This is a genomic window from Shimia sp. Alg240-R146 (assembly GCF_947331465.1).
GTDB lineage: Bacteria > Pseudomonadota > Alphaproteobacteria > Rhodobacterales > Rhodobacteraceae > Shimia.
The window spans coordinates 516,874-571,234 of record NZ_CAMZOK010000003.1; the positions used below are offsets into that span (position 1 = coordinate 516,874).

Here is a 54,361-nt window from a genome sequence, read left to right on the forward strand (position 1 = left end):
CCATGACCCGCGCACCGATGCCAGCGGCGGCTAACTCGGTCTCCATGTCACCGGTGGTGCGCTCAATCACATCGCCGGTTTCTTTCTGCAACGTGATAAAGCGGCGGATGATTGACGCGCGACCTTCAGAATTCAGCACCTTGAAGGCAAGGTCCTCAAGCTCTTCGCGCATCCACTGCATACCCATACGGCCCGCGAGAGGCGCATAGATGTCCATGGTCTCGCGCGCCTTCTGCGACTGCTTGTCGGGGCGCATTGCCTTGATCGTGCGCATGTTGTGCAAACGGTCTGCCAGCTTGACCAAAATCACCCGCAGGTCCTTGGACATGGCCATGAACAGCTTGCGGAAATTTTCTGCCTGTTTGGTCTCGGTCGAGCTCAGCTGCAGATTGGTCAGCTTGGTGACGCCATCCACAAGACCGGCAACTTCCTCGCCAAATTGTTCTGCCACCCCATCAAAAGAGGCTTTGGTGTCCTCGATTGTGTCGTGCAATAGCGCTGTGATGATTGAGGCATCATCCAAATGCTGTTCTGCCAGAATGCGGGCGACATCAATTGGATGGGAAAAATAGGGTTCGCCTGAGTGGCGGAACTGCCCGTCATGCATCGCGCGGCCAAATTCATAAGCCGCGCGGATCAGTGTCTCATTAGTACGGGGGTTATACGCGCGAACGAGCGCGACAAGATCATCTGCCGGAAAAAGCGCGACCTTGTCGTCTGTGTCGGCCATTACACTCCCCTGAAGCCTCGCGGCTTAGCCCTGACCTTGCGCTTCCATCAGCGCGCGCAGCAGCTTTTCTTCGGACATGTCGTCCTCGGCCGGTGTATCGGCTTCGGCTCCCATGAGAAGCGCCATCTTGTCTTCTTCTGGCTCATCGACCTCAATCTGGGTCTGGTTCGCCTCGATCAGACGCTCGCGCAGCTCATCAGCGGTTTGCGTTTCCTCGGCGATTTCACGCAGCGCTACAACGGGGTTTTTGTCGTTGTCGCGGTCCAGTGTGATCGCAGCACCCGCCGACACTTCGCGGGCGCGATGGCTGGCAAGCATTACGAGTTCAAAACGGTTCGGAACCTTGTCGACGCAATCTTCAACGGTTACGCGGGCCATGCGGCACTCCATTCATACGGTCTGATCAGAAGTGGTGTATTTATGCGGGTTTTCGCGCGGTGACAAGCGCGTTTCAAAGGCTTTTTAGCGCCGCAATGTCCTGTTTTGGCAATTGAGCGTGGATTTCCGCCACTGTTTTACCTGTTAGCGGGTGTTTCCACAAAGGCGCGACGTCCATCATCGGGCCAATAACAAAGGCGCGATCTTGCAAACGGGGGTGAGGGAGAATCAGTTGCTCCGGCGTCGCGCGCACTTGCTCTTCCAGCGGCAAGGTTTGCCAGGACCGCTGTGTGGTGGCGTCCGGCAACACCAAATCCCCCATTGCGATCAGGTCAATATCCAGTGTCCGCATGCCCCAACGGGTATCTCTCTTACGGCCAAACTCCGCTTCGATCTCATGAAGCCGACGCAGCAGATCCCGAGGCGCCAGATCGCTGGAAACTTTGGCCGCGGCATTCACGTAATCAGGGCCGGCACCCGCCGGAAAACAAGGTGTTTCGTAGAATCGACTGACCGCAAGGAGAGCGATCCCCGCCCCATTCAACCGCGCAAGCGCGGCGGCCAACGTCTCTTTTGGGTCACCAATGCGTGACGGCAGGTTCCCGCCGAGCGCTAAAAGTATGTTTTTATTCATTTTAGCGCCATCATTCTGGGGACCTATCCTAAATAGCCAGGGGGTGATCTTGATGCTGCCGCAAATATCACTACCCTTATGATGCTGTCACGCTCGTTCATTTTAACACTCACGGGACATTTCACGCGCGACAGGTTCAGAAAGGACATTTTGATGTTTTACAAAGACGAACGGCTTGCGCTGTTCATAGACGGGTCGAATCTTTACGCCGCGGCCAAATCGCTCGGCTTCGACATCGACTACAAGCTGTTGCGTGCCGAGTTCATGCGGCGTGGCAAGTTGCTGCGCGCTTTTTACTATACTGCTTTGCTGGAGAACGACGAGTATTCGCCGATCCGGCCACTGGTAGACTGGCTGCATTACAACGGTTTCACCATGGTCACAAAAGCAGCCAAGGAATACACCGACAGCCAAGGCCGTCGTAAGGTCAAAGGCAACATGGACATCGAGCTGGCGGTCAACGCCATGGAGCTCGCACCACATGTGGACCACATCGTGCTGTTTTCCGGAGATGGGGATTTCCGGCCGCTCGTTGAGAGCCTGCAGCGTCAAGGTGTGCGCGTATCTGTTGTTTCTACAATCCGCAGCCAGCCGCCGATGATTTCCGACGAACTGCGCCGTCAGGCCGACAACTTTATCGAGCTGGACGGCCTGCGCGATGTCATTGGGCGCCCACCGCGCGATCCGATGCCCGAGCGTGATCGCGAAGAAGAATTCGCAGCCAAGTAACTCAGCTTGTCGACGACCTGAAACCGGGGCTGCAACGCCCCGGTTTTTTTGTGCCCGATTGCTACGGTACCCGCTATGCTCCGTTGGCCTTATTGTGCATATCAATCACACGTTCAGGCCATGTGCTTTTGATATAGCCTAGGACATCTAGAATATCCTGATCCGACAGCACGTCACCAAAGCCGGGCATGTCACTCTTGTAGCCCTGCCCCACGACCTGTTCCGTGCCATACTTTGTGATGGCTATCAGAATGTCGTCTGAGTGATGCCAGGTGTGGCCTGACGCGTCATGCGGCGGCGCAGGCATCATGCCGTCTGGCTTCCGCTGCCGCCAGTTGTCCTCACCCTCCAACGCAGCCCCATGACAGGACGCACAGTTTTCCGCATAAATCGGTTCGCCGCGCGCCACACTGGCAGCATCCTGATATGGCAAGCCATTCGCGGCAGCGCCGGACATAAACACCCAAACGCCTGCTACTGCGGCCACCACTGCAACCGCTCCGCCCCACACAAAACGCATGTAATATTCCTTTGTATTGTTGTGTTGGCATCCCGCTAGGGACTTCCAGCGCTGGAAGGTCAAGAAACTCGGCACGCCAGCGGGCTTCAACTTTTTGTGCTCGACCATCTCGGTGTTTGGACAGGCTGGACCACAGCGACGCAAACGCTTACCTGTGAATGCGCGATACGGAGACCATCATGACCAAACCACCGCTTCAGATCCACTTGGCCGCCCCACGCGGGTTTTGCGCCGGAGTCGACCGTGCGATCAAGATCGTCGAAATGGCCCTGACCAAATGGGGGGCGCCGGTCTATGTGCGCCACGAAATCGTGCACAACAAATTTGTCGTGGATGGTCTGCGGGACAAGGGTGCAGTGTTTGTCGAAGATCTCGACGAATGCCCTGATGACCGCCCGGTGATATTTTCTGCGCATGGGGTCGCCAAAGTCGTGCCCGCCGAAGCGGAACGCCGCAATATGATTTATGTCGACGCGACCTGTCCCTTGGTGAGCAAGGTGCATATCGAGGCAGAGCGCCACTCAGAACAAGGCCTTCAGATCATCATGATCGGCCACGCAGGCCACCCCGAAACCATTGGCACCATGGGCCAGTTGCCTGACGGCGAAGTGCTGCTGGTAGAGACCGCTGACGACGTGGCCACCGTGGATGTGCGTGACCCTGACAAACTGGCATTTGTGACGCAGACCACATTGTCAGTGGACGACACCATAGGCATCGTTGCCGCGCTGAACGCGCGCTTTCCCAATATCGTTGGGCCGCACAAAGAAGACATCTGCTACGCCACCACAAACCGGCAAGAGGCGGTCAAGGCCGTAGCGCCGAAGGTAGATGCAATGCTCGTGGTGGGCGCACCAAATTCCTCCAACTCCAAGCGGCTCGTTGAAGTGGGCGCCAACAATGGCTGTGAATACAGCCAATTGGTACAACGCGCCGACGACATAGACTGGCGTGCATTGGAAGGCATCTCGGCACTTGGCATCACGGCCGGGGCCAGCGCGCCCGAAGTTTTGGTAAACGAGGTGATCGACGCCTTCCGAGACCGCTTTGATGTGACAGTCGAAATCGTGGAAACGGCCGTTGAACGGGTGAACTTCAAAGTTCCGCGGGTATTGCGGGACCTGGAAGTATGAGCCGATCGCTCTCCGGTCCACCGTATTTGAGCCCTACCGGACTTGGCGCGACGGGGCGGGCATGAGCGACAAACAAACACTGGACGTCTACGCCAAAGCGGCTGGCACGTATGCCGAGAAATTCTCGCGTATCGATGACATCGATGTGGATCAATTCAGCGACCTAACCGCATTTTTTGACCTTCTGCCCGAGGATGGGCTTGTACTGGACTACGGCTGCGGACCCGGACAATGGGCGGCCAAAATTCGCACGGCCGGATACCGCGTAGAGGCAATGGATGCCTCGCCAGAAATGGCGGATCTTGCAAAGGCGGCGTTTGATCTGGATGTGACAGTTGGCACGTTTGATGCTTTGGACGCGGTTGCACGTTACGACGGTATTTGGGCCAATTTCAGCCTTTTGCACGCGCCGAAGACAGAATTACCTGCGCATCTGGTCCGTGTGAAACAAGCGCTCAAACCTGCGGGCGCATTCCACATTGGAATGAAACTTGGCAACGGCGAAGCGCGCGATCATCTGGGCAGATTTTACAGCTACTACCAGCCGGAAGAGTTGACCAATTTGCTTGAGACCGCCGGTTTCACCGTGACCCGAAAACGTACCGGAAGCGGGGTCGGTTTGGCTGGCACAGACGACACATTTGTCATACTCACCGCGCATGGCTGATTTGTTTGCATATACCGATGGCGCGTGTTCAGGAAATCCCGGTCCGGGCGGCTGGGGCACCTTGATGCAAGCCAAAGACGGTAACACCGTCGTCAAAGAACGCACGCTGAACGGCGGGGCGGCGGAAACCACCAACAACAAGATGGAACTGATGGCGGCGATCATGGCGCTCGAGACGCTTGAGCGCCCCTCGGTGATCACAGTTGTGACCGACAGTTCTTATGTCAAAGACGGGGTGACTGGCTGGATCCACGGCTGGAAACGCAATGGCTGGAAAACCGCTGCAAAGAAGCCGGTCAAAAACGTCGAACTTTGGCAGCGGCTGGATGCGGCACAGGCGCGCCATGATGTGACCTGGGAATGGGTCAAAGGCCACGCCGGTCATCCAGAAAACGAGCGCGCCGATGAATTGGCCCGCGAAGGCATGGCGCCCTTCAAGGCCAAAAAATAAGGCGCGGACCATCGCCGCGCCTTTCACTTTTTTAGATTTCAGACCTGATTAAGCGGCCTTGTTCTCGTTGACGGCCTCGACTTGTTCGCGCGCCTTAAGCTTGGCGAGGAACATCTTGGTCGGCCGCTGGCGACGCGCTTTTTGCGCCATGCGTTGCGCCCAATCCACGGCTGCATGATGGTGCTTGGCCAAGATTTCGTCTTTGAGCAGTTCGGTTTTCAGCGCAAGCGCGGTGTCAAACCCTTCGGCCAGTCGACGGTCCTCGGTCTGGTTTTTGTCAAACTTGTTCCAATACGGCAGCTCCAGCTTGCCATTCACATGATTGGCGCGACCGCGGCGTTGCTTGTTCAGGAAACTGTCCACCGAACGCAGCGCATAATGGTTCAGTTGCGCCACGTCGTAGCCAAACCCCTTGTCGATATGCAGCGCACCTTTGACCTGACGGTGATCCAGTCGTGTGCCATCAGGCGTGACCCAATTGATGTCTGTGGCGTCCGGTTCAATGAACGGACGGTGCACACCCATGCGGTTGAATTTCTTGGTGTTGCGGAACAACGTTTTGAAGAACCGGTGCGGATGCATGTCTGCCGTTGGCACCTCAGGTTCTGCCAAGGTGAACTGCTGTGGCACTGGCACATCAGAGATCGCCTCAATGCCCGCGCTGCCGAAAACGCGCCACACAAGAGAGATCGCGTCCGCGTCGGGGTGCTCATTGATCAGCGCCTGGAACGTGCCATCGCCGACGCCGATTTGTAGGTACTCGTCGACATCCACGACCAGAATATAGTCGGCATCCTGAACACAGGGTTCATGCTGCGCCCACATCAACGCGCTTTTGTGCGGGCCACGTTTCATCACACGATTGAACCGGTGATGCAGCTGTCCTAGCCGATTGAGATTGCGCAGGATCAAATCAGTTTGATCGCTGCAATCGTTGGTGAAAACGACGATGTCGGTCGCGCCCAGCGCTTTGTAATGCGCCACCCAGTCGAGAATATAAGCACCCTCGTCCTTCATGGTGGTGACAACCGTCACTTTTGGGGCAGCGGACTCGCTGCCAAATCCGAAGAAAGCCACTGTTTTTGCCTCATGCTCATGGGCAGCTCTTTTCGGCCACCCTTTGTTATGAGTACAGGGTAGCAAGCCGTCAGGGGCGACGTCTACATTTTTAATTGAATCAAGGGTTTTCGCGGCAGAAACGCCACAGCGGGTCTAGCGGCGGAAATGTGTGGGCACGATAACGAGCGCCCCGACAGCGGACACAATTGCGTTCATTCCGGGACTGCCAAAGCCGATATGGAACATGCGCGACACCATAAAAAACAGAAACGCGCCACCCACACAGATGATGATCGACGGGATATAGCCGTTGTGGGTGAAGCCCGATCTCTCAGACGCGTATCCGATGATACCGGCGATGATGACCGTGCCGAAAAAGGCAAAGAACATAGTGCGCTCCTTAAAGGGTTTGGCCGGCACTCAAAGGAAAGCCCCGCAAAAATGTCTCTGCATCCTGCGCGCCTTTGCCCGCACGTTGCAAGCGCAGAAGCTGCACCGACCCACTCGCGCACGCCACGGTAAGCGCATCATCCAACAGCGTGCCTGGTTCACCCTGCCCCGCGCCGATCCGCGACGCCAAAAGTTTCACCCGCTGGCCGTCAATCTCGGTCCATGCACCTGGAAACGGGGACAAGCCGCGGATTTTGCGGTCAACCTCTCCGGCCGTCGCGGTCCAGTCAATTTTCGCCTCAGATTTGGCGATCTTCTCGGCGTAAGTAACACCCTCGCTAGGCTGAGGCTCTGGTTTCAGCGCCGACAGGTTTGCCAGCGCATCAGCGATGGCGCCCGAGCCAAGTTGCGACAGGCGGTCGTGTAGCTCGGCGGTGGTTTCAGTGGCGCCAATCGCAATCTCACGCCGCAACAGCACGTCGCCGGTATCAAGGCCCGCATCCATTTGCATGATGCAAACGCCGGTCTCCGCATCGCCCGCCATGATCGCGCGGTGGATCGGCGCCGCCCCGCGCCACCGGGGCAAAAGACTGGCATGAATGTTCAAACACCCATGTTTTGGCGCATCAAGAATCGCCTGTGGCAGGATAAGGCCATACGCCACCACGACCCCGATATCGGCTTTGAGCGCCGCGAACTCGGCCTGCGCCTCTTCATTGCGCAACGACACAGGATGGCGCACCTCAAGACCCAAATCCTCGGCACGCGCATGCACCGGCGTCGGGCGGTCTTTCTTGCCGCGACCTGCAGGGCGCGGCGGCTGGCAATAGACGGCGGCGATCTCGTGACCCGCCGCAATGAGAGCATCCAGAACCGGCACCGAAAAATCGGGAGTACCCATGAAAACAATACGCATCTGCTTCTCCTGTGCGCGGCGCTTCAGCGCTGCTTGCGGGCCTTTTTGATCAACATATCCCGCTTGGTCTTGCTAAGGTGGTCGAAATACATCTTGCCGTTGATGTGGTCGATCTGATGTTGAACCGATGTCGCCCACAGACCGACAAAATCCTTCTCAACGGTTGCGCCGTGTTCGTCCAAATAGCGCACGGTCACCGCGCGCGGACGTTTGATTTTGGCCGACACGCCCACAAGGTTTGGACTCGCTTCTTCGTGCTCGCGCGGCTGCACCGACGCGTGCAGGATTTCCGGATTGGCCATCCGGATCGCTTCGGTGCCGTCTTCGGTCGCATCCACCACAATCACGCGCAGCATCACGCCGATCTGGTTTGCCCCCATGCCAACACCGGGCATCGCATACATCGTCTCGATCAAATCGTCCCAGACCTGACGCACCTCTTCGGTAATCCCGCTCACTGGTGCAGCGGCGGTGCGCAGGCGTTTGTCAGGCCAAGGTATACAGGAACGAACAGTCATTTGGGGTCATATCCTTCTATCAGCGCGGTCCGGGTGGCGGTGTCGAGGTGATCCAGCGTGACAACGCCGTCCAAATGATCCATTTCGTGCTGGATACAACGGGCCGCAAAACCGTCAAAGTCGGCGCTGTGCGAGGCACCAGCTTCATCGCGCCATGTTACGGAAACCTCGCGTGGCCGCGTCACTGGCACCATCAGGTCAGGGATAGACAGGCAGCCCTCTTCCATCACGACAGTTTCGACGCTTCGGGCGGTGATCGCCGGATCGGCAAAGACCATCGGAGTCCGCGCGCCCTCTTTCCACGTGACATCCATCACGAAAACGCGGCGCATATCGCCGATTTGCGGACCGGCAAGCCCACGGCCCGGAGCCGCATACATTGTTTCAAACATCTCATCGGTCAGCGTTCGAATATCCGCGTCGCCGACCGGGGCGCAAATTTGCGACAAGCGCGCATCAGGCCAGAGAACAATCGGCAGAACGCTCATCCCCGCGCCAGCTCACGCTTCATCTTCTGGCTCTTGCGGGTCATCATCTGACGCTTCATCGGGCCGAGATAATCAATGAACAGCTTGCCGTTCAGGTGGTCGATCTCGTGCTGCACGCAGGTCGCCCACAACCCGTCAAAGTCTTTTTCCTGCGGGTTGCCGTCCATGTCGATCCAGCCCACGCGAACCGCTTCGGGGCGGGTGACGTCGGCAAATTGCTCGGGGATCGACAGACAGCCTTCTTCATAGACGTTGGTTTCGTCAGAACTGCCCAAAACCTCTGGATTGAACATCACCATAGGCTCCGGTTCGCCCTCTTTGACGCAGTCCATCACGATCAACCGATCCAGCACGCCAACCTGCGGCGCCGCAAGGCCGATGCCGGGCGCATCATACATGGTTTCCAGCATGTCATTGGCCAGAGTGCGCAATTCATCGCTTAGGTCGGCGACCGGCGCACAGACCTTTTTCAGACGGGGATCAGGGTGGATCAGGATCGAACGTTTCATGGCTTTCATCTAGGACACGCAGCACGATTGCGCAACGGGGTTGCGCATGCCCGCCAATGAGGTAGCGTCATGCCGTTCAATCCAACAAAGGACCCACCTAAATGAGCTTTGACGAGATCATCGACCGCTTTGGCACCCACTCCGTGAAATGGGACATGATGGAATCGATTTACGGCGTACCTGCCAAAGACGGCATTGCCATGTGGGTGGCCGATATGGATTTCCGCCCGCCTAAATGTGTGTCGGATGCTCTGGTCAAGATGAACGACATGGGCGTTTACGGCTACTACGGTGACGACGCGGCCTATCGCGACGCGATCCGCTGGTGGATGAAGGAACGTCACAACTGGACCGTTGAACGTGACGAGATTTTCACCACCCATGGTCTGGTGAATGGCACCGCAATGTGTGTCGACGCCTTCACCAAGCCCGAAGACGGCATTGTGCTGATGACACCGGTCTATCACGCCTTTGCCAAGGTCATCAAAGCGGCGGGTCGAGAGGTTGTCGAATGCCAGCTCGCGCTGAACGACGGCCGTTACGAGATGGATTTTGACGCCTGGGAAACGCAAATGAAGGGGCATGAAACAATGCTCATTCTTTGCTCGCCCCACAATCCGGGCGGACGCGTCTGGACACGTGACGAATTGCAAGGCGTTGCGGATTTCTGCAAACGCCATAACCTCATTCTGGTGAGCGATGAGATCCACCACGATTTGGTTTTTGCCGGCAACACGCATATCCCAATGGCCAATGTGGACAGCTCGATCGCCGATCGTTTGGTGATGATGACGGCCACCACCAAGACCTTCAATATCGCTGGCAGCCACTCCGGCAATGTGATCATTGCGGACCCTGCCCTGCGCGCAAAATTCGGCGCGCGCATGGCAGCACTTGGTCTGTCGGCCAACAGTTTTGGTCTCTTCATGGCCGAGGCCGCTTATTCGCCCGAGGGTGCTGCGTGGGTCGATGACCTGGTGGTCTATCTGGATGGAAACCGCAAAATCCTGGACACAGCGATTGCCGACATTCCGGGGCTGGCGTCGATGGAGTTGGAAGCGACGTATCTCAGCTGGGTCGATTTCTCCGGCACCGGTATGGGGCGCGAAGAGTTCACGCGCCGTGTGGAGAAAGACGCACGCATCGCGGTGAACCACGGCCCGACCTTTGGCACGGGCGGCGAAAACTACCTGCGTTTCAATATCGCCACCCCGCGCGCGCGGGTGCAGGAAGCCTGTGAGCGACTGGCCGAAGCCTTTTCGGATTTGCAGTGATTAAGTTTAACGCACCAGCGCCTGAACCGAGGGGAGGAAGCAAAGCGCCCTCCCCGTTGGGTCGGTTCGGGCGCTAGCCACAGCTTTGCTTTGGCTGTGGGGGAGAAGGTTCTGATGCGCCTCTGATAAAGCTGTCGGCTTTACGGGACTTAGAAGCCAGTAATCCTCACAAGGGAGTATGTTCAAAACCCTTCTAAAGAGCCTTACTAAGTGCGACATACTATTACGAGATATCAATTGGTTACATGGAATCAAAATCGTGCAACGAACGTCAAACTCTGCAGTCAAAATCGACGAATATCTCAAACCAAGCGCTCGATTTTGGGACCAACTCGAGATCAATTGCGATGCTGGGTGCTGTGGTCTTGAGGCTTTCTCGTTTAAGCAAAAAGACATCAAATGCGTCGCTTCGAGACTTGGCGAAGCCGAAGTGCTTTCACAGTTGACTGAGTTGCGGGATCAAATTTCAAAACATACTGCGAACACGATATATAGCCACCGCCTGAATTATTGGGATAAGAAGCAAGGCTTCATTGCGTTACTAGGCCAAATAATCGAGAATTTTCCGAACGGAGGAACCCCCGATTGAGTGAATAGAGCGTGGTAGTTCAGGGCTCAAAACTGCCATTCCTCCAGAACGCCAGCCATCCTGAAACCTCACCAATGATCTGCGGTCAGCCACAGCCCAACCCTCAGCCCTCTTTCCCCAACAACGCCACCGGCGCTTGGCTCACCCGTTCAAAATCCACCGGCGCTTGGTCCGTCGCCAGCGTGTGGCGTTTGAAGTCGTAGCGCATTTCGTCCGCTTCCTCTGAAGAGGCAACGATCAGGCATTGGTACAAGTGATTGCCGCCGTCAAAGACATCGACCAGACCGCGCAGATGCGGGGCGTCTTGGATATCCAGTGTAAAGCCGTCGTCTTCGAATTTGATAACACGAAAGCTCCGGCCGTTCGCCTCCACCCGCAGGCGATGGCGTTGCTTCAATGCTTTCTTGCGGGCGGCATCCAAGCCAGCCTGCACGTCAGGGGGCAAAAAGGTGCTCATGTCATCTCCTCCGCGGTTGCCATCAAAATCGGTGTCCAGCCTACCGGGGTCAAGCCAAGTTTTTGTAAACACACTGTCTCTGGCAAAATGCCGCGGATCCGCCGCAAACTGTGCACTGGCGCGCAGAGGCTTTGCGGCGACAGCGGTTTCACCACGGCCGCACGACGTTTACCTAGAACGTCAACACCGCGCAGAGGAGACGAAGATGGGCCTTTTGGTAGACGGAAAATGGGTGGATCAGTGGTATGATACCAAATCTTCGGGCGGCAAATTTGTGCGCTCGGCCAGCCAGTTCCGCAACTGGATCACCGCAGACGGATCCGCTGGCCCCAGCGGCATCGACGGGTTTCAGGCTGAGAGCGGGCGGTACCACCTTTATGTCTCCTACGCCTGCCCTTGGGCGCACCGCACGCTGATTTTCCGCGCATTGAAGGGGCTGACGGATCACATCACCGTCTCGGCCGTGCATCCGGATATGCTGGATCAAGGCTGGACGTTTGAAACGGACGACAAGGGCGCCACCGGCGACACGCTTTACGGCCTCAGCCACGCCCACAACATCTATACCAAAGCCGACCCGACCTATTCCGGTCGCGTGACGGTGCCGATCCTCTGGGACAAGCAGCGCGAGACCATCGTAAGCAACGAAAGCGCAGAAATCATCCGCATGTTAAACAGCGCCTTTGACGGCATCACCGGCAACACGGATGACTACTGGCCGGAGGCACAACGCGACGCCATTGAGGAGGTCAACGCGCGGATTTACGACACGCTGAACAATGGTGTCTACAAATCCGGTTTTGCCACCACGCAGGAAGCCTATGACGCCGCCGTACATCCGCTGTTTGACACGCTGGACTGGTTGGAAGCACGGCTTTCAGAGCACCGCTACCTGATGGGCGACACGCTGACCGAGGCGGACTGGCGCCTGTTTACGACGCTGATCCGCTTTGATCCGGTTTATCACCTGCATTTCAAATGCAACCGCAACAGACTGGTCGATTTCCCCAATCTCTGGGGCTACACGCGGGAGCTTTATCAGATGGCCGGCGTGCGCGAGACGGTGAACTTTGACCACATCGTGCGCCACTATCACTACAGCCACGAAAGCATAAACCCGCACCGCATTGTGCCATTCAATCCGGTGATCGACTACGACGCGCCACACGGGCGCGCCTGAGTTTTTTGCGATCAAAGATCAGATGGCCAGACCAGACACCTGCTTGCGGCCGTCGCCGGTATTGGCCAGGTGGCCGACCAGCGCAGCAAGGTCTTCAGGTGGGGTGGATTTGGACAGCAGCCCACCCATGTTGACGCAAAACCTAAACAGCGACCCGTCCAGCAGTGACGGCTTGTCAGCCACGAACACCACCTGTGCTTCCGGCTGACGCACGCAGGCATAATCCGTCAGTGCAAATGCATTGTCTTCTGTGTCCCCTTCCAGATCCAGAACCACAACGCGATAAGAACAGGTGCGTAACTGCATTGCTGCATCGTCGTTTGTCTTCACCACATCGACCCGCATACCCGCGTCATTGATGTGGTGGCCCCACAGTTTGGCAAGATTTGTCTTGCCGACTATAAGTGTGCCCATATCTATCCCCCCTAGGATTTTGACATTTGGCGGTCATTGCTTGCGCCGCCGTATCCCCAAAGACTCTAGGTCCGCGCCAGCAATTCCAACTTTAATTTTCCGTAAACGGCAATTTCTTGCCAATACGGGTGGATATCGCATATTCGCGGGTAGCAAGAGCAAAGAGTCGGTAAAATGCGAATGATTTCAACGTCCGAAACACGCACTCCGCGCGACCATGGCGGTGGCATCGACGCAGCGGTGGCCCGTTGGGGCGGCACCCGTGATGGATGGTTGGATCTGTCCACCGGCATCAATCCTGTGCCCTATCCACTGCCGGACCTATACGCCGCTGATTGGGCAGATTTGCCAGACAAGGCCGCGCAAAATGCCCTCATCGACGCGGCGCGGGACTTCTGGAACGTTCCGCCGGGCGCCGCGATACTGGCCGCACCCGGTGCGTCAGCCTTGATCGCACGCATTCCCGCTTTGGCATCACCTGCGCGTGTGGATATTCCGACGCCGACCTACAACGAACACGCCGCCGCCTTTGTGGCGCAGGGATGGGATGTCTCGACCGACGATCCTGCCGCCCGCGTTTTGGTGCACCCCAACAACCCGACCGGACGGCTTTGGACCGAAAACGATCTGACTGCGCCAATGACTGTGATCGACGAAAGTTTTTGCGACGTCACACCCGACGCCACTCTGGTGAAAGAAACCGATCAGACCGGCCGCATTGTGCTCAAGAGTTTTGGCAAATTCTGGGGGCTTGCCGGCGCACGGCTGGGGTTTGCAATCGGAGACCCTGCCTTAATCGCGCGGCTTGCGGATTTCACCGGCCCTTGGGCGGTCTCCGGCCCCGCGCTGCGCATTGGCGCGGCTGCCTTGCGCGATCACGGCTGGGCGGATGCGACACGAACGCGATTGATCGCGGACGCCTCCCGACTTGACGCCCTGATGACCCTAAAAGGCGCCAAAATCGTGGGCGGCACCACGCTGTTCCGGCTTTATGTAGTCAACGACGCCGCCGCGTGGCAGGACCGTCTTGCCAAGCAACACGTCTGGTCCCGCATCTTTCCCTATTCAAAAACCTACCTGCGTCTGGGCCTGCCCGCGCCGGACCGCTGGGCGCAGCTGGAGGCGGCGTTATGAGCCACGCCGCAGTTCTTTTTCTTGCGATGCTACTGGACGCAGCAATGGGAGAGCCGCGTTGGATGTGGGACCGCATGCCCCACCCCGCTGTCCTGATCGGCCGCGTGATTGGCAAAGCTGACGAACGCTTGAACACGGGCGAGAGCCGCTTTGCCAAAGGCGTTGTCCTGTGTTTTGCCTTGGTTGTCGGGGCATGGCTTTTGGGGTCTGTCTTGGCGGCGATTGGCTGGCTGCCGGAATTGCTTTTGGCGGCAATCCTGCTGGCGCAACGGTCACTGGTGCAACATGTGCAGGCCGTTGGCGACGCGTTGCGGGTGTCTTTGGGCGACGGCAAACGCGCGGTGGCGATGATCGTCAGCCGCGACACCGCGGCGATGGACCAAAGCGATGTGGCGCGGTCCGCCATCGAAAGCGCGGCTGAGAACCTGAGCGACGGTGTCATTGCGCCCGCTTTCTGGTTCCTGATCGCCGGGCTGCCCGGCCTGCTGATCTACAAGGCCATCAACACCGCCGATAGCATGATCGGCTATCGCACCGAGCGATATGAACAGTTTGGCAAAGCCGCGGCCAAACTTGACGATCTGCTGAACTGGATCCCTGCCCGCCTGACCGCTGTATTGATCGCCGTGACCTATCGCACCATGGGCGACTGGGGCGCGATCCGCGCGGATGCAGCACTGCACCGCTCGCCTAACGCGGGCTGGCCCGAGGCCGCCATGGCGCGGGCCTTGGGCATCGCCGTGTCCGGCCCGCGTACCTATGACGGCGAATTGCGCGATTTCCCCTTTGTGAACGCAGATGGTCGTCGCACAGTCACGCCTGACGACATCGACACCGCCTGTTCCGCGCTGTGGCGCACATGGGGGCTGGCTGTCGGCACTGTTCTATTTTTTGCAGTGGTCTAATTCATTGCCCTACGCCGCCCCTCTGCTTAGGGTCGACGCAACAGATTAAGAGGTTTTTTTATGCGTTTGACACTCGCCATTTCCACCCTGCTTCTCAGCGCCGGCCTTGCGGCCGCCAAAGTGCCCTGCGGCGGCTCCTTTAACGGCTTTATCAATGGCTTGAAAAAAGAAGCTGTTTCCAAAGGTCACTCCAAATCTACGGTGGACAAGTTTTTCGCCTCCGCCCGTCAGGATCCGGCAACGATCAAGGCAGACCGCAGTCAGGGCGTGTTTCAAATGCCGTTTCTGGATTTCTCGCAACGTCTGATCAGCCAGAACCGTATCGACAACGGCCGCAAAAAATCCAAGCAATACAACACCATCTTCAACCGCATCGAACAGCAATATGGCGTGTCGCGCGGCGTGCTTTTGGCGTTTTGGGCCTTTGAAACCGACTACGGCGCGTTCCAGGGCAACTTCAACACGCTGAATTCCTTGGTGACGCTGTCGCACGATTGCCGCCGCCCCGAATTGTTCCGCCCGCAAGTTTTTGCGGCACTGGAACTTTATGAACGCGGCGATTTCAGCCCAACCAAAACCACTGGTGCGTGGGCGGGTGAAATCGGCATGGTGCAAATGCTGCCTGCCGACATCATCGAAAACGGTGTGGACGGCGATGGCGACGGCAAGGTGACGCTCAAAACGTCAGCCCCTGATGCGCTGATGTCCGGCGGCAAAATGCTGTCTCATCTGGGCTGGCGCAAGGGCGAGCCTTGGCTGCAGGAGGTCTCAGTGCCATCCAACCTTGATTGGTCAAAATCCGGTCTGGATCACACTATGAACGCCCGCGATTGGGCCAAGATGGGCGTAAAACCACGTTCGGGGAAATTGGCCAACTTGCCCGCCTCGCTGCTTTTGCCGCAAGGCCGCAAAGGCCCGGCATTTTTGGCTTACCCGAATTTCCACGTCTATTTTGAATGGAACAAGAGCTTTGTCTATGTGACCACCGCCGCCTATTTCGGCACCCGCCTTGAGGGCGCGCCACGCTATGATGCAGGCAACGCCGATCCGGGTCTGTCTGGTGGCCAGATGAAAGCGCTGCAAAAGAAGCTCAAAGCACGTGGGCATGACGTCGGCAAGGTTGACGGCATTCTGGGCAAACTGACCCGCCGCGCTGTGCAAGCCGAGCAAAAACGCCTTGGCCTTCCCGCCGATGCGTGGCCAACAGCGGCGTTGCTAAACAAGCTCTAAAAACTACGGGCGGATGGGAAATCGCATCCCATCCGCCGTCTGCAGCACCAAGCGATCGCCGTTGGTAACGAACCTATCGCAACGCTCGACGCCGGTGACAAAGGTCACACAGACCCGCGAGTTGTCGGCCACTTCCCAATGCCCGTACCACGTGCCACCGCCGCCGTAGATGTACTGATACTCGCCGTTGCTGTCATAGACGGACCGCCCATCGTCATAAAACGTCAGCGTTTGCCCCGATAGGCGCGCTTCAAGCGTCTCCGCGTCAAAGGCCTCATCGCCGGAGTGCGACTTCCAGTCCTGCGCAAAGGCAGGCGCGGCAACGAGGGTGAGAACAGCAACAAATACGCGCATAAATATCTCCTGTTTGAGATAACCTTATGCGGGGTTTAGCTCGCGCGGGTGTCACGTTGCGGTGAACCGGTTAGGCCACCAGAGTTTCCGCCGCCTTCAAATCAACGCTCACCAATTGGCTGACGCCCTGCTCGGCCATGGTCACGCCGAACAAGCGATCCATTCGCGCCATTGTCACCGCGTGGTGGGTGATGATCAAAAAGCGCGTGTTGGTGCGACGGCACATTTCGTCCAGCAAATCACAGAACCGCGTGACGTTGGCATCATCCAGCGGCGCGTCGACCTCGTCCAGCACACAAATCGGCGCCGGATTGGCTAGGAACACCGCAAAGATCAACGCCATCGCGGTCAGGGTCTGTTCCCCGCCCGACAACAGCGACAGTGTGCTGAGTTTCTTGCCCGGTGGCTGACACATGATCTCCAGCCCAGCCTCAAGCGGGTCGTCACTTTCAACCAACACCAAATTCGCCTCACCACCACCAAACAGGTGACGGAACAAGAGACCAAAGTTGCTGTTCACTTGCTCGAAGGCCGTCAGCAAACGCTCGCGACCTTCTTTGTTCAGGCTGGCAATGCCGTTGCGCAGGGTGGCAATCGCCTCTTCCAGATCGGTTTTCTCGCCAGTCAAAGTGTCGAATTCTTCCTGCACTTCCTTGGCGTCTTCTTCGGCCCGCAAATTCACCGCGCCCAGCGCGTCCCGCTGCCGCTTCAGGCGGTTCACATCCGCCTCGACTTGCGCTGCATCCGGCATATTGTCCGGATCTACGTCCAGCCGCTCCAACAACTGCGCAGGCGAGACTTCCTGATCTTCCATGATGCGTTCAGCCGCATACGCCACGGTTTCACGCGCCGCATCGGCCCGTGCTTCGGACCGCGCCCGCGCTTCACGGGCCTCGCCAGCCAATCGCTCAGCCTCACGCGACGCATGTTCCGCCTCACGCGATGCCGTCTCCGCCTCTGCCAGCACATCAGCAGCACCGCGACGGCGTTCTTCAGCCTGATCAATTGCGTCCGTCAGCTCTTCGCGTTTGGCGGCGATTTCTTCGGGCGCCGCGCCAGCATCAAGAAGCTCCTCTTCTGAGGCTTCCTTGCGCTCGGCCAGCTCACTCATCCGCTTTTCGGCGGTTTCCAAACGGTGACGCCAGCCGCTGATTTCTTTGGTGACTTCTTGTGACCGCTTCAGACGCGCCTCACCTTCGCGGCGCAATTCATCGTGCGAAGACCGGCGCGACATCATCATGATCCGCGCGGCTTCGACCGTCATCTTGATGTCTTCGACGTCCGCCCGCGCCGCATCGAGATCGCCAAGGTCGGCCAACGCGCGCTCGGCTTCCTGCAATTGCGACCGCGCGGCCATGGCTTCCTCTTCGTGACGGGTCACAGCAAGGCCCAATGATTCAAGCCTGCCTTCCGCCAGATTGCGATCCGCCTCAGCCCGGCTTAGCGCACGGTTGGCATCCGCCACCGCGCGATCTGCTGCCCGCCGCGCCTCACGTGCGGCCTGATCGATCTGCGCCAATTCTTGCAAACGTGACTGCAGCGTTTCATGCGCCTGCACAGCACCATCCGCCCGCGCCGTCGCAACCGCCATTGTCTGCTTTAACTCTTCCAGACGGTTGAGCTGTTGCAGTCGCAATGCCGCCGCGCTTGGCGCATCTTCAGCCCAGGCACGAAAGCCGTCCCACCGCCACAAATCCCCTTCCAGCGACACCAGCCGCTGACCGGGTTTCAACATCGGCTGAAGGCTCAGCGCATCCTCTGTCGACACCAAACCAATCTGGCTCATGCGACGCTCCAGAACATCGGGAACCGAGACATGTTCCACAAGCGATGTTACGCCCGCTGGAAGCGGTTGCACGTCGTGATATTGCGGCAGCACATACCAACCCGACGGCCCGTCTTCTTCGACCTCAGGCGCGCGCAGATCATCTGCCATCGCCGCGCCCAGCGCTTTTTCAAAGCCCTGCTGCACTTGCAGGCGGTCAAGAATTTGGCCGCCTTCGGCTGTGTCGCGCTCGACCAATTTGGCCAAAGCGGTGGTTTCGGCGCGCAGCGCGTTCAACTCGCCTTCGGCCTCGGAGCGTTCCGCGCGGGCATCAGCCTCGCGGGACTGTGTTTCCGCGCGGTCTTCTTCGACTTCTGCAAGGCGCTCCTCAGCATCCTGCGCCGCCTCGATCGCCTCGCCCTCGGCCTCGCCAGCACTCTCAAGCTGGGCCGCCGCGCGCTCCAAAGCTTCCTTGGATTCGCTCACAGCTGCGCGGGCCTTCGCGGCTTCAATCTCGTTCTTTGACTGGGTTTTCTGGGTGTCCTCAAGCAAGCGATGCGCCGACTGATGCCGCGCGGCCAGACGCGCCACATCCTCGGTCAGCTGCGCCAACTCACTTTCGCGCTCTTGCAGCACCGACGCCGCCTCGCGGGCCTCGTCTTGCGCCTCCTCAAGCCGCTCTGCCTGCCCCTCGCCGGCTTTGGCGAGCTCTTTTTGCTCCCATTCCAACCGTTCGATGGTGTCCACAGCGTCGCGGTTCAACCCACCTTCGCGCTCCATGTCACGGCCCAGTTGCAAGATGCGGTTCTTCAACGTTTCGATGATCTGAAGCGCATGCGCCTCCTGATCGTTCAGACTGTCACGCTGCACCTGAAGGCGCTGCAACACAGCCGCAGCTATCGCTTCTTCTTCGCGCAGTGGTGGCAAGGCGTCGTCGCGAACCTGTCGCTCTTTCGCCGCCACACGGCTTAGCCCTTCGGCCTGCGCGGCTTGCGTGGTGCGGGTTTTCAGCTCGTCATCTGCCGCCGCGCGGGCGTCGTCTGCTTCACGCCAACGGCGGTATAACAACAGACCCTCGGATTGGCGCAACTCGTCGCCAATGGCACGATAGCGCGCCGCCTGTCGCGCTTGGCGCGCAAGCTGGCCAAGCTGATTGGCCAATTGTTCAATGACATCGTCAACGCGGGCCAGATTGGTTTCGGCCCCTCTAAGCTTCAGCTCTGCCTCATGGCGGCGCTGATAAAGCCCGGAAATGCCTGCGGCCTCTTCCAAAATCCGCCGCCGTGCCTTGGGTTTGGAGTTGATCAGCTCCGCAATCTGCCCCTGCCGCACAAGCGCAGGTGAATGCGCACCTGTTGAGGCGTCAGCAAACAACATCTGGACATCGCGGGCCCGTACATCTTTGGCGTTTACCTTGTAGGCGGAGCCAACATCGCGCGTGATGCGGCGGTTGATTTCCAATGCGTCATCATCATTGAACCCCGCCGGTGCAAGTCGTTCCGAGTTGTCGATCTGCAAGGCGACTTCGGCAAAATTACGCGCCGGACGGGTGGCGGCACCGGCAAAGATCACATCTTCCATCCCACCGCCGCGCATCGCCTTGGGGCGGTTCTCGCCCATCACCCAGCGCAGCGCCTCAAGCAGGTTCGACTTGCCACAGCCATTCGGACCAACCACGCCGGTCAGACCATCCGCGATGATCAGATCGGTTGGATCGACGAAGCTTTTGAAGCCGGTCAGTCTGAGTTTGGAGAAGCGCAAAGTGGCGGTGATCCTTTGTTCGGTTCAGTGGACATTGGGCCTGCGCGTGTGATTCCCGCAGATTTCCAAGTCTGCAAAGCGCCATGTGTTTGAGTCAACGCCTAACCACAGCATCTGGCCAAAGACTGCCAGTTATCCACAAGATATTGCATTCCGTTGTGTTGCATCCTTGCGGCAGAACGCCGTTTGCGCCGTCAACTATGTCGGAAACGGCCTTGACCCCTAGCGCAAAAAACCGCCAAACAGGGCGTGTACGGTATTTCGGCGCGACTTGCGCTGAATCGGGAATGAGGAAGGAGCCCTGCTCTGTGCCTCAGCCGCCCCCGCGACTGTGAGTGGCGAGCGCGCGTTCAAACCACTGGAGAGTCTCTCCGGGAAGGGAATGCACCGCGTCGACCCACGAGCCAGGAGACCGGCCGTGCAGACAGTGAAACCCCATTTCGCCCGTCGGGTGTGACGGGAAAGGAGAAAAGAACATGACGACCAAAACCGCGACTTTCGCCGTAACCGGTTCCAACACGCTTGCATTTGCCTTCACTCTGATTGTGGGCTTGGGCCTTCTGACCGTATCCGGTATGGCGCAAGCCACCGTTTTGCATGACGCGGCACACGACCAGCGTCACGCCATGGCATTCCCCTGCCACTAAGCGCACGCCTGTAAAACAATGACCAAAAATTTGTTGTCCAGCGCTGTGTTCGCTGGCCTGATAGCGGGGCTGATTGCAGCCCTGCTTCAGTTCGTTTTTGTCATCCCGCTTTTGCTGGAAGGTGAACTTTACGAATCCGGCTCCCGGCTGCATTTCCATGCGGATGGTACCCCTCAATCTGACCGTGGCGCGCCCGGACTGGGTGGTGAATGGGGTCGTCATCTGGTTACGATCGGCTTCAACCTCGTGACGTACACCGGCTATGGCCTGTTGATGGTGGCGGCAATGGGACTGGCACGCGACCACCGTGGCACCGCGATCACGGCGCAGAACGGCATCATCTGGGGTTTGGCCGGGTTTATCGCGGTACAACTGGCCCCTGCCGTTGGCCTGCCACCTGAATTGCCCGGTACACCGGCTGCTGAGTTGGCCCCGCGTCAGGTTTGGTGGATCGGCACCATCCTTGCCACCATGGTTGGCCTTGCGCTGATCGCTTTTGGGCGCGGCATGGTGATGCATCTTTTGGGTCTGATCGTGATCCTAGCACCCCAGCTGATCGGTGCGCCGCATCTGGACACCTTCTGGGGCGTCGCCCCACCCGAGTTGTCGGCGGAGTTTGTCACCCAGAGCCTTGGCTTTGCCGCCGTTGGTTGGGTTACACTTGGCTATTTCTGCGCCTTCTTCATGGCGCAAGGCGAAGACAGCTAAACATTTGGCGGGAGGGGCTGTGCCTCTCTTGCCCCAAGGCATTCTCAGAACAAAAAGCCTAAAGCGCCGGAATGCGGCCTTTGAGGCAAAACCGCAGACGGCCCGCCGGGCGCGCGTCGGTGATCTCGCCTGCCTCAGCCTGAACAAAGAGCTTGGCCATGGCCAAAGTGTCGGCGAGATCCGTTTCGGGAACGATGCCTGCAAACAGGTAGGCCGCCTTTTCAGGCGCGCGCAGCGCCAATGCCAGAGGCTCGGAGCAGACGTTTAAGCAGCTAACCGATCTGATATCCAACGCCCACAAGTCCGGATCCGCACAGGCAGCCTCTCGCAAGGCGGCGGCGAAGGTCGCGCCGTTGGGCTGCTCATTTTCGGCGCAGCAGGTGTCACAAACAAAAAGCGTATGCGTCATCGGGTGGTCATTCCAAAAGCTGAGGCTGGACAGCAGCCGAGCGATGCCACAGATTGGCGCGCGAAACCAGAGGGGGAAAGATGATGAGCGACATTCGCGTTGTACCGGGGAATCCTCGGGAGCCACAAGCCACCCGTCTGTTGCAAGCAAGTCATGCGCTCATGCAGTCTCTGTTTTCCTCGGAAGACAACCATTTTCTGTCAATTGACGAGCTGTGCGTCGAGTCCGTCCGCTTCTTTGTCGCCAAAGACGGGGACACCACGTTGGGGTGTGCCGCGCTGGCCAACAAGGGGGACTATGCCGAGATCAAATCGATGTTTGTCGACCCCAAAACACGGGGGCGCGGCATCGCGCACAAGTTGATGCATCATCTTGAGCGGGAAGCGCGCGCGCAGAACATATCGGTGTTGAAACTGGAGACTGGCGACACGCTCACGCAGGCGCACAGCCTGTATTACGCGCACGGGTTCAAAGATTGCAGCCCGTTTGGCGATTATGAGGAAAGCCCGTCCTCGATCTTCATGACCAAAACGCTGGACTAGTCGCAGTCGGCCTCAAGGTAAGCTGTTGCCCCGCCTGCGGGCACAAAGATGTCGACCACCTCACAGTCTTTTTCCTTGAGATAGCTAAGCGCTGGTGGCGGCCCATCGTCCGGACCGCAGGCCAATATGCCGGTGATTGTGGCCGCGTCGCCGCGTATTTCGACAACATCGCAGCCGGTAACCACCTGCATTGCGATTTCCGCCTTTGGCGCAATACCGTCTAGGCGCGGGGCATATTGCCTGTTCACGCGGATCGCCTCGGCCAGGCGGCCTTTGTGGCGCACATCAAACGTGCTTCCCATAACCGAAACGCGCGTGACCTCAGTACCAGAAAAATGCGGGCTTGGGGTGTTACAGGCAGTGAGAAGCAGACAGAAAACCAACAAACGCATGATCCCAGACTGGCCAAATATGGTTAACGCAACCTTACCAAGTCCGCACGCCTTGCGCCGCCGCGTCGTATGTGGTCAAATCTTTTGACCACTTTGCGCGAGACATCCATGCCCTTCCAAAAGGTCCAGCCAGAAAAACTCTCCACCTCAGTTGTGCGCCAGATCGAGCTGCTGATCCTGCGCGGCATTCTGCGACCCGGCGAACGACTGCCCGCCGAACGGGAGTTGAGCGAGCGCCTTGGCGTGTCCCGCCCCAGCCTGCGCGAGGCGATTTCGGCCTTGCAGGACAAAGGCCTTCTGGCGTCCAAAGCCGGCGCTGGCATCTTTGTGGCTGACGTTTTGGGCAGCGCCTTTTCGGACTCGTTGGTGCAACTGTTTGCGGCGCATGACGAAGCGGTGTTTGACTACATTTCCTTCAGACGCGACATGGAGGGCTTGGCGGCGGAGCGCGCCGCGACGCTGGCCTCCGATACCGATTTGAGCGTCATTCAGGCGGTGTTTTCCAAAATGGAGGCCGCCCACCCCAAACGCAATCCGGCGGACGAGGCGCGGCTGGACGCGGATTTCCACCTTGCCATCATCGAGGCCAGCCACAACGTGATCATGCTGCACATGATGCGCTCGATGTATCAGCTTTTGCGGGAGGGTGTGTTTTACAACCGTACAATCATGTTCCGCCAGCGCACAACGCGGCACGAACTGCTGGAACAACACCGTGCGATCAACACCGCCCTGCAGGCGCGCGATCCCCAAGCGGCCCGTGCCGCCGTCGAAGCGCATCTAACGTTTGTTGAAACCGCGCTGTCAGACCATCAGGTGTATTTGCACAACGAGGCTGTGGCCAAACAACGGTTCGAACATGAGGCGACGCGCTAGCCCGCGCCTTAGCCGACCTTCATCACGATTTTGCCGATGTGGCCGCTGCTTTCCATGCGCTGATGTGCCTGAACTGCCGTTTCCAGCGTGAATTCGCTGTCCATCACCGGCGCCACGCGGCCTGCATCCAACAAAGGCCAGACATGTTCCGCGAGGCTTCCCGCAATCCGCGCCTTGGCAAGATCGCTCTGCGGGCGCAGCGTGCTGCCGGTGATAGTCAGGCGCCGCATCATAACCTGTGCGAAATTCAGATCCACCTGAGGGCCTTGCAGGAACGCGATCTGCACAAGCCGCCCGTCATCGGCCAACGCTTTGACGTTTCGTTTGATATAATCGCCACCCACCATATCGAGGATCAGATCGGCACCGCCTTCGGCCCGCATCACATCGACGTAATCCTCAGAGCGGTAGTTGATTGCCTTCTCCGCACCCAGTTTCTCGCAGGCTGCGCATTTCTCATCTGATCCGGCTGTCGCGAACACCCGCGCGCCAAGCACATTTGCCAACTGGATCGCCGTTGTGCCAATCCCGCTTGAGCCGCCATGCACCAAAAACCGCTCACCGGCCTTTAGCCCGCCACGCTGAAACACGTTGGACCAGACTGTGAAAAAAGTTTCCGGCAAACAGGCCGCTTCGCGCAATCCCATACCACGCGGCACAGGCAGGCAATGGGCTGCGGGTGTCAGCGCATATTCGGCATAGCCACCACCGGGCAACAGGGCGCAAACCTCATCGCCTTCGGCCCACTCCGCGACGCCTTCGCCCACTGCAGCAATGGTGCCGGACGCTTCCAGACCCGGAAGATCCGAGGCATTTGAGGGCGGTGCATAAAGCCCCGCGCGTTGCAGCACATCGGGACGGTTCACACCGGCATAAGCGATTTTCAGCAGCACTTCGCCGGGTCCGGGTTGCGGGATGGGGCGGTCGGTAAGCTCAAGCACCTCCGCCGGTCCGGGTTTGGAAATTTCCACGGCGCGCATCATGCTGCTCATCTTGTGTCCTCGGCCAAAGTGATCGTTGCCCGCAGGTGTAGCACCGCGACGCGCGCAAGGAACAGAGACTTTTGGACAAGACCTCAAACGGATCGCTGCGTCAGCGGCGCGGCGGGGTCCAGCTGCCAGGCATCCCTTCTGGCGCCTTGGGCGCACGGATACGCTCAAGCATGTCCAACGGCGCAGCCATCATCTTGCCGATCGGGCTGCCTTTGAACTGGGCCTTGGTCTTTTCAAACTGCATCACGTTCTCGATCCGCCGATCCAGAAAGGCCCAGGTTGCCGTGTTGCTTTCGCTGTCGTCCCCCAGCCAGTAAAGAACTGTGGAGCCGTAAACCGCACTCAGTGTCGCGCGTTTGGAATACCAGTTGAAATCCCGCGAAGTGTCGCCGATCGCGGTCCAGATCGCATCGCAAGTGCCCCAAATCAGCTCTGCGCCCTGCGCGGCATGCTGCGGCAAAGCGAACAACGTGGTGCCACGACGTATGACTTCCCGATCGGGGCAAATCTCCAGCCGCTTGCGCACCGCGAAGGTGATCTTTTCGCGGATTTTCATCGCGTCCAGATCCGCCTCTGCCAGCGCGTCGCGCATCAACGAATCGCCGCGCTTGTGATAGGCCACTGCCAGATCGACCGCGCCCCGCGGGCACAGCGCCCGCGCTACAGTCGCGTCAATACCGGTGTCTGTCACTGCCGCCGCATAGGTGGCCTCGGACCAACCATCAAAGGGCACATGCATCTCTGCGGCCTCAAGCAGGCGGGTTTTCAGATCGCTTTCGGGGGCATCGGACATGGGGTGTTCTCCGGCACAATTTGGCAGGTGATGCTGCACTTGCAGCCATACTAGACAATGTTTGGACCCTTTGCTATACGGCGGCTTCCTGCAATTTCATTGCAACTCAAACTTAGAAAGGTGGTGAAAACCACATGCAGGTTAGTGTTCGTGACAACAATGTCGATCAGGCGCTCCGCGCTCTGAAGAAAAAGCTGCAGCGTGAAGGCGTATTCCGCGAAATGAAGCTCAAGCAACATTTCGAGAAGCCGTCCGAGAAAAAAGCGCGCGAGAAAGCTGAAGCTATCCGTCGTGCCCGTAAATTGGCACGTAAGAAACTCCAGCGCGAAGGTCTGCTCTAAGCACCCTTTGATCCAGCTTTGGACACAAGAAGTTACAACCCCCGAAGCCTCGGTTTCGGGGGTTTGTTTTTTTCGGCGACGGACCGCCGACGTCCCCCCGTATAACTGTGGCCCTTCACGGAAAAACCGATCAGAGAGCCCTTATGACACTTTTGCCTGATAAAACCGTGCTGAACCGCTACTTGCCCACGATCCTTTTTGCGGTCATCGCTGCAGGTGTGGTCGGCGCGTTTTATGGCTACATCATGTCCCAGATCGTGGGGCGCGACTTCTCCGCCAAGGTGCTGATGTGGGGCGCAAGCCGCGGCATCTTTGTCGCGCTTGCCGTGCTGACACTGGAACTTTTGGTGCATCGCGGCCCTGTACAGCGCCGGATGCGCGCGATGGCCTTTGTGCCCGCCTTTATCCTGCGCTCGATCATCACCTCAACCCACCTTATCGCCGCCCTCGCGCTCAGCCACTGGCTCTATTCACCGGACTGGGCCAACTTCTGGATGTGGGTACAACGTGGCCTGCCACGCGATTTTTTCTTTGCCGCTAGCACCGCGTTTGTCGTGCAGCTGATCCTCCAGTCAAAACGGCTTGTAGGCGGCCGGACCCTGCGCCACTTCCTGATGGGGCGCTACAACCGCCCGGTACAGGAAGACCGCATTTTTGTGTTGGCCGATCTGGTGGGGTTCACCGCCATGGCCGACAAGCTGGGCAATCAGCGCAGCCTCGAGCTGGTATCGGGCTTCTTTCTGGATCTCGACCCGACGATCCACAATTACGGCGCCATGATCCACAACTATGTCGGCGACGAAGTTGTCATGAGCTGGCGCGACCGCGGCAGTGTCAAAAATGGCCGCGCCGTGCGCTGTGTGCGCGATATGATCGCAAAAACCGCTGAAGTGCAGGCAAAATACCTCGACACATTCGGCGTCGCCCCCACCCTGCGCATCGGCATGGCGGCGGGTCCCGTCGCCGTTGGTGAATGCGGTTGGGAAAAACGGCAAGTGATCTATATCGGCGACACAATCAACACCGCCAAGCGGCTTCAGGATGCCTGCAAACCCTATGGCGTGTCTGTAATGACCGACGCCGACACCTTGGCTCGTATGGACATGCCTGACCAAATGACGGTCACGGAAATGGGTCGCACCACACTCAGGGGGCGCGAAACAGAGACCCTGATGATGGCGCTCGGCAAAGACACTGGTCCCTATTCTCTGCCCGCTTTGGGAAACTGATCCCGCCCCCCTGTCAATCCGCGCAGATGCGCTTAGATTGGGCGCAACAACACGCAAACAGGGTACTTACATGACCGATACATACACGCCCCCCAAAGTCTGGACATGGGACTCGGAAAGTGGCGGCAAATTCGCCAGTATCAACCGCCCCATCGCAGGCCCGACCCAAGACAAAGACCTGCCGCGCGGCGAACATCCCTTTCAGCTTTATTCCTTGGCCACGCCCAACGGCGTCAAAGTCACTGTGATGTTCGAAGAGTTGTTGGCGGCCGGTCACACCGGCGCGGAATATGACGCCTATCTGGCGAACATCAGCGAGGGCGATCAGTTCGGCTCCGGCTTTGTCGACGTGAACCCGAACTCCAAAATTCCGGCGTTGATGGATGTGTCCGGCGACAAAGAAGTCCGCGTTTTTGAAAGCGGCGCGATCCTGCTGCATCTTGCCGAGAAATTTGACGCCTTCCTTGGTCCCAAGGAAAACCGCGCCGAAATGATCAGCTGGCTGTTCTGGCAAATGGGCAGCGCGCCTTATCTGGGTGGCGGCTTTGGCCATTTCTACGCCTATGCACCGGAGAAATGGGAATACCCGATCAACCGCTTTGCCATGGAAACCAAACGCCAACTTGACGTATTGAACCGCCAATTGGCCGACAACAAGTTCATCGCAGGCGACGACTACACCATCGCCGATATTGCGATTTGGTCCTGGTACGGCCAGCTTGTACTTGGTCGCCTCTACAGCGCGGCGGAGTTCCTCGATGTGGAAAGCTATGAGCACGTGCAACGCTGGGCCAAGGCGATCGACGCGCGTCCTGCTGTTACGCGCGGCCGCATGGTCAATCGAGCGTGGGGTGAGCCGAACGAGCAGCTGCGCGAACGTCATGCTGCGGAGGACTTCGAAACCCGCACGCAGGACAAGCTGGAACCAGAAGAGGGCTAGGCCGACCGCGGGCGCATCCGCCCGCTTTCCAGCGCAAACAACAGGAGTGCGGCGCCAAGAGAGAGCGCCGCCCCCGCCACGGCCACACCGCCATAACCGATGGTCTCCGCAAATCCCGCAAACAAACCTGACGCCACCAGCGTGCCGCCAAAATGCGACATGGAGATCAACGAACTGCCCGCACCCGGCCGATGCTCTACCAATGACTGAATGTACCCGACCGGCACCGACAGGATGATGCCCGCGCCGATGCCAAACGGCAGGATTAACCACCACGCCGCCGCCATTGATGGCACCACCGCAAGGGCCGCGAAACTGATTGCGTAAATGACTGCTCCGCCCAGAATGACAGACACTCTTGAAAAACGCCTCAGCAACAGAGCTCCAGCCAACATGACCGGCAGTTCCACCATCGCCACGCCGCCGGAAAACCAGCCGATGTCGCTCTCTTGTCCGCCCAGCCGCGTCACCACCAGCAGCCCCAGCAAAATATTATATAGCCCGTTGGCCGAGGTCACAGCCGTGATCAGCCCCAGCCGGACCAGCACCGCAGGCGCCACCACCTCGCGCACCGCCTCGCCAAACGTCAGGCCCGAACCGCCGCCGTCATCTCCGGTATCTTTGGGCCACATCCGAAAGACCACGGCCAGCACCAGCACATTCGCCACCGCCAGCGTCCAATAGACCGCCAAAAGGTCCACACCACGCGCCAGCGCCAAGGCCCACAACGGAGGCGTGATCGCAAATGTGCCCGCAAACCCCGCACGCACCAGCGACAGCCCCACGTCCTTGTCGATCTGCGGATTGCGGTCCGCGGCCACAGCTGCCAGCGCGAAATACTGGGTGAATGTCGTCGCCGCGATTGGGAAAAGCACCATATGCACCACCACAAACGCCGCCGCTGTCGGCCAGACTGCCATCAGAATGCCCGCAACGATGCCCACGCCGATACAGGCCAACAAGATCGCGCGATACCGCTGTGTCTGATCCACGATGATGCCGATCACAACTGAGGCGATCACGCTGAATAATGCGCCTGCTGTCACCACAAATGCATAGACCGCGTTGCCGAATCCTAGCCGCTCAATTGCGATCACAGATTGGAACGGCGCCACCGAGGCAACAGCCGGCCCCATCAAGAGAATGCAGACAAAAGCGACCCGCAATAGGGGGTCATTCAAGGCGCGAAGAAAAATCAAAGCGAGATCCAATCAAGGCGCAGCAGGTGCGCCGAGCAAGCAAAACATGACTGTTTGGCGATATCAACTCCGTCATTCCCGACGCGGCCCACTTACAAAAGACCCCGCGTCGCGCCCGGTGTGAAACATTGGACAGCACGCGCCGACTTCTGCAGACTTCACAGCAACTCAATTTGACCAGCCGGAGACTGACATGGATTTTCTGCGCACACCCGAAGACCGTTTCAACGGCCTGCCAAACTACGACTTTGCCGCCAATTACAAAACCATCGACGACACCGATGGCGGCAAGTTGCGCGTGCATTATCTGGACGAAGGCCCAAGCGACGCGAACCCCATCCTTGTGATGCACGGCGAGCCGACGTGGTGCTATCTCTACCGCCACATGATCCCGATCTTCGCGGATGCCGGCCATCGCGTCGTCGCGCCCGATCTGGTTGGGTTTGGCCGCTCCGACAAACCCACCAAACGCACGGATTACACCTATCAGCGCCATGTCGACTGGATGAGCGACTGGCTTAGGCAGGTCGATCTGACAAACATCACTCTGGTCTGTCAGGACTGGGGCGGTCTAATCGGCCTGCGCCTTGTGGCCGCCATGCCCGAACGGTTCGCCCGCGTCGTGGTTGCCAACACCGCACTGCCGACGGGCGACCAACCTATGGGCAAAGCCTTTGAGGGCTGGCGCGAGTTTTCGCAAACGACGCCCATCTTCAACACCGGCAAAATCGTCTACGGCGGCACCACCTCCAAACTGACCGAGGCCGAAGTGGCCGCCTACGACGCGCCCTTCCCGGACGAAACCTACAAAGAAGGCGCGCGTCAGTTCCCGATGTTGGTCCCAGCCAGCCCCGACGACCCAGCGGCGCAACCCAACCGCGACGCTTGGAAAGTGCTGATGGGGCTGGACATCCCCGTGCTGACCGCCTTTGGCTCTGATGACAAGATCATGGCGGGCGTGGACAAGGTCTTCCAGAAATTGATGCCCGGCGCGGCGGATCAGCCCCACACCATCCTCGAAGGTGGCAACCACTTCCTGCAAGAAGATGTCGGCGCTGAGTTGGCGCAGGTGACACTCGACCTCATCGAACGGACATAAACTCATAACATCCCGTAAAACCGGACTTTCCCGCTGTTGGGCATTCCTCTAGGTTGTATCCAATTGCATTCAAAGAGGTTTTCCCGATGGCATGGTCCGAAATTCTGACGTTTTCCTTTGTCGCAGCGCTTCTGGTCATGTCCCCCGGCCCCAACAGCGTGCTGATCGCCAAAACCGTACCCACCTCGGGCCGCAGCGCGGGCTTTGCCAATGTCGCCGGATTTGTTGCCGCCTTCTACCTGCACGGCGCCATGTCCGTGCTCGGCATCTCGATCCTTCTGATGCAATCCGCGCTCGCCTTTTCCGTCGTAAAATACCTCGGCGCGGCCTATCTCTGCTGGATTGGCATCAAAGCCCTGATCGCGGCCTTCCGCGGCGTGGAACCTGCCGCAAGCACCGCCCCCGCCAAACGCAAACGCACCCTTGCCAAAGCCTTCACCGAAGGCTTCCTCACCAACGCGCTCAACCCGAAGGTCTCGATGTTTTACCTCGCCGCCTTCCCGCAGTTCATCACGCTGGGCGAAACCACCGCGGCTGCGTCTTTCCTGCTCGTGTTCATCCACTCGATGATCAACGCGCTGTGGTTTGGCGCCATGGTCCTGTTGCTCGCGCGCCTGTCGCAGGCCGCCCAAAACCCCCGCTTCCAGCGCTGGCTCAAAGGTGTGACTGGCGTTGTCTTCCTCGGCTTCGGCGCCAAACTCGCCACCATGCGCGCGACGTAACCCCACAAACGCAACAGATGAAAATTTCCAAAATGACCCAGACCCACCTTATCGCTACCTTCACGGTTGCAATTCTCCTGATGTCCTGCGCGACCGCCCCCCAACCCGCGGGTGAGGCCGCGGTGTTTGACGTCTCCGCACGCACGTCAGACGGCCGCGCCCTGACCGGTCTCTCCGTCTTCCGACCGGGCCAGCCCGACGCCTTCTGCATGCGCAACAAGACACTTGCCTGCAAAGGTGAAATCCCGTTTTCCACACGCCCCGGCGCGGAAATTTCCTTCCCTTTCACCTGTGACGATGGCACCGAGGGCTTTGGCACCATGTATCGCAAGCAGGTCGGCCGCCTGATCATCCCGACCCACGGGAAGGCAAGTTTTGACAGCGGGATCACGGCCGATGTCGCCGTTTCCCTAAACCGCCGCACCAAAGGCGAGACTTTCGAAGACATCGAAGCTTGCAACAGGCTCTAGTTTAGAGCCGCCACCATCATCGCATTTTGAACATGCATCAGGTACGCCTTCGCTGGTGTCGCCACGCACGCCTCGTGCACCATCGCCGCCGCGTCTACTTCTTCCCCACGGGTCACAGGCGGGCAAGGAATGAACAGAACATCAGACCGGCAGCGATCCAACAGCGCGCCGGTCACCGCATACCCGGGCACCTTCTGACCTGCCGCCATCGCCCAGCAATCAGTGACGATCACGTCCGCGTCCCAAAACGCCGTTTCATCCTGCGTCACCACACAACCAGCCGGCAATTCCTCCGCGCTAAATCCCTGCGCTGCCGGACACCATTGCGTCACCGAAATCGGCAAGACCCGCGCCGCTTCCAGCCAGGACCGCGCGATATTGCCCTTCGGTCCCGCAACCACAACCTTCAGCCCGTCCAAAGCCCCCCGTTGCGACAAAACGAAGGCCAGATCGCCCAGCACCTCGCAGGGATGGTTGTCATGGGTGCGCAAGTTCACCACTGGAAAATCCGCCGCCTCGGCAAATACCTGCAATTGCGACAGCCGCGGCGTGCGCACTGCCATCAGGTCGCACCAATTGCCCAGATACCCCGCCAGATCCTCGACGGCCTCACCACCCTCAAGCGTCGCGCCCGTGTCGACACAGACCGCCCCCATCTCTGCTGCACCAAACTTCAGCGCAGTCGGATTGCGCCACCCCGGCAGTTCGGCAATCAACCCGATCCGCCGCCCCTTGAGCGCCGCCGGCATCCGCCGCGCGTCCCAATCACGTGCCATTTGCAAAGACCGATCCAACACCGCCTCCACACCGGCGCGAGCCAGATCATCCACCCGTAGAAGATGCGTCACCATCAGGCCGCTCCCAACATCATCTCCGCCGCCTTCTCGCCAATCATGATCGACGGCGCATTGGTGTTGCCCGATGTGATCGCCGGCATCACCGAGGCATCCACCACCCGCAAACCATCCAGCCCGCGCATCCGCAACGCGCCATCCAAAGGCGCAGCCGCGTCACTGCCCATCCGCACCGTGCCGACAGGATGGAATATTGTCGTGCCGATATCGCCGGCCGCACGGGCCAGCGCGGCCTCATCCTGCGCCGTAATCCCCGGCTTCATTTCCTCCGGCGCGTATTTCGCCATCGGCCCCTGCTCCATGATCGCCCGCGCCTGCCGGATCGCGGCCACAGCAACCGCGCGATCGCCCTCCGTTGCCAAATAATTCGGCGCAATCTCAGGCGCATCCTCCGGGTTCGCGGACACTATCCGCACATTTCCCCGACTTTCAGGCCGCAGATTGCAGACGCTCGCGGTGATGGCCGGAAAATCATGCAATGGCTGCCCAAACGCCTCAAGGCTCAACGGTTGCACATGGTATTCAAGATCAGGTGTCGCCAAATCAGGCCGCGACTTGGTGAACGCCCCCAACTGGCTCGGCGACATCGACATTGGCCCCGTGCGGCGCGCCAGATATTCCATCCCGATCTTGGCTTTGCCCCACAGGCTTGCAGACATGGTGTTCAGCGTCTTGGCACCTTGCAATTTCCATGCACAGCGCAATTGCAAATGATCCTGCAAATTGGCCCCGATCCCGGGCATCTCATGCTGTACGGTGATGCCATGTTGCTGCAGCAACTCACCCGGCCCGACTCCGGATAACTGCAAAATCTGCGGCGAGTTCACAGCCCCCGCAGACAGCACAACCTCCCCCGCGCAACGCGCTTGCTTCAACACGCCATTCTGACGATACTCCACGCCCACAACGCGCCCGTCCTCAATCAAAAGTCGGGTGGTATGCGCCTGGGTTTCAACCTTCAATCTCTGCTTGGCAGGCCGCAAAAACGCCTTCGCCGTGTTCCAGCGCCAGCCGTTCTTCTGGTTCACCTTGAAATAGCCGACGCCTTCGTTGTCGCCGGTGTTAAAGTCATCCGTGCGCGGCACACCCGCCGCTTCTGCCGCCGCCATCCAGTCGTCCAGCACATCCCAATGCAGGCGTTGCTCGTTCACGTGCCATTCGCCACCCACGCCATGCATCTCGCTTGGCCCGTCCATGTAATCCTCGGATTTCTTGAAAAGCGGTAGCACATCATCCCACCCCCATCCGGGCAGACCCATTTGCCGCCATCCGTCATAATCCGCCGCCTGCCCTCGCAGATACAGCATGCCGTTGATCGACGAACATCCCCCCAAAACCTTGCCACGCGGATAGATCAACGACCGCCCGTTCAGCCCCGCATCCGGCGCCGTTTTATACATCCAATCGGTGCGCGGATTGCCGATGCAATACAGATAGCCCATCGGGATATGGATCCAGTGATAGCTGTCGCGCCCACCGGCCTCCAGCAACAGCACTTTGCGCCCCCCCTCTGCCAGCCGCGCCGCGACAACGCAGCCCGCACTGCCCGCGCCCACTACAATGTGATCCCACTCCATGTCGCCTCTTTCCGCGCGCCCGCGCTTGTTCTTGGACCCCCGTTTTCTTTCTGGCCAAAATACCCTGGGGGAGTCGCCGTTTGCGGCGACGGGGGCAACGCCCCAAAAGCCTCACACCGGCAAAGCCGTCGTCTTGAACACCGTGCGCAAAGCAAAGCTCGACTGCATTTGCGCGACTCCCGGCAACCGCGCCAAATGCTGGCGGTGAATGCGCGCAAAATCCTCGGTATCCTCCGCCACAACTTTCAGAATGTAGTCTGCGGTTCCGGCCATCAAATGACATTCCAAAACATCCGGTATGCGCGCCACGCTTTTTTCAAACGCATCGAGCACTTCGTCCGCTTGCCCCGACAGTGTGATCTCGACAAAAACCGTGGTTGGAACATCCATCTTGCGCGGATCCAACAGCGCGACGTAGTCGCGGATATACCCTTCCGCCTCCAGCCTGTGCACGCGTCGATGACACGCAGAGGCCGACAGATTCACCCGATCTGATAGCTCCGCATTGGACACCCGACCTTGCTTTTGCAAGACTCTCAAAATCCGACGATCCGTCTGATCAATTGTCACTTGACGATCACTCCTTGCTTCTTGGGCCAAGTTATTCGAAGAATCTTCGAAAGCCAAGTTTTCAAACCGCCCAAAAATCAAGCAAATTCCACATCCCGCTCCCTACCTTTACCCTAGGTCCAATCAGGAGAGCGACATGAAGATCGGCTGCCCCACAGAAATCAAACCTCAGGAATTCCGCGTCGGTATGACGCCTGATGCTGCGCGCGAAGCGGTGGCACATGGCCACGCCGTTTTGATCCAATCCGGCGCTGGAAATGGCGCGGGCTTTACGGATGAAGACTACACCACCGCCGGCGCAACCATCATCGGCACTGCCGCCGAAGTCTTTGCACAAGCCGACATGATCGTGAAAGTCAAAGAGCCGCAAGCCGGTGAGCGCAAAATGCTGCGCGAGGGCCAGCTGCTCTTTACCTATCTGCACCTCGCCCCCGATCCTGAGCAGACCAAAGACCTGCTGGCGTCCGGCTGCACCGCGATTGCCTATGAAACTGTGACCGACGACCGCGGTGGCCTGCCCCTGCTGGCGCCGATGTCCGAAGTGGCCGGACGCCTTGCGCCACAAGTTGGTGCTTGGACTTTGCAAAAGGCCAACGGCGGTCGCGGCGTTCTGATGGGCGGCGTACCGGGTGTGGCCCCGGCCAAGGTTGTGGTGATCGGCGGTGGCGTTGTTGGCACCCATGCGGCCAAAATCGCCGCCGGCATGGGCGCGGATGTGACTGTTCTGGACCGTTCTTTGCCTCGTCTGCGTTACCTTGATGACGTCTTTGGCGGCACCTTCAAAAATCAATACTCCACCGCGGGTGCAACCGCCGAACTGGTCCGCGAGGCCGACATGGTAATTGGCGCCGTGCTGATCCCGGGCGCGGCCGCGCCCAAACTTGTCACCCGCGCGCAATTGTCTGAAATGAAACCCGGCGCCGCGCTTGTGGACGTGGCGATTGATCAGGGCGGCTGTTTTGAAACTTCCCGTGCCACCACCCACGCAGACCCGATCTACGAGGTCGACGGCATCATGCATTACTGCGTCGCCAACATGCCCGGCGCGGTGGCCCGCACCTCAACCCAAGCGCTTGGCAACGCGACGCTGCCGTTCCTGCTGAACCTCGCCAACAAGGGCTGGAAACAGGCCTGCGAGGACGACCCGCACCTTCTGAACGGCCTGAACGTTCATGCGGGTCAGCTGACGTATTATGCGGTGGGCAAGGCGCTTGGCATCGACGTGATTTCTCCAACGCTAGCGCTCAAAAGTTGATCGCTCAGCCAAACAACCTGTGACGAACTCCGCCCCGGCCTCAGTGTCGGGGCTTCACGACCGGGGCACCGTTCGCCGCGCTAACACCGCGCTCAGCCCGATCCAACACCGACGCGTTGCAAAACCCCAAGATTCGCTTCGTTACCAACAAAAAGGGCGAGAGCAAAATTGCTCCCGCCTTCTGCTTTTCCAACCATCGCACGATAGCATTACGCCTCGCGCTTGATCTCCACTGTATGCGGATAGGGGATCGAAATCCCGCCCGCGTCAAAGGCCTCTTTCACCGCCTGCGTAAAGCCGAATTTAAGCTCCCAGAAATCATCCGCCTGACACCATATCCGCGCCGTAATGTCGACCGAACTGTCGCCAAGATTGGTGACCCGCGCCCAGGATTCCGGATCTTTCAAAACCCTCTCGTCTTTGGCCGCGCACTCCAGAATTATCGCGCGCGCCTTCTCGATGTCATCGCCATAATCGATGCCGAAAACCACATCCACGCGGCGCGTGTCATGCGCTGAATAGTTGGTAATGACCGCGCCCCAGGCCTGACCGTTTGGCACAATGATCTGAACATTGTCCGGTGTTTTCAACTCGGTCACAAACAGGTTCAAGTCCACCACAGTGCCCGCTGTACCGCCGATGTCCACATATTGACCCAGCTTATAGGGACGGAACAGGATCAGCATAAACCCGGCCGCCAGATCGCTTAGTGTGCCTTGCAGCGCCAGACCAATGGCCAGTGTTGCTGCGCCCATCATCGCCACAAGCGAGGTCGCTTCGATGCCAAAGATGCCCAGAATGGCAACCAGCACCATAAGCAGGATCACCCAACGCACTACGCTGGCGGCAAAATTGCCCAGTGTATTGTCGATCTCGGGTGACGCATTTACCCGTTTGCGCACCACAGAACTCACCCAACCGGCTACAATCCAGCCGATCACCAGCACCACCAGTGCCTTGCCTGCTGCCATCACCAGCGGGCCAAAGCTCGCAACTTGTTCCATAACTGTCTCCACCTGTCACTCTCCGTAGGCAAACCATCACATTTGCCGCCCCTAAAACGAAACATGGCGGCCAGGCGCAAGCCCCAACCGCCATGACCTAACGATACCCGTCTTACTTGTTCAGCGCGTCACGGATCTCAAGCAACACATCCAGCTCGCTTGGCCCTGCTGGAGCTTCCTCGGCTGGCGCCTCTTCTTCGGCTTCGGCCGCTGCTTCTTTGACCTTGTTCACATAGCGCACCAGCATGAACACCACGAACGCGATGATCAGGAAGTTGATGATCGCCATCACAAAGGCACCCCAGGCAAACACCGCTGCGCCAGCTTCCCGCGCAGCCTCAAGGCTGGCGCCTTCGGCCACTTCACCGGCGAGAACCACATACATGTTGGTGAAATCCACACCCCCCATGAACAGTCCCACAAACGGGTTGATCAAATCGCCCACCATCGATTTTACAATCGCGGTGAACGCTGCGCCGATGATGATCCCAACGGCCATATCCATCACATTGCCCTTGGCAATGAAATCCTTGAATTCTTGCATCATTGTCTTCGTTCCCTTCCCTGTATGTCGCGCTTTTTGCTCTTCTTTGGCTGCGCGCACGAACATTAACATGTTCGGATTCGCACGGATAGGCTTGTGGTTTCAGGGGAAAAAGCCCCTATCTTCCCCATACACGCGACAGGAGAAGACATGACCAACGTCACAGACCACCCGATCAACGCCCGCTGGCCCGCCGAAAACCCCGATGTGATCCAGCTTTATTCCTTTCCCACGCCCAACGGTGTGAAAGCGTCCATTGCCCTTGAGGAGCTTGGCCTGCCTTACGAGGCGCATCTGGTGACATTGTCAGATGCCGACGTCAAAAGCCCCGAGTTTCTCGCGCTGAACCCCAATAACAAAATCCCTGCGATCATCGACCCCAACGGACCGGACGGCGAGATGGTCACGCTTTTTGAAAGCGGAGCGATCCTGATTTATTTGGCAGAGAAAGCTGGAAAATTGCTGGGCAACTCAGCCGGTGAAAAGGCGCAGATCATCCAGTGGCTAATGTTCCAGATGGGCGGCGTTGGCCCGATGTTTGGCCAGATGGGTTTCTTCGTAAAGTTCGCGGGATCCGAGATCGAAGACCCCCGCCCTCGCGAGCGCTACGTGAATGAGGCCAAGCGCCTGCTCGGCGTGATGGAGAAACAGCTAGAAGGTCAGGACTGGATCGCAGGCGATTTCTCTATTGCCGACATCGCGCTCGCCCCTTGGATCGGGGCGCTGGATTTCTATGGCGCGAAACCCTTGGTGGGTTTTGACGATTTCCCCAATGTGGCCGCTTACGTCGATCGCTTTATGGCGCGACCTGCGGTTCAAAAAGGCCGCAACATCCCACCGCGCCCCTAATCCGAGACGTGAAAAAGGGGGCAGTCTGCCCCCTTGCTTGCACCGCACCTTCGCAAGCTACGCCCGAAGGTATTTACAGCGCCAAAAGCCTAGGGCAGCTGTGCCGTCAAAACATAACGCAGCATCTGCGCCACGGCCTTTGGCTCATCCGTAACAGCCAACGCCGCAGCGTGTACTTCCTTGAGGGCGTGCTGATGCTCCGGTTGGCTGACCACGATGATGCTTTTGCCAAGCGCGCTGGCATAGCCTGCGTCAAACGCCGCATTCCACTGTTTGTACTTCTCGCCAAAGCGCACCACGACCACGTCCGCCATCTCGACCCCGCGCCGCGTGCGGATCGCGTTCAGCTTGGCGCCTTTGTGGTCGTGCCAGAATTTGTTGTCCTCAGCGCCCATAATCGCCACGCCGCAATCGTCGCTTGCCGCATGATCTGTGACCGGACTGTCAAACACCACATCCAGACCTTCGCAGGCCGCGATGATCTGCTCGCGCCAGTCGGTATGGATCTCGCCACTCAGGTAAACACTTAGGGTCATGAAAACTCTCCTTTTGGATTTGAAGAGGTGATAGCGCCTTGCGCCGCCCGCGCCAATCGCGAACCGACCTGAAGCAGTTTCAGAGTTTGCGCGCGACGATGTAACGGCTTGGCGGGCGCACCGGAAAATTGCCGGTTTCCACGATCTCAAACCCCGCGTTTGAGATCATACTTTCCAGCTCACTCACGTGCAGAAAACGCACAAACGGTGCTTTGCCAAGCCACTGCAACATAGGAATCGCCAGTTTCATCAAGCCAAATTTCAGACCCAAACCGGGTTCCGCGATACAAGGCGTCTTGGATATGAACAGCCCACCGGATTTCACACGCCACGCGATGTCGGCCAGATCAGCGTCCAGATCATCTACCAAATGCAAAAGATTGTGCGCCAGCACGACATCAAATGGTCCCTCCGGCGCAGTGGACGCCGCCGCGTTGGCAAAGCTGATGTTGCTGACGCCGGCCTCAATCGCGCGTTCGCGCCCGATGTCCAGCATCTCGCCGGATATGTCGGTCGCCGTGATGTGTTTCACCCCGTCCGCCAGCGTGATTGCCGTGCTGCCCGTGCCCGCGCCAAGCTCAAGGGCGTGGTCGCTGTCTTTCAAGTAACTGCGCGTGCGCCCCAGCGTGTATTCATACGCTGGCACATCATCGATCGGCCGTTCGGCATAGCCACGCGCCTGTTTGTCCCAAAAATTTGCTGCACTCGTCATAACTCTCTCCTTCGTTGCCTCTAAGATAGTCATGCGCAAACACATGTGAATTGCCGAAATTCGCAAGTACGTTATACAAATATGCATGAAGGATTTTGACTGGAACCACATCCGCGCCTTTTTGGCGACCGCCGAAGACGGATCTCTCAGCGCGGCAGCACGGCGGCTCGGGCTGACGCAACCGACCCTTGGGCGACAGGTGTCTGCCTTGGAGGCCGATCTTGGCGTGCTGCTGTTTGAACGGGTTGGACGTTCACTGCGCCTTACAGATGCCGGCGCGGAATTGCTGGGGCATGTGCGCGCGATGGGCGCGGCCGCCGACCGTGTGTCTCTTGCCGCGTCGGGCCAAAACCAGACCATCGAGGGCCGCGTGGCAATCACCGCCAGCGACGTGTTTTCTGCGTATCTGTTGCCCCCGATTCTCACCCGCCTGCGTCAGCTTGCCCCCAAGCTGGTGATCGACGTCGTGGCCGGAGATGACATCCGCGACATCCTGCGCCGCGAGGCCGATATCGCCATCCGCCATGTGCGTCCTGAACAACCCGACCTGATCGCCCGCCTGATCCGCGACGCAAACGGGTATTTCTATGCCGCGCCCGACTATCTTGACCGGCGCGGTCGTCCCAGATCCCTCGCGGATCTGAAAACCCATGATTTCATCGGGTTTTCCGACAACGACCGCATGCTTGAATATTTGCACCCTCTGGGCTTTCCGATCACCCATGACAATTTTCGCGCCGGCTCTGCCAGCGGCCTTGTGGCGTGGGAACTCTGCCGTCAGGGCTTTGGCATTGCGCCGATGGCCGAGGAGGTAGCGGCCAAATCAACGGGCGTAGAACGCATTCTGCCGGACCTCGCGCCGATCACCTATCCGATCTGGCTGACCACGCACCGCGAGCTGCATACCAGCCGAAAAATCCGGCTGGTGTTTGATGTGTTGGCTGAAGCCCTCGCCAAAGGCTAAAGCGCGCGAGTCATCATCACGCGATTGCCGTCACGGCCTGTCTCTTGCCAGCCAAGATGATGGTAAAGCGCGATATTTCCAGCCAGATCGACGTGTGTCGCCAATGCGATCTCGCTACATCCAGCTTCTTGCGCCAGGGCCACTGCATGGCCGATCAGCTTACCGCCCAGCCCTTTGCCCCGAGCATCAGGAGACACCGCGACATTCATCAGATGCGCCTTGGGCGGCGCCAAAGCCACCATCAAAACACCCTGCACCTCGGCGCGCCCAGTGACCCAGATTTGACCCGCCGCAATGGCGCGGTCAATCCCGCCAGACACATCCGGCAAGACCACGCCTTGGTCGCGATAAGGTTGGTAGGCGGCGTCGATCAACCGCGCGATGGCTTCTGCTTCATAGGCGTGGGCCAAGCGCGGTATCATTGATCAACCCCGCAGCGCGCCGCCGGTGGCCTTACTGACCTTCTCGACGATTTTGGCGGCCACCGCTTCGATATCCGCTTCTTTCAGCGTTGTCGTTGTGGGTTGCAAACGCACAGTGATGGCGAGGGATTTTTTGCCCTCGCCCAAGCTGCCGCCAATGAACTCGTCAAAGACGCGCACCTCATCAATCAGCGCTTTATCCGCACCGGCTGCGGCGTTCACAAGGTTCACCGCTTCAACATCCGCATCCACCACAAAGGCAAAGTCACGCTCAACCGCTTGCAGATCCGCCATGGTCACAGCACCACGCGAGGCCGACTTCTTCTTCGGCATCGGGATCTCTGCAAGATGAATGGCAAAGGCCACAACAGGCCCCTTCACGTTCATCTCGCTCAGAACTTTGGGGTGCAACTCACCAAAGGCGCCCAGCACCTTTTTCGGGCCCAGACCCACCTTGGCGCTGCGGCCCGGATGCCACCAGCCATTGGTGCCACGGTTGTAGGTCAGCTTCGTCGGCGCGCCCAGCGCGTCGAGAATGGCTTCCATATCCGCCTTGGCATCATACAGGTCCACGCCACGGCTCTCGCCATGAATGTCCTTGCCCACAGTCCGGCCCACCAGAATGCCGGTCAGGATGTTTTCCTGCTCGCCGGGCTCACCGCCATGGAACACCGCGCCACATTCAAACAGCGCCATGTCGTTGAACCCACGCGCCTGATTGCGCGCTGCGGCCTGCAAAAGACCCGGCAACAGCGACGGGCGCATATGGCTCATCTCGCTGGAAATCGGGTTCTCCAGCATCGTTGCATCATCCCCGCCGCCAAACAGCTCTGCTGCGGCTTTGTCGATGAAGCTGTAGGTCACACATTCGTTGTAGCCCAAAGACGCCGTCGTGCGCCGCGCAACTTGTTCGCGCTTCTGCATTGGCGACAGGATCTGTTCGGGCAAACCCGCCGTCACTCGCGGCATTGGCTTGCCTTCGAGTTTGGTCAACGAGGCCACGCGTGCAACCTCTTCCACCAGATCGGCCTCACCACGCACATCAGGGCGCCAGCTTGGCACGTGCGCCATGTCGCCTTCGATCACAAAACCCAAGGCCGTCAGCGTCGCGCGCTGCGTCTCAGCCGGGATTTCCATACCCACCAGCGACTGCACGCGGTCAGTATCAAGCTTATAGGCGCGGCTTACGTCCGGCACGTCGCCCGCAACCACCAAATTGGACGGCTCACCACCGCACAAATCGATGATCATCTGTGTCGCGTCGTCCATCGCCTGCATGTTGTAGGCCGGATCAATGCCGCGCTCGTTGCGATAACGGGCGTCGGAATTCACCTTCAGGCCACGGCCCGTATAGGCGATTTGGATCAGATCCCAGACAGCGGCTTCAAGGAACACGTTGGTGGTTGCCTCGGTACAGCCGGTCGCCAGACCGCCCATAATGCCACCAATGGACTCAACGCCGTCGTCATCGCTGATGACAACCATGCCGTCGGCAAAGGTGTATTCTTTTTCGTCCAGCCCCACGAGCGTCTCGCCGCCCTTAGTGCGATGCACACGCAGATCGCCCTTGACCTTGTCGGCGTCAAACACGTGCAGCGGGCGGTTGCGATCATAGGTGAAGAAGTTGGTGATATCGACCAGCGCAGAAATCGGACGCAGGCCAATCGCGGTCAGGCGGTCCTGCAACCACTGCGGCGAGGGGCCGTTCTTCACGCCTTTGATCAGACGGCCGGCAAAGACTTCGCAGCCGTCCGTTGCCGCATCGGCGTCGATGCTCACAGACAGCGGGCTGTCGAACAGGCCTTCGACAGACGCGGTTTTTGCAGGCTTCATTTTTCCCAGACCGCGCGCTGCAAGATCCAGGGCGATGCCACGTACGCCAAGCGCGTCAGGACGGTTCGGGGTGATCGCGATTTCAATCATCGTGTCGACCTTGGCCGGATCATTTTCCGCCAGCCAGTCCACGAACTTGTCGCCGACTTCGCCAGACGCAAGCTCGATAATGCCATCGTGCTCGTCGCTCAGTTCAAGCTCTTTTTCGGATGCCATCATGCCGTGGCTTTCGACGCCGCGGATGTTGCCAACCTTGATGGTCAGATCGAGACCCGGAATGTACATGCCCGGCTTACAGACCACGACGGTGATGCCTTCACGTGCATTGGGCGCGCCACAGATGATCTGTTTCTCACCTTCATCGGTCGCAACCTGACACACCCGCAGCTTGTCCGCATCGGGGTGTTTCTCGGCTTTCACCACTTTGCCAAGTGTAAACTCTGTCAACCGGTCCGCCGGATTGGCAACTTCCTCGACCTCAAGGCCAAGGTCGGTCAGCGCTTCGACGATCTCGTCAACGCTTGCAGTGGTGTCCAAGTGGTCTTTCAGCCAGGAAAGAGTGAATTTCATCGCGCCGTTCCGCCAGTCAAATAAGGGTCAGAAAGGGCAATAGCGGATATGGGCAAAAGGGGAAAGGGCGCATTGCCCCTGAGGCTCGCAAACTGCGAGACTCACTTGGTGTTTTGATAATGGCCAGACTTGACGCATAGTAACCCTCAGGGATGACAGGGAGCTTGGCCATGGCCGCTAAGGACAACGGCGTAAAAACCGCCTATTTCGTGATTGCAGACATATCCGGATACACAAAGTTCATGGCCGAAACGCCAATAGAACACGCCAAGGGTATTCTGGAATCTCTGTTTGGCGATCTGGTGCCGGCGATCCGCGCGCCGCTTGAGGTCTCGGGCCTGCAAGGCGACGCGGTCTTTGCCTACGCTTTTGAAAGCGACGTCATGACCAAACAGTTCATTCTGGACTTCGCCGAGCAGCTTTACTGCGTGTTCGCGCGGTCGAAAGAAAAGATGATTCTGAACACCAGTTGCCCCTGTGACGCCTGCGCCAATGTCGAAGATCTGGAGCTCAAGATCGTCGTTCATCACGGCGATTGCGTTATTCAGGAAACCGGCGGGCGACAGGAACTGGCAGGGCAGGACGTGATCACCGCATTCCGCCTGCTGAAAAACTCGGTCAAAGAGCGCACCGGCCTGAACGCCTACACGTTGGTGTCTTGTGATGCGCTGCGCTCAATGGACATGAAAGATCTCTTTGACGAAAGTGACTTCTACACGGAAGACATCGAACACATCGGCGAGGTCGAATACGTCGTGCGCGACATGCGCAAAGCATGGGAGCGCCGCCGCACCGTTGATCGGACCTTTGTTGAGGCCGGCAGCGACCTCCTGATTGAGGAATGGATGATACCGCTGCCTGTCAGCCCCGAAGTCGCCTTTACCATCTGCACACGACCCGACCTGCGCGCGGAATGGATTGGCGCAGACAAGGTGGATCTGTTGAATACCAACAAAGGCAAAATCGAGCCCGGCACTATGTATCATTGCTACCATGGTGATGACTTGTTTCCCTTCGAAATCGTAGACTGGAGCCCGGGCGACTATGTGACGGGACGCTACAATCTGCCGATGGGGCTATCGATGCTGGAAACGATGGAACTAATGGAGATGGGCGACGGAACCATGGTCAAGCTGCGCTTTGCCAAGCCAAAGTCGGCGAAACTCATGGGCAAATTGATGAGCGCTATGGTTCAGAAGAAGCTCAAATCCATCATCATCCCGGACAAGGAAAATCGGGTGACCAAAATGACTGCCTTAGGCAAGAAACTCGCGTCGGAAACCGCGCCCGTGCCAGCCTAGGCCTGCCCGCGTCCCGCCGCTTCCTCTTGCCAGAAATATCCCGGGGTGAGCGCGCCAGCGCGAGGGGCAGCGCCCCTTAGTGCGCCCGCGCCCGCACATGCGCCAGCCAATTGGCGAGTTCGCGCGTGCGCACACCGGGAACCAAGCTGTCAGCCTGCCCGCCCAATCGAACCGTGGCGTCGGGATCAGTGTCAGCCACCTTCAAAAACGGTGTCAGGTCTTCGCCGTCGCCAAACACGCCGCGCCCGCCACTGGCACCTGCCACATCAAGCGCCGTCATTTCTGGGTGGTATTGAACGCCCCAAAAATCGACACCACCCGCCTCATAGGCCATCGCCTGAACCGGTGAATGGGCATTGCCTGCCAGCAAAACGGCACCATCCGGCAGGGCCTGAACCTCGTCGCGGTGTACGCACGGCACGCAATAGCCGTCGTGCCTGCCCACCATCATCGGATGCAACTTGCCCGCCTCTGTCGGGGCGATCTCTTTGGCAAGGCCGATCTCCATCCCGTTTGGTGACGCCCCCACCGCGCCGCCCAGTACCACGGCTGCCAGTTGCAATCCGTTGCATGAGCCCCACACCGGACGTCCGGTGTCAAACACCTGCGTCATTGACGCCCGCAAAGGCGCAGCTTCCTCTGCATCCGTCGCCCAAGCCACGCCGGAACCGGAGAAAACAACCCCGTCGATGCCGTCCAGTGCATCGTCTGCCAGCGGCGCGGCATAAGGGCATTCCACAGAGATGCGCAACTCCGGCGCGAGACCCTGAAACGCCCGCAAAAACGGCACAGCGCCTGATTTACCCTTGGCCAGCAAATCAGGCGTATTGCTTTCAATGATGAGAATCGAAGTCATGGCGGCGCTCCTTTTCACGAAAGCCTAGCACCATGCCCAAGCCCCAGTCGCCTGTTCGCGACATGGGTTTCAAAAAACGCGCCACGAAAAAGGGCGTCCAAGACGCCCTGATCTCTTAGCGGTTCAAACCGCCGTGCAGCGTCGGCTGATCGAGGCTCGCAAACCCATAGTGGCGCAGCCAGCGCAGGTCGCTGTCAAAGAAGGCGCGCAGGTCGGGAATGCCGTATTTCAGCATCGCCAGACGGTCGATACCGATGCCAAAGGCAAAGCCCTGATACTCCTGCGGATCAATGCCGCCGGCCTCAAGCACCTTGGGGTGCACCATGCCCGATCCCAGAACTTCAAGCCAATCGTCGCCTTCACCAACTTTCACAGTGCCGCCTTCCCAGCTGCACTGAATGTCGACTTCGGCAGATGGTTCGGTGAACGGGAAGTGCGACGCGCGGAAGCGGGTTTTCACTTCGGTGCCGAAGAAGGCGGTGAAGAACTCTTCCAGCACCCACTTCAAGTTTGCCATCGAGATGTCTTTGCCCAAAGCCAGACCTTCTACCTGGTGGAACATCGGCGTGTGGGTCTGGTCATAATCGGCACGATACACGCGACCCGGACAGATGATGCGGATTGGCGCGCCGGTCTTTTCCATCGTGCGGATTTGGACAGGCGAGGTGTGCGTGCGCAATACATGCGGCGGGCGCGCATCGCCCTCGGCACGGTGCGTGTAAAACGTGTCCATTTCGGCCCGCGCAGGGTGGTGACCGGGGATGTTCAGCGCATCAAAATTGTACCAATCAGTCTCGATCTGCGGGCCCTCGGCCACAGCAAATCCCATATCTGCAAAGATTGCGGTGACCTCTTCGGTGACCTGGCTGATCGGGTGGATTGACCCAACACGGCGGGTGCGCGCTGGCAAAGTCACGTCCAACCATTCGGTTGCCAAACGCGCGTCCAGCGCGGCATCGGCCAGCGCCGCTTTCTTGGCCGCCAGTGCCGAGGTGATCTCGTTTTTCAGCGCGTTCAGTGCCGGACCGGCAACCTGACGTTCCTCAGGAGTCATCTTGCCCAGCTCGCGCATTTTCAGGCTCACTTCGCCCTTTTTACCCACGGCTGCCAAACGGATTGCTTCCAGCGTGGCTTCGTCGCCAGCTTCACCAATCTGGCCCAGATATTTTACCTTCAGATCGTCCATGACGGCCCCTCAAATTCTGCTTGCGACCTGCTACCACATGGGGCCACGAAAGCAAGGGCGGCCATGGCGCAACAGAACCGCCTTTTGCGCAAACTTGCGGTTGCATCGCGTCGCCAAAGCCCCATGTTTGGGACAACTTCGTGAGGGAGAGGGTGCATGTCACAGAAGATCACACGCAAACTAACCACGATTCTGGCCGCCGACGCAGAAGGCTTCAGCGCTGCCATGACCCGCGACGAGCTTGGCACGTTCAGCGCTCTGCACGCCGCGCGCGACGTGTTTTATAAACTGATAGAACGCCACGACGGGCGCATCGCCAATACGGCCGGCGACGGATTGATTGCGGAATTCCCTTCGGTGGTCGAAGCCGTACAATGCGCCATCGAAACCCAGCGCGAACTGGCCACACAACAAGACGGGCTGCGTTTTCGCGTCGGCATCCATCTTGGCGACGTGATCGTGGACGGTCAGGACCTGATCGGCGAAGGCGTGAATCTTGCCGCGCGGCTGCAAACTATGGCCCAACCTGGTGGCATCCTGATCTCGCAACAGGTCTATGATCAGGTGCACGCGAAACTCTCGACCCGTTTTGAATACCTCGGGGAAAAACGTCCGCGCAACCTACCCGACGACGTGGCCGTCTACCGTGTTGAAACCGGCGCGGCCATCGATGATGACACGCCGATCTGGCAAGATCCGGTGCAAGTGGCACCGCGCGCCGACCGGCCTAAAACCAAACCCAAGCCGCAGCCAAATCCGGCATCTGAACCTGCGGCGGAAACACCCGCGACCGACGCCACCACCGATTTGTCCAAGGCGCTCCGCCTCGGCGCACTGATTGCCGGCGGACTCGTGCTGATCAACATCTTCTCCGGTGGTGCGATTTGGGCGCATTGGGCTTTGCTACCGTTGGCCATGGCGGCCGGCGTAAAATTGGCGCCGGTCTGGTTGGGCCGCGACACCATCGGCGGCATCAATGTCCGCGCTCTGGTCCTGATTGCCGGTCTGATCTTGATAAACCTCTTCAGCTGGTCAGGCCATTTCTGGGCCATCTGGCCCGCTGGCGCATTGATCGCCGCAGCACTCGGTCACAAGATTTTATCGTCGGACGCAGATTAAGTTTGCGTCCGACGGTTTGGCTTATTTCCAGATGTCGGCCTCGACCCCATCCGCCATATCCGGGTGATCAGCAATGTGGAATGTCGGGGTTTCGCCCGCCGCACGTTGCGCGCGGTAATCGCGTCCAAGCTTGATCACCACGCCAGACATCATCGCCAGCGCAAACAGGTTCAGCGTCGCAAGAATGCCCATCGTGGTGTCGGCCATCAGGAAGACCACCAAAACGGCTTCCACCGCGCCCCAGATCACAAAGCCCATCACCGCGAGGCGCAGGATCGCCATCCAGATCCAGCTGGTCAGTTTCATGTAAATCAGCGCAGCTTCGGCATACGTGTAGCACGCGATGATTGTCGTGAAGGCGAACAGCAGAATCGACAGCGCAATGAAGTATTCGCCAAACGGCCCCATAAAGTGGGTCGCGGCGGCCTGTGTCATGGCAATGCCTTCCACCCCTTCGATCAGATGCGCATCGGCCAGCAGGATCATCACCGCCGTGGCGGTACAAACCAGCATGGTGTCTACGAACACGCCCAGCATCTGAACATACCCCTGGCTCGCCGGGTGGTGCGGCACAGGCGTGGCCGACGCGGCAATATTGGGCGCGGAGCCCATGCCAGCCTCGCTGGAGAACAGGCCGCGGATCACACCGTTGATCAATGCCGCCATCATACCACCGGCGACGCCGCCAACCGCCTCTTGCAGACCAAAGGCGCCCAGTACGATCTCTTTCAGGATATGCGGCACCTCGGTGATATTGACCGCCATGATCCAAAGCGTCACGGCGATGAAACCCACCGCCATAAACGGCACCAAAATGCTGGCCACACGGGTGATCTGGCGGAAACCGCCAAAGATCACCAAACCCGTAGCGATCGCCAAGACCACACCGGTGTTAAGCTTGGGGAACGCAAACGCCCGCTCCATGGATTCCGCGATGGCATTGCCCTGTACCGCGTTGAAAATCAGGCCAAACGCAAAGATCATCACAATCGCAAAGACATAGCCCAGCTTGGGCATTTTCATGCCGCGCGCCATGTAAAACGCAGGCCCGCCGCGATAGGTGCCATTCGGCCCGTGGGTTTTGTAAAGCTGCGCCAGCACCGCTTCGGCAAAGGCCGTGCCCATGCCCAACAGCGCCACAACCCACATCCAGAATATCGCACCCGGACCGCCGAGGCTGATGGCCACGGCAACACCAGCCAGATTGCCGGTGCCGATGCGCGACGCCAGACTGACCGCCAGCGCCTGAAACGGTGAAATGCCTTCTTTGTCGCTGTCATCCGAGCTCAGCGCCAGCCGGATCATCTCACCAAAATTGCGGAATTGCACAAAGCCCAAACGGGCGGTGAAATAGAGCCCGAGACCCAACAGTGCATAAATCAGCACATTGTCCCAAAGCAGCGAATTGATCTCGGTAATAATAGTGGTGATCGTCGACATAGCGCGGCCTCTAATAATCAGCGCCAGTCAAAATGATTTTCCAGCATGACAACATGCCTTAACCAGCGTCCCTTGCCGCTCCACCTAGCCGTTTTGCGCTCAGACGCAAGCCCACCAGCCCGCCGGAACCGTCCTTAGGTCACTTCTCCAAAGGAATCGGCGTAAATTAGCGCAAATTGGCGGAAATTCTCCCCAAGGTCACTGTAACAGCCCACCAACACGTACCGAGGCCACCGGCCGCGCCATCTTTCCATAGGCGGACACCGACTCGCCCAGTTCCGGAAACAGCGATAACAATTCGGCTCGCGCAGCCAGGTCCACATCCCGTATCGCCTGCGCGCCTGCATAAAAACTTTCGCTCGCCACCCCGTCAGCTTCGACGATTTGGTGGCTGTCAAACATGATGTGGAAATACGTCACTTCCGGCATCTGACGCAGCACAACCCGATCGCCATCCACCAACGCCTTTGCAGGCACAAGCACCTCATGCTCGCCGAAAAACAGTTCAGCCTGCCAGCCTTCCACCAAGATGCGGTGGTTCTGCGACACGTAATGCGCGCGCTTCGCCCCAAACACACCTCGCGCCAACCGCACCGGCGCAAAGGCACCGCGCCCCGCAACGGTACGCTGTCCAATCCACCGCACCGGCATCGGCCCATGGTCCCGCGTATGCACCAAATCCCCAACTGACAGGGTCTCAACCGCACGGCAGCCCAGCGATGTCCTTATTCGCGTGCCCGCCACGAAACAGGCCAGGCCCGTGTCACCGGCGCTCACCGTGTCATACACCAGCGTGTCAGGGTCAGGCTGGTTGAATTGCAACGTTGTGGTCGTGGAATTTGGTCCCACCAGCACCGGCAGGTTTTCCGAGGTCGCGCCAGCAGCAGCCCCATCCAGCGCCAGAATGTTCTGCGTGCCACCACCAATATCGTAGAAATCCTCCACCGTGCCCGTGTCGGTGTTGGTCAGAGCATAAGCCTCATAGTTGCTGCTGCCGCCGCCATTGGGGTCGGTCAGCAGAATCGGGAAATCATCCGCAGAAATCACATAGATGGTCTCGCCATTGTCCGGATCAACGGAGACCTGAACATCCGGATGCGTCAGCGGTATTTCGATCCCGACCGATCCGTCACTTTGGTAGAAACTGACGACAAAATCATCGGGGTCGTCGCTGCCGTTTAGAGCAACCTCCAGAAACTCGTTAACACCAGACGATGCAGCATAGGCATTCGAATAGTGCAGCTCGCTGATACGCGCCATTTAAAACCCTCACTCAGAACCAAATCACCTCGGCAACCGACCCGGTCACAGCGCTCGTTTTTGCCCGAGAATGGTGAATCTTCAGGAAAGGATTGTGGCGAAAGGGTGGATATCAGGTTTATTTGGCCGCAAAAACAACCCCGCATATGTGTGATGCATCTGGTCACTTTTCTTTGAGTTGAAATCAGGGTTTGGCTCAGTTGGTGAACTTCACCGCCGTCCCTGTCAGCTTTCGACACGGGCGCCCAATACCGGCGCACGAAAAAGGCCGCCCCGATTACCGGAGCGGCCTTTCAAATCTTGAACTGCTGTGTCGCTTACGCGGCCAGAGCTGCTTGCGCCTGCTCAACGATCGCGGTGAACGCGTCGGGCTCATGCACGGCCAGATCGGCCAGAACCTTACGGTCCACTTCGATGCCGGCCAGGTTCAGACCATTGATGAAGCGGCTGTATGTCAGTGCTTCGTCATGCGCACGTACCGCAGCGTTGATACGCTGGATCCACAGTGCGCGGAAATTACGCTTACGATTCTTACGGTCGCGTGTTGCGTACTGGTTCGCCTTATCGACGGCCTGCGACGCTACCTTGAACGTATTTTTGCGACGACCATAATAACCTTTGGCGGCTTTGATGATCTTCTTGTGACGGGCGTGGGTTACGGTTCCACCTTTAACGCGGGACATATCTCAATCTCCTCTTAGCGATCGTAGGGCATGAAGCCCTTGACGATTTTTGCGTCGGGGGCGGACAGAGTAGTCGTGCCACGAGCGTTACGAATAAATTTGCGAGTGCGTTTGATCATGCCGTGGCGTTTACCCGCCTGGCCTGCCAAAACTTTGCCGGTCGCAGTGACCTTAAAGCGCTTTTTGGCGCTCGACTTCGTCTTCATCTTAGGCATTTCCGTCTCCTTTAGTATTCGGTCGGTGACAAACGCGACTCGGCATGCCTTTCAGGCCGGTCGCGCGAATAGAGGCGCCGTATAGTCCGCCTTTTCTGACTCTGCAAGCGATTAATGCGGCTTTTTCCAGTGCCCGTTCGTCAGGAATGCATCATATAGGCAATCACGCGCACAATCACATTGGGCAACTCGGCAATCGAGTATCTGGACGGATCGAGAATCCACCCGGTCGCCAGAATCGATGCCGCCAGAATGAACGCCGCCATCGCCTTGGTCGGGCGCCGTTCATCGGCATAGCCAGACAACATTGCCGGTATGGAAAACAGCCCGATCAAGGCGCCGATCGCGATCAGATAGTCAGTGGTCATAGTATCGTATGGTTACCCCGGCTGGTCCGGGCACACGCTACTCTTCTTCCATGTTGAAAATCAAACGCTCTTCACAAGGGGCCACACGCAGAATGTTTGTTGTGCCCGGCACGTTGAACGGAAGACCCGCTGTAACCACAATCTGATCATCGTTGGTGGCGTAGCCAAGATCCCGCGCGGCACGCGCCGAGGCCACAACCGCCATTTTGAACCGCGACACATCGGAGACGATCACACAGTTCGTGCCCCAGCTCAGCGCCAGCCGCCGCGACGTGCCCCGCAGGGACGTCATCGCGATGATCGGCACCCGTGGGCGCTCACGCGCAATCAACAATGCTGTGGTGCCGGACTGGCTAAAGCAACAGATCGCGGCCACTTCGGTGGTTTCCGCGATTTCCCGCGCGGCTGACACGATGGCATCCGCCACGGTCGAGCGTGGTGCGCTACGGCTGGCTTCGATGATCTCGCGATAGGTCGGGTCGCTTTCCACCTCGACCGCCACGTCGTTCATCGTGGTCACTGCTTCGACCGGATACTGGCCGGCAGCTGATTCCGCTGACAACATAATGGCGTCCGCGCCTTCGTAGATCGCGGTGGCCACGTCGCTCACCTCGGCTCGGGTCGGCATTGGGCTTTCGATCATGCTTTCCAACATCTGTGTGGCCACGATCACCGGCTTGGCCGCCTGACGGCATTTGCGCACCAGACGTTTCTGGATCGGCGGCACCGCACTGACCGGCAGTTCCACACCCAGATCACCGCGCGCCACCATGATGCCGTCGCTGGCCTTCAGGATTTCGCCAAAGCTTTCGACTGCGGCAGGTTTTTCAATCTTGGACAGGATCGCCGCCCGCCCCTGCGCCAGCCCGCGCGCTTCTTCGACATCTTCTGGGCGCTGCACAAACGACAACGCCAGCCAATCAACGCCAAGACCGCACACAAACTCCAGGTCGTCACGGTCCTTTTCCGACAACGCCGCCAGCGGCAATACCACGTCGGGAACGTTCACGCCTTTGCGGTTGGAAATCGTCCCGCCAATTGTCACGCTGCAGTCCGCATAATCGTCCCCGCAAGCGTCCACTTTCAAACGGATCTTCCCGTCGTTGACCAGAAGGTTCGATCCCGCCTCCAGCGCGGCAAAAATTTCGGGGTGGGGCAAGCACACGCGCGTGATGTCGCCCTCGGCTTCGTCCAGATCAAGCCGGAACTTCGCGCCTTCAACCAGCTCTTCCTCACCGTTGGCAAACACGCCAACACGCAACTTCGGCCCCTGAAGGTCCGCCAGAATGGCAATCGGGCTTTGCAGGTCTTTTTCGACCTGCCGGATAATACGGTGCTTTTCGCGGATTTCGTCATGACTGCCGTGACTCATGTTCAGACGGAAAACGTCCGCCCCGGCCTCGTGCAATCCACGGATCATGTCATAGGTTTCCGACGCTGGGCCCAGCGTCGCCACGATCTTTACGTTTCTCAGTCGTCTCATAATGTCATCATCCCCGAACTGGCGTCTTACCCTTAGGTGACCCTGCTACATCGCTCTTGCCGACCCCGATACTTGTTAACGCTAACAAAAGCAACATTCAGCGGCCGGATTTCCTTTCGAATTGAACTGGATTAGATGTGTATCAAACCAATGACAGGCCCATGACAAACACATCTTTCTCCATCTACGGCGCAGACCGTCCCGCCCGCTGGCTGATCACCTGTGATCATGCCTCCAATTCCGTGCCCGCCGATATCAATGGCGGCGATCTCGGCATTGGTGCGGACAACATGTCCCGCCACATCGCGTTTGACGTTGGCATCAAAGGCACCTCGCAACGCCTCGGAGAGCTGCTGGACGCGCCGGTGATCTGCTCCAACTTTTCCCGTCTGGTGATTGACCCCAACCGCGGCATGGATGATCCGACCTTGGTCATGCGCCTGTATGACGGCACCATCATTCCCGCCAATCGTCATGTGGACGACCCCGAAATCGCCCGCCGCGTCGACACTCTTTATCGCCCCTATCATGAGGCGCTGGAAAGCCTTGCAGCCGCGCGGGACAACGTAATCGTTGTCGCCATGCACAGCTTTTCCCCCAAACTCAACGGCCGCGCCCCGCGCCCGTGGGAAATCGGCATCCTCTATTCGCGCACCTTTCAAGACTTCAGCCACGCCCTGCTGGCCCGCCTGCGCCGCGAGACCGACCTGACCGTTGGCGAAAACGTGCCTTATGACGGCCATCTGCCAGGTGACAGCATCGACCAACACGCCCTGCGCCAAGGCCGCCTGAACACGCTTGTCGAGCTGCGCAACGACGAAATCGAAACGCCCGAAGGGCAAGCAGCATGGGCGGAACGCCTTGCGCCAATTCTGACCGAAGCGCTGGCGGAAAGCGGCTTATAATCCTGCAAAATCAATGTCGTCTTTCTTGCCAACACAAGGTCAAATACCCATATATTTGGTGACCCTTTGGAAAGGAGATCACTCATGACAATCGCCACTCTTACTGCTTTCTTCGGCTGGATGACCGTAATCCATTTCGCGGTTCTGATCTTCGCCGCCGTGGTAATCTACGCGCTCGGCGACTGGGCCACAGGGCTTCACGCCCGCATGTTCGGCCTCAAACAAGAGGCCGCACGCCAGACCTTCTATAACTGGCTCGCCTTCTACAAACTTCTGATCTTTGTTTTCGCCCTCGTACCGTGGCTCGCGCT

Annotated in this window: 63 protein-coding genes and 1 riboswitch (2 of these 64 running past the window's edge); of the genes, 27 read left to right on the forward strand and 36 right to left on the reverse strand. The window is 58.8% G+C overall.

The features are described from left to right. The 3 genes from PG871_RS18090 to folK all read right to left on the reverse strand — a co-directional run. A protein-coding gene (locus PG871_RS18090; RefSeq protein WP_270731937.1) for a RelA/SpoT family protein crosses the window boundary here: on the reverse strand, positions 1-730 show its 5' portion. 1,433 nt of this gene lie to the left of the window's left edge; 730 of the gene's 2,163 nt are visible here — the first part of the coding sequence; its start codon is at positions 728-730; the stop codon falls past the left edge of the window. A 24-nt stretch (positions 731-754) separates the two neighbouring features. Beyond that, positions 755-1,108: a DNA-directed RNA polymerase subunit omega gene (gene rpoZ / locus PG871_RS18095; protein ID WP_270731941.1), complete on the reverse strand. Its 354-nt coding sequence runs from the start codon at positions 1,106-1,108 to the stop codon at positions 755-757. A 73-nt stretch (positions 1,109-1,181) separates the two neighbouring features. Beyond that, positions 1,182-1,742 carry a 2-amino-4-hydroxy-6-hydroxymethyldihydropteridine diphosphokinase gene (gene folK, locus PG871_RS18100; RefSeq protein ID WP_270731943.1) on the reverse strand — a complete coding sequence of 187 codons (561 nt, stop codon included), beginning with the start codon at positions 1,740-1,742 and terminating at the stop codon, positions 1,182-1,184. A 153-nt stretch (positions 1,743-1,895) separates the two neighbouring features. Between folK and PG871_RS18105 the strand changes: the two genes are divergently transcribed. After that, entirely contained in the window at positions 1,896-2,471 is a 576-nt protein-coding gene (locus tag PG871_RS18105) for a LabA-like NYN domain-containing protein (protein ID WP_270731945.1), read from the forward strand. 73 nt (positions 2,472-2,544) lie between these two features. Here PG871_RS18105 and PG871_RS18110 read toward each other — a convergent pair whose 3' ends face one another. After that, positions 2,545-2,991: a c-type cytochrome gene (locus PG871_RS18110; protein WP_270731947.1), complete on the reverse strand. Its 447-nt coding sequence runs from the start codon at positions 2,989-2,991 to the stop codon at positions 2,545-2,547. 179 nt (positions 2,992-3,170) lie between these two features. Between PG871_RS18110 and ispH the strand changes: the two genes are divergently transcribed. From ispH to rnhA, 3 genes are all read left to right on the forward strand, one after another. Continuing rightward, positions 3,171-4,124 (forward strand): 4-hydroxy-3-methylbut-2-enyl diphosphate reductase, encoded by a 954-nt coding sequence (ispH, locus tag PG871_RS18115; RefSeq protein ID WP_270731949.1) that lies wholly within the window; start codon positions 3,171-3,173, stop codon positions 4,122-4,124. Between the two features lie 61 nt (positions 4,125-4,185). After that, the gene (locus PG871_RS18120) at positions 4,186-4,791 is read left to right on the forward strand and encodes a class I SAM-dependent DNA methyltransferase (RefSeq protein WP_270731952.1); all 606 of its coding nucleotides are present in this window, start codon (positions 4,186-4,188) and stop codon (positions 4,789-4,791) included. Next, positions 4,784-5,242 (forward strand): ribonuclease HI, encoded by a 459-nt coding sequence (gene rnhA / locus PG871_RS18125; RefSeq protein ID WP_270731954.1) that lies wholly within the window; start codon positions 4,784-4,786, stop codon positions 5,240-5,242. Before PG871_RS18120 ends, rnhA begins: the two co-directional genes overlap by 8 nt. 48 nt (positions 5,243-5,290) lie before the next feature. Here rnhA and PG871_RS18130 read toward each other — a convergent pair whose 3' ends face one another. The 6 genes from PG871_RS18130 to def (PG871_RS18155) all read right to left on the reverse strand — a co-directional run bounded on the left by PG871_RS18130 (position 5,291) and on the right by def (PG871_RS18155) (position 9,122). Further along, the gene (locus PG871_RS18130) at positions 5,291-6,319 is read right to left on the reverse strand and encodes a glycosyltransferase family 2 protein (protein ID WP_270731957.1); all 1,029 of its coding nucleotides are present in this window, start codon (positions 6,317-6,319) and stop codon (positions 5,291-5,293) included. 135 nt (positions 6,320-6,454) lie between these two features. Continuing rightward, a complete protein-coding gene (locus tag PG871_RS18135; protein ID WP_270731959.1) occupies positions 6,455-6,691 on the reverse strand; it encodes a hypothetical protein in 237 nt (78 codons plus the stop codon). Between the two features lie 10 nt (positions 6,692-6,701). Beyond that, positions 6,702-7,607, reverse strand: a complete 906-nt coding sequence (fmt, locus tag PG871_RS18140) for a methionyl-tRNA formyltransferase (protein WP_270731961.1) — start codon at positions 7,605-7,607, stop codon at positions 6,702-6,704. A gap of 23 nt (positions 7,608-7,630) precedes the next feature. Further along, entirely contained in the window at positions 7,631-8,125 is a 495-nt protein-coding gene (def, locus tag PG871_RS18145; protein ID WP_270731964.1) for a peptide deformylase, read from the reverse strand. Continuing rightward, the gene (def, locus tag PG871_RS18150) at positions 8,122-8,613 is read right to left on the reverse strand and encodes a peptide deformylase (protein WP_270731967.1); all 492 of its coding nucleotides are present in this window, start codon (positions 8,611-8,613) and stop codon (positions 8,122-8,124) included. Before def (PG871_RS18150) ends, def (PG871_RS18145) begins: the two co-directional genes overlap by 4 nt. After that, positions 8,610-9,122: a peptide deformylase gene (gene def, locus PG871_RS18155; protein ID WP_270731969.1), complete on the reverse strand. Its 513-nt coding sequence runs from the start codon at positions 9,120-9,122 to the stop codon at positions 8,610-8,612. The genes def (PG871_RS18150) and def (PG871_RS18155) overlap by 4 nt, the downstream gene beginning before the upstream one ends. A gap of 101 nt (positions 9,123-9,223) precedes the next feature. On the opposite strand from def (PG871_RS18155), the gene PG871_RS18160 reads away from it, so the two are divergent. Further along, entirely contained in the window at positions 9,224-10,396 is a 1,173-nt protein-coding gene (locus PG871_RS18160; protein ID WP_270731972.1) for a MalY/PatB family protein, read from the forward strand. Between the two features lie 178 nt (positions 10,397-10,574). After that, positions 10,575-10,985, forward strand: a complete 411-nt coding sequence (locus tag PG871_RS20340) for a DUF6331 family protein (RefSeq protein ID WP_443020511.1) — start codon at positions 10,575-10,577, stop codon at positions 10,983-10,985. Positions 10,986-11,088: 103 nt separating this feature from the next. Here the strand turns inward: PG871_RS20340 and PG871_RS18165 are convergent, their stop codons facing one another. Continuing rightward, complete coding sequence (locus PG871_RS18165; protein WP_270731974.1) at positions 11,089-11,442, reverse strand: hypothetical protein; 354 nt, start codon at positions 11,440-11,442, stop codon at positions 11,089-11,091. A 205-nt stretch (positions 11,443-11,647) separates the two neighbouring features. Here PG871_RS18165 and PG871_RS18170 point away from each other — a divergent pair, with 205 nt between their 5' ends. Continuing rightward, on the forward strand, positions 11,648-12,622 hold the full coding sequence (locus PG871_RS18170; protein WP_270731978.1) for a glutathione S-transferase family protein: 975 nt from the start codon (positions 11,648-11,650) through the stop codon (positions 12,620-12,622). A gap of 18 nt (positions 12,623-12,640) precedes the next feature. Here PG871_RS18170 and PG871_RS18175 read toward each other — a convergent pair whose 3' ends face one another. Continuing rightward, positions 12,641-13,036 (reverse strand): hypothetical protein, encoded by a 396-nt coding sequence (locus tag PG871_RS18175; RefSeq protein WP_270731979.1) that lies wholly within the window; start codon positions 13,034-13,036, stop codon positions 12,641-12,643. A 174-nt stretch (positions 13,037-13,210) separates the two neighbouring features. Between PG871_RS18175 and PG871_RS18180 the strand changes: the two genes are divergently transcribed. From PG871_RS18180 to PG871_RS18190, 3 genes are read left to right on the forward strand one after another with little or no spacing between them, the layout of a single operon-like run. Next, entirely contained in the window at positions 13,211-14,170 is a 960-nt protein-coding gene (locus PG871_RS18180; protein WP_270731981.1) for a threonine-phosphate decarboxylase, read from the forward strand. Next, a complete protein-coding gene (gene cbiB, locus PG871_RS18185) occupies positions 14,167-15,075 on the forward strand; it encodes an adenosylcobinamide-phosphate synthase CbiB (protein WP_270731984.1) in 909 nt (302 codons plus the stop codon). Before PG871_RS18180 ends, cbiB begins: the two co-directional genes overlap by 4 nt. Before the next feature lie 60 nt (positions 15,076-15,135). Continuing rightward, positions 15,136-16,305 carry a lytic murein transglycosylase gene (locus PG871_RS18190; RefSeq protein ID WP_270731986.1) on the forward strand — a complete coding sequence of 390 codons (1,170 nt, stop codon included), beginning with the start codon at positions 15,136-15,138 and terminating at the stop codon, positions 16,303-16,305. Between the two features lie 3 nt (positions 16,306-16,308). On the opposite strand, the gene PG871_RS18195 is transcribed toward PG871_RS18190, so the two are convergent. Both PG871_RS18195 and smc read right to left on the reverse strand, forming a co-directional pair. After that, positions 16,309-16,659: a hypothetical protein gene (locus PG871_RS18195; RefSeq protein ID WP_270731988.1), complete on the reverse strand. Its 351-nt coding sequence runs from the start codon at positions 16,657-16,659 to the stop codon at positions 16,309-16,311. A gap of 70 nt (positions 16,660-16,729) precedes the next feature. Beyond that, positions 16,730-20,185 (reverse strand): chromosome segregation protein SMC, encoded by a 3,456-nt coding sequence (gene smc, locus PG871_RS18200; RefSeq protein ID WP_270731990.1) that lies wholly within the window; start codon positions 20,183-20,185, stop codon positions 16,730-16,732. Between the two features lie 237 nt (positions 20,186-20,422). Next, a riboswitch (cobalamin riboswitch) is annotated at positions 20,423-20,620 on the forward strand. Positions 20,621-20,661: 41 nt separating this feature from the next. On the opposite strand from smc, the gene PG871_RS18205 reads away from it, so the two are divergent. Together PG871_RS18205 and PG871_RS18210 are read left to right on the forward strand one after the other, a co-directional pair. Continuing rightward, complete coding sequence (locus PG871_RS18205) at positions 20,662-20,832, forward strand: CbtB domain-containing protein (protein WP_270731992.1); 171 nt, start codon at positions 20,662-20,664, stop codon at positions 20,830-20,832. Between the two features lie 18 nt (positions 20,833-20,850). Beyond that, positions 20,851-21,540 (forward strand): CbtA family protein, encoded by a 690-nt coding sequence (locus PG871_RS18210; RefSeq protein ID WP_270731994.1) that lies wholly within the window; start codon positions 20,851-20,853, stop codon positions 21,538-21,540. Between the two features lie 58 nt (positions 21,541-21,598). Here the strand turns inward: PG871_RS18210 and PG871_RS18215 are convergent, their stop codons facing one another. After that, on the reverse strand, positions 21,599-21,949 hold the full coding sequence (locus tag PG871_RS18215; RefSeq protein ID WP_270731995.1) for a DUF1636 family protein: 351 nt from the start codon (positions 21,947-21,949) through the stop codon (positions 21,599-21,601). An 83-nt stretch (positions 21,950-22,032) separates the two neighbouring features. On the opposite strand from PG871_RS18215, the gene PG871_RS18220 reads away from it, so the two are divergent. Continuing rightward, complete coding sequence (locus PG871_RS18220; protein ID WP_270731997.1) at positions 22,033-22,491, forward strand: GNAT family N-acetyltransferase; 459 nt, start codon at positions 22,033-22,035, stop codon at positions 22,489-22,491. Here the strand turns inward: PG871_RS18220 and PG871_RS18225 are convergent. Continuing rightward, entirely contained in the window at positions 22,488-22,883 is a 396-nt protein-coding gene (locus PG871_RS18225) for a hypothetical protein (RefSeq protein WP_270731999.1), read from the reverse strand. The genes PG871_RS18220 and PG871_RS18225 overlap by 4 nt on opposite strands. Positions 22,884-22,991: 108 nt before the next feature. Here PG871_RS18225 and PG871_RS18230 point away from each other — a divergent pair, with 108 nt between their 5' ends. Further along, positions 22,992-23,759: a FadR/GntR family transcriptional regulator gene (locus tag PG871_RS18230; RefSeq protein ID WP_270732000.1), complete on the forward strand. Its 768-nt coding sequence runs from the start codon at positions 22,992-22,994 to the stop codon at positions 23,757-23,759. An 8-nt stretch (positions 23,760-23,767) separates the two neighbouring features. Here the strand turns inward: PG871_RS18230 and PG871_RS18235 are convergent, their stop codons facing one another. After that, positions 23,768-24,751, reverse strand: a complete 984-nt coding sequence (locus PG871_RS18235) for an NAD(P)H-quinone oxidoreductase (protein ID WP_270732001.1) — start codon at positions 24,749-24,751, stop codon at positions 23,768-23,770. A 100-nt stretch (positions 24,752-24,851) separates the two neighbouring features. Next, positions 24,852-25,544 (reverse strand): COQ9 family protein, encoded by a 693-nt coding sequence (locus PG871_RS18240; protein WP_270732004.1) that lies wholly within the window; start codon positions 25,542-25,544, stop codon positions 24,852-24,854. Between the two features lie 134 nt (positions 25,545-25,678). Between PG871_RS18240 and rpsU the strand changes: the two genes are divergently transcribed. The 3 genes from rpsU (at position 25,679) to yghU (ending at position 28,054) form a co-directional block, all read left to right on the forward strand. Then, the gene (gene rpsU, locus PG871_RS18245; RefSeq protein WP_024088814.1) at positions 25,679-25,885 is read left to right on the forward strand and encodes a 30S ribosomal protein S21; all 207 of its coding nucleotides are present in this window, start codon (positions 25,679-25,681) and stop codon (positions 25,883-25,885) included. Positions 25,886-26,028: 143 nt separating this feature from the next. After that, on the forward strand, positions 26,029-27,114 hold the full coding sequence (locus PG871_RS18250) for an adenylate/guanylate cyclase domain-containing protein (RefSeq protein ID WP_270732022.1): 1,086 nt from the start codon (positions 26,029-26,031) through the stop codon (positions 27,112-27,114). A 70-nt stretch (positions 27,115-27,184) separates the two neighbouring features. Next, positions 27,185-28,054: a glutathione-dependent disulfide-bond oxidoreductase gene (gene yghU, locus PG871_RS18255; protein ID WP_270732025.1), complete on the forward strand. Its 870-nt coding sequence runs from the start codon at positions 27,185-27,187 to the stop codon at positions 28,052-28,054. Here yghU and PG871_RS18260 read toward each other — a convergent pair. Beyond that, complete coding sequence (locus tag PG871_RS18260) at positions 28,051-29,265, reverse strand: MFS transporter (protein ID WP_333559691.1); 1,215 nt, start codon at positions 29,263-29,265, stop codon at positions 28,051-28,053. The two genes, yghU and PG871_RS18260, sit on opposite strands and share 4 nt — an antisense overlap. A 181-nt stretch (positions 29,266-29,446) precedes the next feature. Here PG871_RS18260 and PG871_RS18265 point away from each other — a divergent pair, with 181 nt between their 5' ends. The 3 genes from PG871_RS18265 (at position 29,447) to PG871_RS18275 (ending at position 31,544) form a co-directional block, all read left to right on the forward strand. Continuing rightward, positions 29,447-30,352 carry a haloalkane dehalogenase gene (locus tag PG871_RS18265; RefSeq protein WP_270732030.1) on the forward strand — a complete coding sequence of 302 codons (906 nt, stop codon included), beginning with the start codon at positions 29,447-29,449 and terminating at the stop codon, positions 30,350-30,352. Positions 30,353-30,438: 86 nt separating this feature from the next. Next, positions 30,439-31,074 carry a LysE family translocator gene (locus PG871_RS18270; RefSeq protein ID WP_270732033.1) on the forward strand — a complete coding sequence of 212 codons (636 nt, stop codon included), beginning with the start codon at positions 30,439-30,441 and terminating at the stop codon, positions 31,072-31,074. A 32-nt stretch (positions 31,075-31,106) separates the two neighbouring features. Further along, on the forward strand, positions 31,107-31,544 hold the full coding sequence (locus PG871_RS18275; RefSeq protein WP_270732035.1) for a hypothetical protein: 438 nt from the start codon (positions 31,107-31,109) through the stop codon (positions 31,542-31,544). Here PG871_RS18275 and PG871_RS18280 read toward each other — a convergent pair. The 3 genes from PG871_RS18280 to PG871_RS18290 form a co-directional block, all read right to left on the reverse strand. Then, on the reverse strand, positions 31,541-32,395 hold the full coding sequence (locus PG871_RS18280; protein ID WP_270732037.1) for an ornithine carbamoyltransferase: 855 nt from the start codon (positions 32,393-32,395) through the stop codon (positions 31,541-31,543). The genes PG871_RS18275 and PG871_RS18280 overlap by 4 nt on opposite strands. Next, complete coding sequence (locus PG871_RS18285; protein WP_270732038.1) at positions 32,395-33,975, reverse strand: GMC family oxidoreductase; 1,581 nt, start codon at positions 33,973-33,975, stop codon at positions 32,395-32,397. Before PG871_RS18285 ends, PG871_RS18280 begins: the two co-directional genes overlap by 1 nt. A gap of 111 nt (positions 33,976-34,086) precedes the next feature. Then, positions 34,087-34,545, reverse strand: coding sequence for an Lrp/AsnC family transcriptional regulator (locus PG871_RS18290; RefSeq protein WP_270732040.1), 459 nt, complete (start codon positions 34,543-34,545; stop codon positions 34,087-34,089). 136 nt (positions 34,546-34,681) lie between these two features. Here PG871_RS18290 and ald point away from each other — a divergent pair, with 136 nt between their 5' ends. Further along, complete coding sequence (gene ald, locus PG871_RS18295) at positions 34,682-35,800, forward strand: alanine dehydrogenase (RefSeq protein ID WP_270732044.1); 1,119 nt, start codon at positions 34,682-34,684, stop codon at positions 35,798-35,800. Between the two features lie 209 nt (positions 35,801-36,009). Here ald and PG871_RS18300 read toward each other — a convergent pair whose 3' ends face one another. Continuing rightward, a complete protein-coding gene (locus PG871_RS18300; protein WP_443020512.1) occupies positions 36,010-36,804 on the reverse strand; it encodes a mechanosensitive ion channel family protein in 795 nt (264 codons plus the stop codon). A gap of 112 nt (positions 36,805-36,916) precedes the next feature. Next, the gene (gene mscL, locus PG871_RS18305) at positions 36,917-37,351 is read right to left on the reverse strand and encodes a large conductance mechanosensitive channel protein MscL (protein WP_270732049.1); all 435 of its coding nucleotides are present in this window, start codon (positions 37,349-37,351) and stop codon (positions 36,917-36,919) included. A gap of 147 nt (positions 37,352-37,498) precedes the next feature. Between mscL and PG871_RS18310 the strand changes: the two genes are divergently transcribed. After that, entirely contained in the window at positions 37,499-38,197 is a 699-nt protein-coding gene (locus tag PG871_RS18310; protein WP_270732053.1) for a glutathione S-transferase family protein, read from the forward strand. 89 nt (positions 38,198-38,286) lie between these two features. Here the strand turns inward: PG871_RS18310 and PG871_RS18315 are convergent, their stop codons facing one another. Then, positions 38,287-38,733 (reverse strand): YtoQ family protein, encoded by a 447-nt coding sequence (locus tag PG871_RS18315; protein WP_270732055.1) that lies wholly within the window; start codon positions 38,731-38,733, stop codon positions 38,287-38,289. 79 nt (positions 38,734-38,812) lie between these two features. After that, positions 38,813-39,445 (reverse strand): class I SAM-dependent methyltransferase, encoded by a 633-nt coding sequence (locus tag PG871_RS18320; protein WP_270732056.1) that lies wholly within the window; start codon positions 39,443-39,445, stop codon positions 38,813-38,815. Between the two features lie 85 nt (positions 39,446-39,530). Here PG871_RS18320 and PG871_RS18325 point away from each other — a divergent pair, with 85 nt between their 5' ends. Next, a complete protein-coding gene (locus tag PG871_RS18325) occupies positions 39,531-40,409 on the forward strand; it encodes a LysR family transcriptional regulator (RefSeq protein ID WP_270732058.1) in 879 nt (292 codons plus the stop codon). Here PG871_RS18325 and PG871_RS18330 read toward each other — a convergent pair. Then, on the reverse strand, positions 40,406-40,831 hold the full coding sequence (locus tag PG871_RS18330) for a GNAT family N-acetyltransferase (RefSeq protein ID WP_270732059.1): 426 nt from the start codon (positions 40,829-40,831) through the stop codon (positions 40,406-40,408). The two genes, PG871_RS18325 and PG871_RS18330, sit on opposite strands and share 4 nt — an antisense overlap. A gap of 3 nt (positions 40,832-40,834) precedes the next feature. After that, the gene (gene pheT / locus PG871_RS18335) at positions 40,835-43,234 is read right to left on the reverse strand and encodes a phenylalanine--tRNA ligase subunit beta (protein WP_270732060.1); all 2,400 of its coding nucleotides are present in this window, start codon (positions 43,232-43,234) and stop codon (positions 40,835-40,837) included. Positions 43,235-43,404: 170 nt separating this feature from the next. On the opposite strand from pheT, the gene PG871_RS18340 reads away from it, so the two are divergent. Beyond that, positions 43,405-44,535 carry a DUF2652 domain-containing protein gene (locus PG871_RS18340; protein WP_270732062.1) on the forward strand — a complete coding sequence of 377 codons (1,131 nt, stop codon included), beginning with the start codon at positions 43,405-43,407 and terminating at the stop codon, positions 44,533-44,535. Between the two features lie 76 nt (positions 44,536-44,611). Here PG871_RS18340 and PG871_RS18345 read toward each other — a convergent pair whose 3' ends face one another. Further along, positions 44,612-45,391, reverse strand: coding sequence for a type 1 glutamine amidotransferase (locus PG871_RS18345; protein WP_270732065.1), 780 nt, complete (start codon positions 45,389-45,391; stop codon positions 44,612-44,614). 115 nt (positions 45,392-45,506) lie between these two features. Continuing rightward, positions 45,507-46,577 (reverse strand): phenylalanine--tRNA ligase subunit alpha, encoded by a 1,071-nt coding sequence (gene pheS / locus PG871_RS18350; protein ID WP_270732068.1) that lies wholly within the window; start codon positions 46,575-46,577, stop codon positions 45,507-45,509. Positions 46,578-46,733: 156 nt separating this feature from the next. On the opposite strand from pheS, the gene PG871_RS18355 reads away from it, so the two are divergent. Beyond that, on the forward strand, positions 46,734-47,696 hold the full coding sequence (locus PG871_RS18355; RefSeq protein WP_270732070.1) for an adenylate/guanylate cyclase domain-containing protein: 963 nt from the start codon (positions 46,734-46,736) through the stop codon (positions 47,694-47,696). A 21-nt stretch (positions 47,697-47,717) separates the two neighbouring features. Here PG871_RS18355 and PG871_RS18360 read toward each other — a convergent pair whose 3' ends face one another. The 6 genes from PG871_RS18360 to pyk form a co-directional block, all read right to left on the reverse strand. Continuing rightward, positions 47,718-49,136 (reverse strand): alanine/glycine:cation symporter family protein, encoded by a 1,419-nt coding sequence (locus PG871_RS18360; RefSeq protein WP_270732073.1) that lies wholly within the window; start codon positions 49,134-49,136, stop codon positions 47,718-47,720. 198 nt (positions 49,137-49,334) lie between these two features. Beyond that, a complete protein-coding gene (locus tag PG871_RS18365; RefSeq protein ID WP_270732076.1) occupies positions 49,335-50,396 on the reverse strand; it encodes a Hint domain-containing protein in 1,062 nt (353 codons plus the stop codon). Between the two features lie 317 nt (positions 50,397-50,713). Continuing rightward, a complete protein-coding gene (gene rplT / locus PG871_RS18370) occupies positions 50,714-51,079 on the reverse strand; it encodes a 50S ribosomal protein L20 (RefSeq protein ID WP_054000660.1) in 366 nt (121 codons plus the stop codon). Between the two features lie 14 nt (positions 51,080-51,093). Beyond that, the gene (gene rpmI / locus PG871_RS18375; protein ID WP_054000659.1) at positions 51,094-51,294 is read right to left on the reverse strand and encodes a 50S ribosomal protein L35; all 201 of its coding nucleotides are present in this window, start codon (positions 51,292-51,294) and stop codon (positions 51,094-51,096) included. 140 nt (positions 51,295-51,434) lie between these two features. After that, positions 51,435-51,662: a hypothetical protein gene (locus PG871_RS18380; RefSeq protein ID WP_054000658.1), complete on the reverse strand. Its 228-nt coding sequence runs from the start codon at positions 51,660-51,662 to the stop codon at positions 51,435-51,437. Between the two features lie 37 nt (positions 51,663-51,699). Next, positions 51,700-53,145: a pyruvate kinase gene (gene pyk, locus PG871_RS18385; RefSeq protein WP_270732085.1), complete on the reverse strand. Its 1,446-nt coding sequence runs from the start codon at positions 53,143-53,145 to the stop codon at positions 51,700-51,702. Positions 53,146-53,306: 161 nt separating this feature from the next. Here pyk and PG871_RS18390 point away from each other — a divergent pair, with 161 nt between their 5' ends. Together PG871_RS18390 and PG871_RS18395 are read left to right on the forward strand one after the other, a co-directional pair. Next, positions 53,307-54,050: an N-formylglutamate amidohydrolase gene (locus PG871_RS18390; RefSeq protein WP_270732088.1), complete on the forward strand. Its 744-nt coding sequence runs from the start codon at positions 53,307-53,309 to the stop codon at positions 54,048-54,050. Between the two features lie 84 nt (positions 54,051-54,134). Continuing rightward, positions 54,135-54,361, forward strand: partial view of a DUF6868 family protein gene (locus PG871_RS18395; RefSeq protein WP_270732091.1) — the 5' portion only. Its footprint extends 13 nt past the window's final position; 227 of the gene's 240 nt are visible here — the first part of the coding sequence; it begins with the start codon at positions 54,135-54,137; its stop codon lies off the right edge, out of view.

Excerpts from the sequence above, each read along its gene's own strand:
- PG871_RS18345 (WP_270732065.1), bottom strand. The coding sequence starts at position 45,391 with ATGACTTCGATTCTCATCATTGAAAGCAATACGCCTGATTTGCTGGCC.
- PG871_RS18190 (WP_270731986.1), top strand. The coding sequence starts at position 15,136 with ATGCGTTTGACACTCGCCATTTCCACCCTGCTTCTCAGCGCCGGCCTT.
- PG871_RS18320 (WP_270732056.1), bottom strand. The coding sequence starts at position 39,445 with ATGACGAGTGCAGCAAATTTTTGGGACAAACAGGCGCGTGGCTATGCC.
- PG871_RS18175 (WP_270731979.1), bottom strand. The coding sequence starts at position 13,036 with ATGGGCACACTTATAGTCGGCAAGACAAATCTTGCCAAACTGTGGGGC.
- yghU (WP_270732025.1), top strand. The coding sequence starts at position 27,185 with ATGACCGATACATACACGCCCCCCAAAGTCTGGACATGGGACTCGGAA.
- PG871_RS18365 (WP_270732076.1), bottom strand. The coding sequence starts at position 50,396 with ATGGCGCGTATCAGCGAGCTGCACTATTCGAATGCCTATGCTGCATCG.
- rpsU (WP_024088814.1), top strand. The coding sequence starts at position 25,679 with ATGCAGGTTAGTGTTCGTGACAACAATGTCGATCAGGCGCTCCGCGCT.
- PG871_RS18360 (WP_270732073.1), bottom strand. The coding sequence starts at position 49,136 with ATGTCGACGATCACCACTATTATTACCGAGATCAATTCGCTGCTTTGG.
- PG871_RS18135 (WP_270731959.1), bottom strand. The coding sequence starts at position 6,691 with ATGTTCTTTGCCTTTTTCGGCACGGTCATCATCGCCGGTATCATCGGA.
- PG871_RS18180 (WP_270731981.1), top strand. The coding sequence starts at position 13,211 with ATGCGAATGATTTCAACGTCCGAAACACGCACTCCGCGCGACCATGGC.
- PG871_RS18325 (WP_270732058.1), top strand. The coding sequence starts at position 39,531 with ATGAAGGATTTTGACTGGAACCACATCCGCGCCTTTTTGGCGACCGCC.
- PG871_RS18195 (WP_270731988.1), bottom strand. The coding sequence starts at position 16,659 with ATGCGCGTATTTGTTGCTGTTCTCACCCTCGTTGCCGCGCCTGCCTTT.
- PG871_RS18170 (WP_270731978.1), top strand. The coding sequence starts at position 11,648 with ATGGGCCTTTTGGTAGACGGAAAATGGGTGGATCAGTGGTATGATACC.
- PG871_RS18240 (WP_270732004.1), bottom strand. The coding sequence starts at position 25,544 with ATGTCCGATGCCCCCGAAAGCGATCTGAAAACCCGCCTGCTTGAGGCC.
- def (WP_270731969.1), bottom strand. The coding sequence starts at position 9,122 with ATGAAACGTTCGATCCTGATCCACCCTGATCCCCGTCTGAAAAAGGTC.
- PG871_RS18265 (WP_270732030.1), top strand. The coding sequence starts at position 29,447 with ATGGATTTTCTGCGCACACCCGAAGACCGTTTCAACGGCCTGCCAAAC.
- PG871_RS18330 (WP_270732059.1), bottom strand. The coding sequence starts at position 40,831 with ATGATACCGCGCTTGGCCCACGCCTATGAAGCAGAAGCCATCGCGCGG.
- rplT (WP_054000660.1), bottom strand. The coding sequence starts at position 51,079 with ATGTCCCGCGTTAAAGGTGGAACCGTAACCCACGCCCGTCACAAGAAG.
- PG871_RS18380 (WP_054000658.1), bottom strand. The coding sequence starts at position 51,662 with ATGACCACTGACTATCTGATCGCGATCGGCGCCTTGATCGGGCTGTTT.
- PG871_RS18300 (WP_443020512.1), bottom strand. The coding sequence starts at position 36,804 with ATGGAACAAGTTGCGAGCTTTGGCCCGCTGGTGATGGCAGCAGGCAAG.
- PG871_RS18165 (WP_270731974.1), bottom strand. The coding sequence starts at position 11,442 with ATGAGCACCTTTTTGCCCCCTGACGTGCAGGCTGGCTTGGATGCCGCC.
- def (WP_270731967.1), bottom strand. The coding sequence starts at position 8,613 with ATGAGCGTTCTGCCGATTGTTCTCTGGCCTGATGCGCGCTTGTCGCAA.
- PG871_RS18105 (WP_270731945.1), top strand. The coding sequence starts at position 1,896 with ATGTTTTACAAAGACGAACGGCTTGCGCTGTTCATAGACGGGTCGAAT.
- PG871_RS18390 (WP_270732088.1), top strand. The coding sequence starts at position 53,307 with ATGACAAACACATCTTTCTCCATCTACGGCGCAGACCGTCCCGCCCGC.
- def (WP_270731964.1), bottom strand. The coding sequence starts at position 8,125 with ATGACTGTTCGTTCCTGTATACCTTGGCCTGACAAACGCCTGCGCACC.
- PG871_RS18270 (WP_270732033.1), top strand. The coding sequence starts at position 30,439 with ATGGCATGGTCCGAAATTCTGACGTTTTCCTTTGTCGCAGCGCTTCTG.
- PG871_RS18235 (WP_270732001.1), bottom strand. The coding sequence starts at position 24,751 with ATGAGCAGCATGATGCGCGCCGTGGAAATTTCCAAACCCGGACCGGCG.
- PG871_RS18225 (WP_270731999.1), bottom strand. The coding sequence starts at position 22,883 with ATGCGTTTGTTGGTTTTCTGTCTGCTTCTCACTGCCTGTAACACCCCA.
- PG871_RS18340 (WP_270732062.1), top strand. The coding sequence starts at position 43,405 with ATGGCCGCTAAGGACAACGGCGTAAAAACCGCCTATTTCGTGATTGCA.
- PG871_RS18205 (WP_270731992.1), top strand. The coding sequence starts at position 20,662 with ATGACGACCAAAACCGCGACTTTCGCCGTAACCGGTTCCAACACGCTT.
- rpmI (WP_054000659.1), bottom strand. The coding sequence starts at position 51,294 with ATGCCTAAGATGAAGACGAAGTCGAGCGCCAAAAAGCGCTTTAAGGTC.
- PG871_RS18285 (WP_270732038.1), bottom strand. The coding sequence starts at position 33,975 with ATGGAGTGGGATCACATTGTAGTGGGCGCGGGCAGTGCGGGCTGCGTT.
- PG871_RS18110 (WP_270731947.1), bottom strand. The coding sequence starts at position 2,991 with ATGCGTTTTGTGTGGGGCGGAGCGGTTGCAGTGGTGGCCGCAGTAGCA.
- PG871_RS18355 (WP_270732070.1), top strand. The coding sequence starts at position 46,734 with ATGTCACAGAAGATCACACGCAAACTAACCACGATTCTGGCCGCCGAC.
- PG871_RS18280 (WP_270732037.1), bottom strand. The coding sequence starts at position 32,395 with ATGGTGACGCATCTTCTACGGGTGGATGATCTGGCTCGCGCCGGTGTG.
- PG871_RS18230 (WP_270732000.1), top strand. The coding sequence starts at position 22,992 with ATGCCCTTCCAAAAGGTCCAGCCAGAAAAACTCTCCACCTCAGTTGTG.
- pheS (WP_270732068.1), bottom strand. The coding sequence starts at position 46,577 with ATGGACGATCTGAAGGTAAAATATCTGGGCCAGATTGGTGAAGCTGGC.
- PG871_RS20340 (WP_443020511.1), top strand. The coding sequence starts at position 10,575 with ATGTTCAAAACCCTTCTAAAGAGCCTTACTAAGTGCGACATACTATTA.
- PG871_RS18160 (WP_270731972.1), top strand. The coding sequence starts at position 9,224 with ATGAGCTTTGACGAGATCATCGACCGCTTTGGCACCCACTCCGTGAAA.
- PG871_RS18275 (WP_270732035.1), top strand. The coding sequence starts at position 31,107 with ATGACCCAGACCCACCTTATCGCTACCTTCACGGTTGCAATTCTCCTG.
- fmt (WP_270731961.1), bottom strand. The coding sequence starts at position 7,607 with ATGCGTATTGTTTTCATGGGTACTCCCGATTTTTCGGTGCCGGTTCTG.
- PG871_RS18315 (WP_270732055.1), bottom strand. The coding sequence starts at position 38,733 with ATGACCCTAAGTGTTTACCTGAGTGGCGAGATCCATACCGACTGGCGC.
- cbiB (WP_270731984.1), top strand. The coding sequence starts at position 14,167 with ATGAGCCACGCCGCAGTTCTTTTTCTTGCGATGCTACTGGACGCAGCA.
- ispH (WP_270731949.1), top strand. The coding sequence starts at position 3,171 with ATGACCAAACCACCGCTTCAGATCCACTTGGCCGCCCCACGCGGGTTT.
- folK (WP_270731943.1), bottom strand. The coding sequence starts at position 1,742 with ATGAATAAAAACATACTTTTAGCGCTCGGCGGGAACCTGCCGTCACGC.
- PG871_RS18120 (WP_270731952.1), top strand. The coding sequence starts at position 4,186 with ATGAGCGACAAACAAACACTGGACGTCTACGCCAAAGCGGCTGGCACG.
- rnhA (WP_270731954.1), top strand. The coding sequence starts at position 4,784 with ATGGCTGATTTGTTTGCATATACCGATGGCGCGTGTTCAGGAAATCCC.
- PG871_RS18215 (WP_270731995.1), bottom strand. The coding sequence starts at position 21,949 with ATGACGCATACGCTTTTTGTTTGTGACACCTGCTGCGCCGAAAATGAG.
- mscL (WP_270732049.1), bottom strand. The coding sequence starts at position 37,351 with ATGATGCAAGAATTCAAGGATTTCATTGCCAAGGGCAATGTGATGGAT.
- pheT (WP_270732060.1), bottom strand. The coding sequence starts at position 43,234 with ATGAAATTCACTCTTTCCTGGCTGAAAGACCACTTGGACACCACTGCA.
- ald (WP_270732044.1), top strand. The coding sequence starts at position 34,682 with ATGAAGATCGGCTGCCCCACAGAAATCAAACCTCAGGAATTCCGCGTC.
- PG871_RS18210 (WP_270731994.1), top strand. The coding sequence starts at position 20,851 with ATGACCAAAAATTTGTTGTCCAGCGCTGTGTTCGCTGGCCTGATAGCG.
- PG871_RS18220 (WP_270731997.1), top strand. The coding sequence starts at position 22,033 with ATGAGCGACATTCGCGTTGTACCGGGGAATCCTCGGGAGCCACAAGCC.
- PG871_RS18310 (WP_270732053.1), top strand. The coding sequence starts at position 37,499 with ATGACCAACGTCACAGACCACCCGATCAACGCCCGCTGGCCCGCCGAA.
- pyk (WP_270732085.1), bottom strand. The coding sequence starts at position 53,145 with ATGAGACGACTGAGAAACGTAAAGATCGTGGCGACGCTGGGCCCAGCG.
- rpoZ (WP_270731941.1), bottom strand. The coding sequence starts at position 1,108 with ATGGCCCGCGTAACCGTTGAAGATTGCGTCGACAAGGTTCCGAACCGT.
- PG871_RS18250 (WP_270732022.1), top strand. The coding sequence starts at position 26,029 with ATGACACTTTTGCCTGATAAAACCGTGCTGAACCGCTACTTGCCCACG.